The organism is Gilliamella sp. Gris1-4, from assembly GCF_001690335.1.
GTDB lineage: Bacteria > Pseudomonadota > Gammaproteobacteria > Enterobacterales > Orbaceae > Gilliamella > Gilliamella apicola_P.
In genome coordinates, this window is record NZ_LZHA01000012.1 from 1 (window position 1) to 51837 (window position 51837).

49 protein-coding genes, 2 pseudogenes and 1 other annotated feature are annotated in these 51837 nt (G+C 34.4%); of the genes and pseudogenes, 31 read left to right on the forward strand and 20 right to left on the reverse strand.

Going from position 1 to position 51837, the window contains the following annotated elements; genetic code table 11:
• The coding region (locus A9G31_RS01170) for an integrase core domain-containing protein (RefSeq protein ID WP_141671333.1) at window positions 1–308 on the forward strand (308 nt) is incomplete at its 5' end.
• 39 nt (window positions 309–347) lie between these two features.
• Here A9G31_RS01170 and A9G31_RS01175 read toward each other — a convergent pair.
• A pseudogene (locus tag A9G31_RS01175) lies at window positions 348–704 on the reverse strand (alpha/beta hydrolase); the annotation flags it as partial.
• Window positions 705–893: 189 nt separating this feature from the next.
• Between A9G31_RS01175 and A9G31_RS01180 the strand changes: the two are divergent.
• A complete protein-coding gene (locus tag A9G31_RS01180; RefSeq protein ID WP_081299291.1) occupies window positions 894–1781 on the forward strand; it encodes a LysR family transcriptional regulator in 888 nt (295 codons plus the stop codon).
• A gap of 105 nt (window positions 1782–1886) precedes the next feature.
• Here the strand turns inward: A9G31_RS01180 and A9G31_RS01185 are convergent, their stop codons facing one another.
• Window positions 1887–3299 (reverse strand): EmmdR/YeeO family multidrug/toxin efflux MATE transporter, encoded by a 1413-nt coding sequence (locus tag A9G31_RS01185; RefSeq protein ID WP_218056334.1) that lies wholly within the window; start codon window positions 3297–3299, stop codon window positions 1887–1889.
• Window positions 3300–3575: 276 nt separating this feature from the next.
• Between A9G31_RS01185 and A9G31_RS01190 the strand changes: the two genes are divergently transcribed.
• The 11 genes from A9G31_RS01190 (at window position 3576) to A9G31_RS01240 (ending at window position 18074) form a co-directional block, all read left to right on the forward strand.
• Entirely contained in the window at window positions 3576–4553 is a 978-nt protein-coding gene (locus A9G31_RS01190; protein ID WP_065560073.1) for an HlyD family secretion protein, read from the forward strand.
• Window positions 4554–4595: 42 nt separating this feature from the next.
• Window positions 4596–5756, forward strand: coding sequence for an ABC transporter permease (locus A9G31_RS01195; protein ID WP_065560074.1), 1161 nt, complete (start codon window positions 4596–4598; stop codon window positions 5754–5756).
• Window positions 5753–6943 (forward strand): ABC transporter permease, encoded by a 1191-nt coding sequence (locus tag A9G31_RS01200; protein WP_065560075.1) that lies wholly within the window; start codon window positions 5753–5755, stop codon window positions 6941–6943. Before A9G31_RS01195 ends, A9G31_RS01200 begins: the two co-directional genes overlap by 4 nt.
• 286 nt (window positions 6944–7229) lie before the next feature.
• Window positions 7230–7949: an epoxyqueuosine reductase QueH gene (locus tag A9G31_RS01205; protein WP_065560076.1), complete on the forward strand. Its 720-nt coding sequence runs from the start codon at window positions 7230–7232 to the stop codon at window positions 7947–7949.
• 188 nt (window positions 7950–8137) lie between these two features.
• Window positions 8138–12412 (forward strand): acyl-CoA dehydratase activase-related protein, encoded by a 4275-nt coding sequence (locus tag A9G31_RS01210; protein ID WP_065560111.1) that lies wholly within the window; start codon window positions 8138–8140, stop codon window positions 12410–12412.
• A 79-nt stretch (window positions 12413–12491) separates the two neighbouring features.
• A complete protein-coding gene (locus A9G31_RS01215) occupies window positions 12492–13100 on the forward strand; it encodes a CDP-alcohol phosphatidyltransferase family protein (protein WP_065560077.1) in 609 nt (202 codons plus the stop codon).
• 11 nt (window positions 13101–13111) lie between these two features.
• The gene (locus A9G31_RS01220) at window positions 13112–14863 is read left to right on the forward strand and encodes a bifunctional alpha/beta hydrolase/class I SAM-dependent methyltransferase (RefSeq protein WP_065560078.1); all 1752 of its coding nucleotides are present in this window, start codon (window positions 13112–13114) and stop codon (window positions 14861–14863) included.
• Entirely contained in the window at window positions 14863–16200 is a 1338-nt protein-coding gene (locus tag A9G31_RS01225; RefSeq protein ID WP_065560079.1) for a phosphatase PAP2/dual specificity phosphatase family protein, read from the forward strand. The genes A9G31_RS01220 and A9G31_RS01225 overlap by 1 nt, the downstream gene beginning before the upstream one ends.
• Window positions 16187–16672, forward strand: coding sequence for a hypothetical protein (locus tag A9G31_RS01230; RefSeq protein ID WP_065560080.1), 486 nt, complete (start codon window positions 16187–16189; stop codon window positions 16670–16672). Before A9G31_RS01225 ends, A9G31_RS01230 begins: the two co-directional genes overlap by 14 nt.
• A gap of 60 nt (window positions 16673–16732) precedes the next feature.
• On the forward strand, window positions 16733–17671 hold the full coding sequence (locus tag A9G31_RS01235) for a phosphatidate cytidylyltransferase (RefSeq protein ID WP_065560081.1): 939 nt from the start codon (window positions 16733–16735) through the stop codon (window positions 17669–17671).
• Between the two features lie 139 nt (window positions 17672–17810).
• Entirely contained in the window at window positions 17811–18074 is a 264-nt protein-coding gene (locus tag A9G31_RS01240; RefSeq protein ID WP_034913021.1) for an HPr family phosphocarrier protein, read from the forward strand.
• Between the two features lie 122 nt (window positions 18075–18196).
• Here the strand turns inward: A9G31_RS01240 and A9G31_RS01245 are convergent, their stop codons facing one another.
• On the reverse strand, window positions 18197–19558 hold the full coding sequence (locus A9G31_RS01245) for an APC family permease (RefSeq protein WP_034913025.1): 1362 nt from the start codon (window positions 19556–19558) through the stop codon (window positions 18197–18199).
• A 520-nt stretch (window positions 19559–20078) separates the two neighbouring features.
• Window positions 20079–21767, reverse strand: coding sequence for an amidohydrolase (locus A9G31_RS01250; RefSeq protein WP_034913028.1), 1689 nt, complete (start codon window positions 21765–21767; stop codon window positions 20079–20081).
• Between the two features lie 147 nt (window positions 21768–21914).
• On the opposite strand from A9G31_RS01250, the gene matP reads away from it, so the two are divergent.
• The 3 genes from matP to cysB all read left to right on the forward strand — a co-directional run bounded on the left by matP (window position 21915) and on the right by cysB (window position 26157).
• Window positions 21915–22379, forward strand: coding sequence for a macrodomain Ter protein MatP (gene matP, locus A9G31_RS01255; RefSeq protein WP_034913031.1), 465 nt, complete (start codon window positions 21915–21917; stop codon window positions 22377–22379).
• A 29-nt stretch (window positions 22380–22408) separates the two neighbouring features.
• Window positions 22409–25018 carry a type I DNA topoisomerase gene (gene topA / locus A9G31_RS01260; RefSeq protein ID WP_034913033.1) on the forward strand — a complete coding sequence of 870 codons (2610 nt, stop codon included), beginning with the start codon at window positions 22409–22411 and terminating at the stop codon, window positions 25016–25018.
• Between the two features lie 167 nt (window positions 25019–25185).
• On the forward strand, window positions 25186–26157 hold the full coding sequence (gene cysB, locus A9G31_RS01265) for an HTH-type transcriptional regulator CysB (RefSeq protein ID WP_065560082.1): 972 nt from the start codon (window positions 25186–25188) through the stop codon (window positions 26155–26157).
• Window positions 26158–26233: 76 nt separating this feature from the next.
• Here the strand turns inward: cysB and hisIE are convergent, their stop codons facing one another.
• The 10 genes from hisIE to A9G31_RS11535 form a co-directional block, all read right to left on the reverse strand.
• Window positions 26234–26860: a bifunctional phosphoribosyl-AMP cyclohydrolase/phosphoribosyl-ATP diphosphatase HisIE gene (gene hisIE, locus A9G31_RS01270; RefSeq protein WP_065560083.1), complete on the reverse strand. Its 627-nt coding sequence runs from the start codon at window positions 26858–26860 to the stop codon at window positions 26234–26236.
• Window positions 26854–27630: an imidazole glycerol phosphate synthase subunit HisF gene (gene hisF, locus A9G31_RS01275; RefSeq protein WP_065560084.1), complete on the reverse strand. Its 777-nt coding sequence runs from the start codon at window positions 27628–27630 to the stop codon at window positions 26854–26856. Before hisF ends, hisIE begins: the two co-directional genes overlap by 7 nt.
• Window positions 27612–28349, reverse strand: coding sequence for a 1-(5-phosphoribosyl)-5-[(5-phosphoribosylamino)methylideneamino]imidazole-4-carboxamide isomerase (gene hisA / locus A9G31_RS01280; protein WP_065560112.1), 738 nt, complete (start codon window positions 28347–28349; stop codon window positions 27612–27614). Before hisA ends, hisF begins: the two co-directional genes overlap by 19 nt.
• A 17-nt stretch (window positions 28350–28366) precedes the next feature.
• Window positions 28367–28954 (reverse strand): imidazole glycerol phosphate synthase subunit HisH, encoded by a 588-nt coding sequence (gene hisH / locus A9G31_RS01285; RefSeq protein ID WP_065560085.1) that lies wholly within the window; start codon window positions 28952–28954, stop codon window positions 28367–28369.
• The gene (hisB, locus tag A9G31_RS01290; RefSeq protein ID WP_065560086.1) at window positions 28955–30022 is read right to left on the reverse strand and encodes a bifunctional histidinol-phosphatase/imidazoleglycerol-phosphate dehydratase HisB; all 1068 of its coding nucleotides are present in this window, start codon (window positions 30020–30022) and stop codon (window positions 28955–28957) included.
• Window positions 30023–30030: 8 nt separating this feature from the next.
• Window positions 30031–31089 (reverse strand): histidinol-phosphate transaminase, encoded by a 1059-nt coding sequence (gene hisC / locus A9G31_RS01295; protein ID WP_065560087.1) that lies wholly within the window; start codon window positions 31087–31089, stop codon window positions 30031–30033.
• Window positions 31090–31098: 9 nt separating this feature from the next.
• Complete coding sequence (hisD, locus tag A9G31_RS01300; protein WP_065560088.1) at window positions 31099–32400, reverse strand: histidinol dehydrogenase; 1302 nt, start codon at window positions 32398–32400, stop codon at window positions 31099–31101.
• Between the two features lie 4 nt (window positions 32401–32404).
• Complete coding sequence (gene hisG / locus A9G31_RS01305; RefSeq protein WP_034913062.1) at window positions 32405–33304, reverse strand: ATP phosphoribosyltransferase; 900 nt, start codon at window positions 33302–33304, stop codon at window positions 32405–32407.
• A 38-nt stretch (window positions 33305–33342) separates the two neighbouring features.
• Window positions 33343–33463 (reverse strand) — a sequence feature (His leader region).
• 200 nt (window positions 33464–33663) lie between these two features.
• Window positions 33664–33861 carry an Lrp/AsnC ligand binding domain-containing protein gene (locus tag A9G31_RS01310; protein WP_176700330.1) on the reverse strand — a complete coding sequence of 66 codons (198 nt, stop codon included), beginning with the start codon at window positions 33859–33861 and terminating at the stop codon, window positions 33664–33666.
• Window positions 33862–34286: 425 nt separating this feature from the next.
• Window positions 34287–34499: a hypothetical protein gene (locus tag A9G31_RS11535; RefSeq protein ID WP_141671335.1), complete on the reverse strand. Its 213-nt coding sequence runs from the start codon at window positions 34497–34499 to the stop codon at window positions 34287–34289.
• A 73-nt stretch (window positions 34500–34572) separates the two neighbouring features.
• On the opposite strand from A9G31_RS11535, the gene A9G31_RS01315 reads away from it, so the two are divergent.
• Window positions 34573–35769, forward strand: a complete 1197-nt coding sequence (locus tag A9G31_RS01315; RefSeq protein WP_141671336.1) for a hypothetical protein — start codon at window positions 34573–34575, stop codon at window positions 35767–35769.
• A 253-nt stretch (window positions 35770–36022) separates the two neighbouring features.
• On the opposite strand, the gene A9G31_RS01320 is transcribed toward A9G31_RS01315, so the two are convergent.
• Window positions 36023–36424 carry a DoxX family protein gene (locus A9G31_RS01320; RefSeq protein WP_065560091.1) on the reverse strand — a complete coding sequence of 134 codons (402 nt, stop codon included), beginning with the start codon at window positions 36422–36424 and terminating at the stop codon, window positions 36023–36025.
• Window positions 36425–36567: 143 nt separating this feature from the next.
• Here A9G31_RS01320 and A9G31_RS01325 point away from each other — a divergent pair, with 143 nt between their 5' ends.
• Window positions 36568–37467 (forward strand): LysR family transcriptional regulator, encoded by a 900-nt coding sequence (locus tag A9G31_RS01325; protein WP_065560092.1) that lies wholly within the window; start codon window positions 36568–36570, stop codon window positions 37465–37467.
• A 439-nt stretch (window positions 37468–37906) separates the two neighbouring features.
• Here A9G31_RS01325 and A9G31_RS01330 read toward each other — a convergent pair whose 3' ends face one another.
• A complete protein-coding gene (locus tag A9G31_RS01330; RefSeq protein ID WP_065560093.1) occupies window positions 37907–38305 on the reverse strand; it encodes a cell division inhibitor SulA in 399 nt (132 codons plus the stop codon).
• A gap of 106 nt (window positions 38306–38411) precedes the next feature.
• Window positions 38412–38789 carry a fluoride efflux transporter CrcB gene (gene crcB, locus A9G31_RS01335; RefSeq protein ID WP_065560094.1) on the reverse strand — a complete coding sequence of 126 codons (378 nt, stop codon included), beginning with the start codon at window positions 38787–38789 and terminating at the stop codon, window positions 38412–38414.
• A gap of 164 nt (window positions 38790–38953) precedes the next feature.
• On the opposite strand from crcB, the gene A9G31_RS01340 reads away from it, so the two are divergent.
• The 11 genes from A9G31_RS01340 to A9G31_RS01395 all read left to right on the forward strand — a co-directional run bounded on the left by A9G31_RS01340 (window position 38954) and on the right by A9G31_RS01395 (window position 48941).
• Window positions 38954–39562 carry a riboflavin synthase gene (locus tag A9G31_RS01340; protein WP_065560095.1) on the forward strand — a complete coding sequence of 203 codons (609 nt, stop codon included), beginning with the start codon at window positions 38954–38956 and terminating at the stop codon, window positions 39560–39562.
• Window positions 39563–40122: 560 nt separating this feature from the next.
• A complete protein-coding gene (locus tag A9G31_RS01350) occupies window positions 40123–40950 on the forward strand; it encodes a MetQ/NlpA family ABC transporter substrate-binding protein (RefSeq protein ID WP_065560097.1) in 828 nt (275 codons plus the stop codon).
• Between the two features lie 808 nt (window positions 40951–41758).
• The gene (locus A9G31_RS01355; RefSeq protein WP_065560098.1) at window positions 41759–43735 is read left to right on the forward strand and encodes a BglG family transcription antiterminator; all 1977 of its coding nucleotides are present in this window, start codon (window positions 41759–41761) and stop codon (window positions 43733–43735) included.
• The gene (locus A9G31_RS01360; RefSeq protein ID WP_065560099.1) at window positions 43725–44180 is read left to right on the forward strand and encodes a PTS sugar transporter subunit IIA; all 456 of its coding nucleotides are present in this window, start codon (window positions 43725–43727) and stop codon (window positions 44178–44180) included. Before A9G31_RS01355 ends, A9G31_RS01360 begins: the two co-directional genes overlap by 11 nt.
• Before the next feature lie 29 nt (window positions 44181–44209).
• Complete coding sequence (locus tag A9G31_RS01365) at window positions 44210–45547, forward strand: PTS galactitol transporter subunit IIC (protein WP_065560100.1); 1338 nt, start codon at window positions 44210–44212, stop codon at window positions 45545–45547.
• Window positions 45548–45561: 14 nt separating this feature from the next.
• Window positions 45562–45846: a PTS sugar transporter subunit IIB gene (locus A9G31_RS01370; RefSeq protein ID WP_065560101.1), complete on the forward strand. Its 285-nt coding sequence runs from the start codon at window positions 45562–45564 to the stop codon at window positions 45844–45846.
• Window positions 45847–45952: 106 nt separating this feature from the next.
• Window positions 45953–46471 carry a YjbQ family protein gene (locus tag A9G31_RS01375; protein WP_065560102.1) on the forward strand — a complete coding sequence of 173 codons (519 nt, stop codon included), beginning with the start codon at window positions 45953–45955 and terminating at the stop codon, window positions 46469–46471.
• An 18-nt stretch (window positions 46472–46489) separates the two neighbouring features.
• The gene (locus tag A9G31_RS01380) at window positions 46490–47140 is read left to right on the forward strand and encodes a ribulose-phosphate 3-epimerase (RefSeq protein ID WP_065560103.1); all 651 of its coding nucleotides are present in this window, start codon (window positions 46490–46492) and stop codon (window positions 47138–47140) included.
• A gap of 9 nt (window positions 47141–47149) precedes the next feature.
• Window positions 47150–47686 carry a 6-phospho-3-hexuloisomerase gene (hxlB, locus tag A9G31_RS01385; protein WP_065560104.1) on the forward strand — a complete coding sequence of 179 codons (537 nt, stop codon included), beginning with the start codon at window positions 47150–47152 and terminating at the stop codon, window positions 47684–47686.
• Between the two features lie 356 nt (window positions 47687–48042).
• Entirely contained in the window at window positions 48043–48249 is a 207-nt protein-coding gene (locus A9G31_RS01390) for a hypothetical protein (protein WP_065560105.1), read from the forward strand.
• Window positions 48250–48509: 260 nt separating this feature from the next.
• A complete protein-coding gene (locus A9G31_RS01395; protein WP_065560106.1) occupies window positions 48510–48941 on the forward strand; it encodes a hypothetical protein in 432 nt (143 codons plus the stop codon).
• 17 nt (window positions 48942–48958) lie between these two features.
• Here A9G31_RS01395 and A9G31_RS01400 read toward each other — a convergent pair whose 3' ends face one another.
• Both A9G31_RS01400 and A9G31_RS01405 read right to left on the reverse strand, forming a co-directional pair.
• Window positions 48959–49141 (reverse strand): ABC transporter substrate-binding protein, encoded by a 183-nt coding sequence (locus tag A9G31_RS01400; protein WP_065560107.1) that lies wholly within the window; start codon window positions 49139–49141, stop codon window positions 48959–48961.
• Between the two features lie 134 nt (window positions 49142–49275).
• Window positions 49276–49461, reverse strand: coding sequence for an ABC transporter substrate-binding protein (locus A9G31_RS01405; protein ID WP_065560108.1), 186 nt, complete (start codon window positions 49459–49461; stop codon window positions 49276–49278).
• A 460-nt stretch (window positions 49462–49921) separates the two neighbouring features.
• On the opposite strand from A9G31_RS01405, the pseudogene A9G31_RS01410 reads away from it, so the two are divergent.
• A pseudogene (locus tag A9G31_RS01410) lies at window positions 49922–51104 on the forward strand (DEAD/DEAH box helicase); the annotation flags it as partial.
• A 152-nt stretch (window positions 51105–51256) separates the two neighbouring features.
• On the forward strand, window positions 51257–51595 hold the full coding sequence (locus A9G31_RS01415; protein WP_141671337.1) for a YggL family protein: 339 nt from the start codon (window positions 51257–51259) through the stop codon (window positions 51593–51595).
• A 47-nt stretch (window positions 51596–51642) separates the two neighbouring features.
• Here the strand turns inward: A9G31_RS01415 and A9G31_RS11320 are convergent.
• On the reverse strand, window positions 51643–51837 hold a 195-nt coding region (locus A9G31_RS11320), incomplete at its 5' end, for a transposase (protein ID WP_141671338.1).

The window sequence follows — 51837 nt, forward strand, 5'->3', positions numbered from 1 at the left end:
GATATCCATTAAAAATACGGGTCGATAATGGGCCAGAATTTACAGGAAAAACCTTTATAAACTGGGCTAAATCACATGATATAACCATTGATTATATCCAGCCCGGTAGCCCTTATCAAAATGGCTTTATTGAACGATTTAATCGTACCTATCGTACTGAAGTACTCGATTTATATCTTTTTAACAACTTAGCACAAGCTAGGAAAATAACCGAAGAATGGCTAACGATTTATAACACCGAAAGACCGCATGAGGCATTAAATAACATGACACCGATTGAGTATAAAACACTAAAACAAGCAGCTTAATTTTCTACGTGAGTTGTGTACTAAGTTTGGGGTATTTACAGCAACATTACGTGGGTAGCCACCACTTTCTCCGGTATAAGATGGATCAAAAGCCAACGTAATAAAACCTTGTTCGGCTAGTGTTTGAGCGTATAGCCCGCTCGCTTGTTCTTTTACTGCACCAAAAGGTCCGCTGATTGCGATTGCAGCTAATTCGCATTCATTTTGATTTTTGGGAATATAAAGATCGCCGATTAATATAATTCCATAACGGTTCTGAAAGGCGACTTTACGGTGATTAACTTTTGTACTTTTAGGAAAGGTCTTGTCCCATTTTTCGAACAGTGATAAAGGTGAAATTTGATTTATCTTATCAGTACTCATAGTTATAACTCCACTTATTGGTGTGAATAGTATAGTAGTTGGTGGAACAAATTTTGCTAAAAGCTCTTATTACTCATTTCTTTTACTGATATAGATTATATTTAGATAACTCAGCAGAAATTGTATTAGTAATTATTATAATTAATATTAATAGTATTGATTAGTGGGGAAAAAATGCTAAGATTAATACTAAATTGTTATAAATAAGAGTAAAAAAATACTTTGCTAACTAAGCGAGAAAACTACAATGATCTTTACCTGTTTATGATTGTTGTACAGGAAGGAAGCTTTACCGCTGCAGCAAAACGGCTTGGGCTTGCACAATCAGGGATAAGTCGTTCTATCCGTGAGCTTGAAAAGCGCCTTGGTTTACAGCTTTTGGTTCGCACAACGCGCAAATTATCTCTGACGCAGGCGGGTGGACAATTTTATCAAAAAGTACTGTCTGGATTTGATGCATTAAATGACGGACTAACCTCTCTAGCTTATTATCGTAATACTCCATCAGGTACTGTTCGCATCAATGCTAGCCAGCATGTTATAGATAAAGTGCTATTACCTAAGTTAGCGGTATTTCAACAACTTTATCCTGATATCCGATTGGAACTTATCAATGAAAGCAGGTTTGTTGATATTATTTCTGAGAGATTTGATGCCGGTGTGCGCCTAGGTCCAGAAATTAACGATGGCATGGTTGCTGTACGTATTTACCCAGATATGGAAATGGCAATTGTTGGCACTCCCGACCACTTTCGTCGCTATGGATTTCCACAAATACCAGCAGATTTAGTGGCACATCCTTGCATTGCATATCAACTTGGTGACGGAAGTTTGTACTCGTGGGAGCTTTATCAAGATGGCGAAAAAATTACCCACCGACCTGAGGGAAAATGGGTTTTTGCTGATAGTTATTTGGAAGCTAAAGCTGCTCGCTTTGGATTGGGGTTAGCCTATGTACCAGAAGAATTGGTAGCGGATGATATAGAAAAAGGCGTTCTCATTAGAGTGCTACAACGTTTTAGTCTTAAGCTCGAAGCATCGTATATCTATTACCCTAATAGAAATATATCTCCTGCGCTACGAGCTGTTATTGACGCATTGAAAATTTAAAGGGAGATTGAAATTGTCTACACTTGATTATTAGAATAATTTTTTAAAAACTTACAAGCGATTTTATTTTCAATATCTTTATATGTAATATTACTTATTTCATGTCTAAATTCGCTTTTTGTAACGCCATAACCATTTGCCACTGGTTAGTCGATGGTAGAAGAATGTGCTTCTTATGATCCAATCAAGGAACATTCCAAACCATACACCAAGTACGCCGAAGCCAAGGTAAACGCCAAAAATATAACCAACAACGATTCGACACATCCACATGCTGGCTATAGCAACCCACATGGTGTAATTGGCATCTTTGGCACCTTTAAAACCGTATGACAAGACAAATGAAGATGCCCAAAATGGGGTGAATAAGGCATTAAACCAAAGCAGATGTTTGGCTATATCGATAACTTCTTGGTCGTTGGTGTATAGTGAACTTAATAAGCCAGCAAAAGGTATTGATAAAAAAGCCAAAAAGCATAATATAAAATTGGTTAAATGAAAGATAAATTTAAGTTGTCTGGTAGGTTGAGATATTTGCCCCATACCTGTGCGCTTACCGACGATGATAGTAGAAGTAGCACCTAATGTACTGCCAGGTAAATTAAGCAGACCTGCAATTGAAAAGGCAATAAAATTGGCGGCTATACTTGATGTACCCATTCCAGCAACAAAAGTTTGGGTGAGTAATTTACCGATGTTGAACATTACCGATTCAACACTCGCGGGTAGACCGATACTTAAAATATCGATAAGGATTTTGCTATTAAATGAGTGAAAATAACTTCTAAAGGGTATAAAAAGAGCTCTGCTTGGTTTAATGGTAAGTAGTAATAATATAAAAAACATACCGCAATAGCGTGATGTCGTTAATCCAATTCCTGCGCCAATGAATCCCAAACCTTGCCAATCAAATATACCGTAAATTAATATGTAACTTATAGATATATTTAAGATATTCATAATAATGTTTAGGTACATTGGGATTTTGGTATTTCCGGCCCCTCGTAGAGCACCACAACCGATTAATATAAAAGCTAGAGCAGGATAACCTAGTACAGTTAATTGAAGAAAAGTTAATGATAACTCCTTTACGTCGGGATCGGCTTTACCTGCAATAATTTCAATAATCCAATAACCTGAAAATTCAATAAAAATGAATAATAAAATTGAGATAATAACAAGCAATGTGATGGATTGTCTGGCAGCAACAACGGCCTTTTTTCGGTTATGGCGTCCAAGGCTAAAAGCCACAACTACCGATGTTCCAAGTGCAACGGCCATAAAAAATGACATGATAATCATATTAAAGCTTTCAGCTAGACCAACGGCAGCCATTTCGGCTTTGCCTATCCAACTCACTAAAAATGTACTAAAAATTCCCATTAAAATAACGGATAAGTTTTCAATGAGTATGGGAATGGCTAAGGGGTAAATTTCTCGCCATAGTAACACATTGTTTGAATGTCTTTTTTTGAATATTTGTAATTCTTTTAAACGGTTAATTAATTGAACATTCAATTTAAGGCCTAGGTTTTACACATTGAATTATGCAACTTATTATAACGCTATTATTGAATAAAAATAAATTTATGTTTGAAAAACATACTGCGGTTAGTTGATAAATGATTTATACAAATATTTTTAATTAATGATTAAAAATTAAATAAAGATAAATATTTTTTAATCGTTAACACATATAACAGTATATATTTTATTGCGTATTTAAGTGTTTGGCTTTATATTATTTTCAATACTAATATTGCAATTTTGCTTTAACCTTTATAAGCCCAATTTATGCATAAAAAACGTTTTTCTTTGATTGTAGCGATCATTGCTGTTATTGCTATGGTTGTTATTATATATTTTGCTTATCAACCTAGTACTATTATTTTGCAAGGTGAAGTTGAATCTAATCGTGTTGATGTTGCTGCCAGAGTTCAAGGTCGAGTAAACCAATTTAATTATGATGTTGGTGACGATGTTAAACAGGGTGAAGTTCTTCTTACTCTTTCAAATCCTGCATTGTTAGCTCAGCTTGCAACAGCAGAAGCGCAATTAAAAGTAGCAATGGCGAGTCGTGATAATACTTATAGCACTAGACCAGAAACAATTGATGTGCAAAAAGCGCAGTTAGATAAAGCTAAATCAGATTTAGATTTAGCTCAAACTAGCTATGAAAGAATTAATCGCTTAGCTAAAAATGGCACTGTTTCAAAGCAAAGCTATGATGAATCCTTTAATCAATATCAAGCGGCCATTAAAGCTTATGAAGCCGCTAAAGCTAACTTATCACTAGCCGAAAACGGTAGCAGTGTAGAACAGAAAAAATTAGCCGATGTGCAAGTTGAACAATCAGAAGCAGCATTGGCGCAAGTAAAAGCTGATGTTAATGAATTAACTTTAGTTTCTCCAATTAACGGTCAAATTACGACTCGAGTTGCTGAAACAGGGCAATTATACAGTCCAGGTACTCCGCTTTATTCTATTATTGATTTAAATGATATTTGGTTTACTTTTAATATACGTGAAGATTTGCTGGGAAACCTTAAAGTTGGTGATACGTTTCAAGTAAGAGTACCGGCATTAAATAATCAGATTATAGATGTTAAAGTCACTGTATTAAATGCTTTAGGTCAATATGCGAATTGGCAGGCGACTAAAGCAACGGGTGATTTTGACTTAAAGACTTTTGAAATGCGTGCTAAACCAATTAATAAAGTGTCAGGTCTCCGCCCAGGAATGAGTGTTACTACAAAGTGGCAATCTCGCTAGCTTGAATAATATCGAGATTTTAGACAAAAAGGAACGATATTAATGTATCACCGGCTATTTCAAGTAATTGGATGGGAACTTCGTAAATTAATTAAACAACGTATTTTGTGTTTATTAGTTTTCATCTATCCTTTATTATTTATTTTTTTATTTGTTTATATGTACCATGCCGGTGTTATTACTCAGGTACCTATTGCTGTTGTTGATCAAGATACAACTAAATCATCTCGCTTATTAATTCAACAAGTTGCGGCTTCACCTCAGCTACAGGTAGCTGAACGTTATCAAGATCTTACCTCAGCTAAACATGCGTTGATTAAAGGTGATGTTTATGCTGTGCTTTTCATTCAGCATGAGTTTGAAAAAGATCTTATAGCTGGTCATCAGCCAGAAGTTGTCGCTTTTTATAATAATCAGTATATGTCAGCTGGAACGATTATTTTTCGGGCGATGAGTTCCGCATTGAAAACAGCAAATAGTCAAATAGTATTGCAAGGATTATTAGAAAAAGGAATTGCTTCACCAGTTGCACAAAGCCAAATGCAAACTATACCGACAAGTTTACATCCCTTATATAATCCAACTTTAAATTATTTATATACGTTAATTAGTGGTTTAATTCCTACTATATTACAAATCATTATTATGATGGCCATGGTTACTAGTATTACTCGTGATCGTTTTACTGGAACGGGGTATCAGCAAATATTAAAATTAGCTAATCATAATATTTTTATCTTTTTATTAGGACGCATTATTCCTTATTTTATCTATTTTTTATTTTGCTTGATTCTATTTGATACCGTTTTAATTGCTAATTTTAATTTACCTTTAAATGGACATTTAATATTGCTTATACTTGGTGATATAGGCTTTATTTTGACTTCATGTTTGTATGGCATTTTCTTTGGTTTAACGGGATCAACACTAGCACAAGCTTATGGCACTGCAAGCTTAGTAGCATCACCAGCGTTTGGATTTACTGGGCTTATTTTCCCTCGGATTGCAATGAATACCTTTGCTTATATTTGGAGTGCTTTATTACCTGTAACATGGTATATACAAATTCGTCTTGATCAAACATTAAGATCGCCAAATATAGTAACTTCCTTACAACCGTTTGTTTATTTAGTGATCCAATTAAGTGTTATGGTTATTCTTGTTTATCTTTTTTTACGAAAGATCCGTAGGCGGTTGATATGATTAAATCTTTACTATTAATTTCCTATGATGAATTAAAACGAATTTTCCAAACCAAAGCGATAGTTAGCGTTATGTTTGTGGGAATATTTATCTATTTCATCTTTTACCCACAACCTTATTTACATGAAGCAATCCGAGATGTTCCTATTGCTGTTATTGACCAAGATAATACCAATTACAGTCGAGATCTAGTAAGACAACTTGATGCTAATAAGTCCATCAATATAGACTTACATATTGCAGACTTAGAAACGGCTAAAAAACTTATCGAAGAACGTAAAATATATGGAGTTGTACTCATACCTTACCGTTTTCAAAAGAATATATTAGAAGGAAAAACTAGCCCAGTGTCATATTATGGTGATGCGAGCTATATTTTAATTTATAGTAATGTTGCTACCGCCATTAATACCGTTGCCAGTAATTTTGGCGCTAAAATTTCAATTTCACGCAAAATAGCGCAAGGTGTCGATCCTGCAGTGGCAAATAATAATGTTTCTCCTTTTAATAGCCAGTTAATTAGTTTATTTAATCCTCAATCAGGATATGCAACCTATATTATTCCAGCCGCTTTTATTTTGATCTTAAATCAGACATTATTTATCGGTAGTATTTTATGCCGTCTATTTAGTAAAAATTCTGATTTTGAAATAGCCTTTATTAATAAACAGAATCACACGGTTTCATCGGCATTATTCCTGCTTTCTGGTAAATTATTGACTTATTTAGTGCTTTATTTAATCTATTTTATTATTTATACCGTATTTGCTAACTATTGGTATGACTTACCGCGCCTAAGTCATCTATCTGTTTCCTTACTATTTATTCTTCCTTTTATTTTGTCCACTTCGTTATTAGGTAAAGTTGTTTCACATTTTGTCCATACGGTAAGTGATGTATTTTGCTTAATTATACCGTCAAGTATGATTATCTTTTTTGTTACAGGATTATCTTGGCCAAAAGAATTGATGCCTCCTTTGTTCCATTTTATTGGCTATATATTTCCAGCTGTACCAGCTATAGTTGGGTCAGTAAAAATAAATCAAATGGGAGCAAGTTTTTCCGAATTTAGTCAGGAATATTGGCATTTGTGGATATTAACCATTGTCTATTTTTGTATCGCATTTATTTTAGAAAAACGTTATGTTCAAAAGATAAAGTCGACAAATGCTAAGAGAGAAAATTAAATTAGCAATAGTTCATTTATTATAAATAATCAAGTAAAAAATTGATTGATACAACAACGTCAGCAATGGCACTAATTTGCAGCTGTATTAATATGTTTGAATTTCTTTTTTAGCTTTATGATAAACCTCATTTGTTATATATAAAAATATGTCAGTTTCATAAATTTAGATATAGAATTTTGTTTTTTCCCTTGAAGGTTAGTGTGTATAGCTATATCATAATTGGCCGACTAAGATCTTAGTTAGCTAGACCCCAAAAAATAGAAAACAAAATAAATGAGTCCTCATGTTAATTAATGCTAAAAATATTCTCGAAAAATTAAATCCGCATAATAAAGTAAATTACGATTCTGTTTTAAAAGAAGTGATTAATAATTGGCAATCAGAATCAGTTCGACCAAAGTTACTAATTCATAGTTGTTGTGCACCTTGTAGTACCTATGTTTTAGAGTATTTAGCACAATATGCAGATATTACGATTTATTTTGCTAATTCTAATATCCATCCTAGAGTTGAATATGAGCACCGTAGTGTGGTGCAACAGAAATTTATTGCTGACTTTAATCAAAAAACAGGTAATAACGTTCAATTCTTAGAAGCACCTTATCAGCCAGCAGAATTTATTAAACAAGTTGGTCATTTGCGTGATGCGCCCGAAGGCGGCGAGCGTTGTCATATTTGTTACAAAATGCGATTAGATCTGGCCGCAATTAAAGCACAAGAATTGGGCTTTGACTATTTTGCAAGTGCTTTAACACTAAGCCCTAAAAAGAATAGCCAAAAAATAAACGAACTGGGGTTTGAAATTCAAGAGATCTTTTCGGTCAATTATCTACCTTCTGATTTCAAAAAAAATAACGGTTATAAACGCTCTATTGAATTATGCAAGGAGTATGATGTGTATCGTCAATGTTATTGCGGTTGTATTTTTGCTGCCAAAGCACAAGGTGTTGATTTGAAAAATGTGATTGCGATAGCTAAGCAAGGATTAGAGAAGGACTTGTAACATTTATTTATAAAAATATACTGAAACGTATAGTTACCGGAAACTTTTTGACACTGTTATTATCTACTGAGAGATATTTTTTAAACAGAACTATTAAAAAATTTAAACATTTAGCTATAATTGTCATTTATAAAAATAAAATTAATTTTTTAATAGTTAGCTATATTCTTGCTAAATGTGAGTTTATTATGTCAAAACTATATAAGTTAGGATTGGATGTTGGTTCTACAACAGCTAAATGTGTGTTACTTGATGAGCATGATAACTTTGTGTATACCAATTATGTTCGCCATAATACCTATGTTATAGCAACTGTGTTGCGATTATTAGATGAGATAGTACAAAAACTTGGCAATAATATTATCTTGTCGGTGAAAGTGACTGGTTCGGCAGGAATGGGGATTTCGGAAAAAGCAGAGATTGCTTTTATTCAAGAAGTGGTAGCTGCTTCAGAAGTTGTGCAACGAAAATATTCCGAAGTAAGAACATTGATTGATATAGGGGGAGAAGATAGTAAGATGATCTTCTTCTTCCCAGATCGTCCACCAGATATTCGTATGAATGGCAGTTGTGCTGGTGGAACTGGAGCGTTTATCGATCAGATGGCAACGTTACTTAATACTCCAGTTCAACAATTCGATCTTCTCGCCCAAAATCACAACCAAATTTACCCAATCGCTTCTCGTTGTGGTGTTTTTGCTAAAACCGATGTCCAAAATCTGATTAGTCGTAACGTTTCAAAAGAAAATATCGCATATTCTGTTTTGCATGCCGTTTGTATTCAGTTAGTTAACACCTTAGCGCGTGGTTATGACGTTGTACCAAAAGTGATGTTAATTGGTGGACCATTTTCATTTATTCCAACACTTGGTAAAGCGGCTTTAGAGACTTTAAAGCTAACTGAAGATCAAATTGTAAAAACTGAACATCCCACCTTATTGTCGGCTTGGGGAGCTGCAATTCATCTTTTGGATCGTACTGAGCTTTCAATTACTGATTTTATTGCAAAATTAAATGCCTCAACAAAAATAACCACTAATCAGTCTTTTAGATTAAATCCATTATTTAATAAATTATTGCCTTTTGATGATTGGAAAAAACAAAGAAAATATATTGAAATTCCTAAAATTAAGCTAGCTGATTATCAAAAACAAAACGCTTTTTTAGGTATTGATAGTGGATCTACAACTACAAAAATTACTTTAATTGGTGAAGATGATGAGTTGCTTTTTACCTATTATGCACCAAATAATGGTCACTCTATTGGTGCTTTAAGCAAAGGTTTAACACAATTAAAGCAAGAAATTGCATCATCAAGTAAAAACATTGTTATTGCTCGAACAGGTGTTACAGGTTATGGCGAAGAGCTATTAAAAGCAGCTTTTGCTTTTGATGATGGACTTGTTGAAACGATGGCGCATTTTGCCGCTGCAAAACATATCGATCCTGAGGTAAGCTTTGTAATGGATATCGGTGGTCAAGATATGAAAGCTATTTTTATATCCAATGGTGTTGTTAATCATATTGAACTTAATGAAGCTTGTTCATCAGGATGTGGGTCGTTTATTGAAACATTTGCTAAGTCACTTAATTTTAATACGATCGACTTTGCTGATGCGGCTTGTAAATCAATAAGCCCTTGCGATTTAGGTACACGATGCACTGTTTTTATGAATTCTAAAGTTAAACAAGCTTTGCGCGAGAATGCTACCGTTGGTGATATTTCAGCTGGGTTGGCTTTTTCAGTCATAAAAAATGCGATTCACAAAGTATTAAAACTCCACGATATGCGAAAACTAGGTGATCATATTGTGGTACAAGGAGGAACTTTTAAAAATTCAGCAGTTTTTAGAGCGTTAGAACAATTAACTGGTGCACAAATTACGAGTTCTAATATACCTGAATTAATGGGGGCTTATGGCTCAGCATTAGTAGCAAAAAATTACTATCAACAAAACCCAATAGCATCAACATTTATTGGTTTAAACAATTTACACAAAGCCGAAGAAAACAAAGCTAAACTTTCGCGTTGTAAAGGGTGCGAAAATAAATGCGATATTGTAATTTATCGTTTTGCTAATGGGCAACGCTATTATTCAGGCAATAAATGTGAACGTTTTTTAAGTAATAATCCTCAAAAAGATAACAATTCATTTAATATGTTTGATTATAAAAATGCGTTGTTATTTGATCGTATTGCAATTTCAACTTCTAATGCAAAAATCAATATTGGCATTCCGCGAGTGTTAGGACAATACGAAAATTTTCCTTTTTGGCATACGTTATTAACTCACAGTGGCATTAAGGTTACTCTTTCGCCATTTTCGACCAATGCTATTTATGAAAAAGGGGCAGGAACAGTCATGTCTGATAGTGTTTGTTTTCCTGCTAAGTTGGTACATGGGCACATTATGGAACTTATTGAACAAAAGGTTGATCGTATTTTTATGCCCATGGTGGTTTTTGAGTCTGCGCAGTTTGATAATGCTGTGAATAGTTATAACTGTCCAATAGTCAGTAGTTATGCTGAAGTGGTAAATAGTGCGATTAATCCCGAAATTAAATATGGCTTGCCAATTGATCATCCGGTTATTAATTTCACCAATATTAAATTACTTAAAAAAGGCTGTATTAAGTATTTAACTTCGTTAGGTATTAATAAAGCTGTGGCAGAGAAAGCATTTTCTAGTGCAATAATTGCTCAATCTAAATTTAAAAAATCACTTTATAATAAAGCAATTGAGGTCTTAAATAATGCTAAACAAACAGGACGTTATGTATTTGTTTTAGCGGGGCGCCCTTATCATAGTGACAGTTTAATAAACCATAAAACTCCCGAAATCTTAAATGCACTTGGTTGCGATGTGATTACTGAAGATTCGGTATTGGGAGCGATCAATCAATTGTCACCAGAACTACAAATTTGTTCACAGTGGAGTTATCCAAATCGTTTATATGCTTCGGCAACCTTTGTGGCACAACAAGCAAATAATATTCAATTCGTTCAACTCAATTCATTCGGTTGCGGACCTGATGCGATTGTCACCGATGAATGTAAGGCGGTATTAGAATCAAAAGGCAAAACCTGTACGATTATTCGTGTTGATGAAATTTCAGCAACGGGATCCGTTCGCTTACGTTTGCGGTCAATAATTGAATCCATCCGTATGAATCACCAACAGCCATTAAAATCTGTTGAACGTAAAAAGATAGCTATTTTTAATAAACAAGATAAACAGTGTAGGACGATACTAGCTCCGTTTCTTTCTGACTTTTATTCGCCAATTTTACCGTCAGTATTTGCATTATTGGGCTATAAACTAGAAACATTGCCAAAACCAGATAAAACTTCGGTTGAGTCGGGATTAAAATATTGTAATAACGAGATTTGCTATCCAGCAACCATTATTGTTGGCGATATTATCAAAGCTCTTCAATCTGGTAAGTATAATCGTGACGAAGTTGCGATTGGAATTACTCAGACAGGGGGACAGTGTCGTGCAAGTAGTTATCTATCATTAATTAAAAAGGCCATGATTAGTAATGGTTTTGAAGATATACCAATCATATCACTTAGTCCTAAGAACATGAATCAGAGTGAACAGCCAGGTTTTAAAATTAATTGGCTTAAAGCACTGCCAACTTCTTTTTTTGCTATGTTGTTTACTGATTCATTAGCTAAAATGTATTACGCTGTAGCGCCTAGAGCAAAGATAAAACAACAAGTTGATCAACTCAAGGATCTTTACATAAGAAAATTAGAGCAGGCTATTAGTCAGTATAAAGGTCATAAAGCAATTTATACACTATTAGCCGAAGCAGTTGCTGATTTTAACCAAGTAGAAGTTCTAAACAAAAATTGCCCACAAATTGGTATTGTAGGTGAAATCTATGTTAAATATAATAATTTTGGTAACCAACACAGTATTGATTGGTTAATTGATCAAGGCATTGAGCCAGTGATACCTCCAATGCTCGAATTTTTTGTTCAAGGCTTTGTAAATTTTGATAGTAATATTGATAATCACCTTGAATCGAAAAGGTATCTTTCCTATTTATTACACTTTTTTGAGAAGATTGCACAACGTTATATTGATAAAACTAATCAAATTCTGGCTAATTTTAAATATTATCAACCATTTCATAATATCCGTGATATAGCAAAAAAAGCTGAACAAATTCTTAATTTAAGTAACCAATTTGGAGAAGGCTGGTTGATTCCAGCAGGCATCATGAGTTTTGCTGAGTATGGTATTAACAATGTCATTAGTTTGCAACCTTTTGGCTGTATTGCTAATCATGTAGTTTCAAAAGGTGTTGAAAAACGTATACGCGACTTAAATCCTAAACTTAATTTATTGTATTTGGATTTTGATGATGGGGCAGGAGAAGTAAACGTGCTAAATCGTTTACATTTTATGGTTAGCTCATTAAAGTATACGCAATTACAACGTATTGTTTAATAACTATAATGGCTTATGGTTATGTGATAATGTATAAAATTATTCATAGTAATGCATTTACAAGGAGGATCAGTTAGTTGTGTTGTCGATTTATCAATTAAAACCAAAATTTCAAGCATTACTTAGACCATATGCCAATGCTCTTTATAAAGCAAATTTTACAGCCAATCAAGTAACATTAATAGCTGGATTTGGATCGATTTTTATCGCTTTCATTGTTGGAGTATTAGCCAAATATCAATGGATTTTTTTTCTTATTCCAATATGGATGTTTATCCGTATGGCACTTAATGCCATTGATGGTATATTAGCAAGAGAATATTACCAAAAATCAAATTTAGGTGCTTATTTAAACGAAATTTGTGATGTTGTGTCTGATAGCGCATTGTTACTCATTTTTACACAAATTGAATGTGTCAATAACTATTTAGTCATTTTAGTGGTTTTATTGTCGTTATTAACAGAATACAGTGGCGTGCTAGGTGTTATGATTGGTGCTTCACGGCGGTATGATGGACCAATGGGTAAGAGCGATCGAGCATTTGTGCTTGGTGGAATTAGTCTAGCGATTGCCACTTATTTATTACCTTTAAGTTACATCAATGCGCTATTATGGATCATTAGTATTTTGCTTGTTTGTACTGTAATTAACAGAATACGAAATGGCATTCAAGAAGTCCAAAAATAACGAGGGGAAATATGCGTCAACAGCAACAAAAAACATTTATTAGTTATGATGGCTGTCAGTTATTCTATCGCTATTGGTCTGTTATTGATAGCAATGCTAATCAACCTAAAGCAATAGTCATTTTTCATCGTGGGCATGAACATTCAGGACGTGTTGCACATCTTGCTGATGAATTAAATCTACCAGATTATCAAATCTTTGCTTGGGATGCTAGAGGTAATGGTCAATCAGAAGGTGAGCGAGGTGATGCTCCTAATTTTGCAACATTAATTAAAGATGCTAACTGTTTCATTGAACACATCATGCAGGAGTATAACCTCCGTCAAGAAGATATTGCTATTATAGCCCAAAGTGTTGGTGCTGTGATTGCTTCGGCATGGATACATGACTATGTGCCAAATATTCGTGCCTTGGTATTAGGTTCACCAGCTTTTAGCGTAAAATTATATGTACCATTAGCGGTGCCAGGATTGAAATTACTATATAATTTGAAAGGGAATTTTTTTGTTAATAGTTATGTCAAACCTAATTTATTAACGCATGATTTAGAAAGAGCAACTTCGTTTACAAAAGACCCATTAATTACTCGACCTATTTCTGTACGACTTTTGCTTGATTTATATTCAGTATCAGATCGTGTTGTTAAAGATGCAAATGCAATTACCGTCCCAACACAATTGTTAGTTTCTGGATCGGATTATGTAGTAAGACGAAAACCGCAAAGACAGTTTTACGATAATTTGGGCACACAACAAAAAGAATTTCACATTCTCCCAGGGTTTTATCATGATACATTTGGCGAAAAAGAACGAAAATTCGCTATCGATCGTGCAAGACGATTTATTATTGGTTGTTTCGCCAATCAAATTTGTGTACCGCCATTAGTTAATGCTGATCTTGTAGGATATACTAGGCAAGAAGCAGATAATTTAACGATGCCTCCATCGGGTTTGATTAAACCTATATACTGGAAGTTTATTAAAGCCAATTTAAAATATGTCAGTAAAATATCTGACGGAATTAGGCTTGGTATCGATACGGGATTTGATTCGGGTAGTACGCTTGATTATGTTTACCGTAATGAACCATCGGGAACATCAAAATTGGGGCGTTTTTTTGATTATGTTTATTTACAATCTATTGGTTGGCGAGGAATTCGACAACGAAAAGTACATCTTGAAGAGTTATTAAAACTAGCTATCAATAAATTATATGATCAGAACTATTCTATCGATATTGTTGATGTAGCAGCAGGGCATGGGCGTTATATTTTAGAAACGATTAATCAAATTGCCAATAAACCCAATTCGATTTTACTACGAGATTATAGTGATATTAATGTGCTTGCAGGTCAAACATTAATAGAAGAGAAAGGATTAGTAAATATAGCACGTTTTGAAAAAGGTGATGCTTTTAATCGTGAGCAACTAGCCCAATTATCACCTAAACCAACTTTAGCTGTTGTATCTGGTTTGTATGAGCTGTTTAGTGATAATCAGTTGATACGTAACTCTTTATCTGGCCTTGCTGACTCAATACCTGAAGGGGGATATTTAATTTATACCAATCAGCCATGGCATCCTCAATTGGAATTTATAGCAAGAGCGTTAACATCACATCGTGATGGTCAACCATGGATTATGCGAAGACGAACTCAACGTGAAATGGATCAGTTGGTTGCAACTGCTGGGTTTAAAAAAATAACAATGCGTATTGATCAGTGGGGGATTTTTACTGTATCGCTAGCACAACGAATAAAATAATGGATAAAGTAAAACTAGGATTTAATAAGCTAACTATTTATAAGTTTATATGGTTAATTTGTTTAGCTATTTTCTTTTTTACTAGCTATAATTTTGCCAATTGGTTTACCTCTACACGTAGTGATGTAGGAAGTATAGTTTTTAAATGGGAACATTCAATTCCATTGTGGTCTTGGTCTATCGTACCTTATTGGTCGATAGACCTTATGTATGGACTAGCAATATTACTTGTTTGCTCTCATCGAGCTCTAAAAATACTTTGTCTTCGACTTTTATCCGCTCAGATTATTTGTATTATCTGTTTTTTGATTTTTCCGCTTAAGTTTTCTTTTGAGCGCCCAACATTAGATGGATTATCGGGATTATTATTTGATATTTTGATGGGATTTGATAAACCTTTTAATCAAGCGCCATCGCTTCACATTACATTATTGGTTATTTTATGGCAATTTTATGCTAGCTATTTTCGTGGTGTGAGGCGTTATATTTTACATATTTGGTGTTTATTAATTGCTTTATCTGTATTAACAACTTGGCAACATCACTTTTTTGACGTCCCTACAGGGGTCGGAGTAGGGTGTTTCTGTATTTGGTTATGGCCAAATGATAGTCTATCACCAATAAAAAATTACCAATTACCTAAACAGTATTTTTGGAGTAGCGTTTATTTTTTACTGTTCGCATTTTCCTTTTCTATTGCTATTTACTTTTATTCATGGGCATTGTGGTTATTATGGTTTTCTGTTGCATTTTTATTAGTTTCAGTAAACTATTTATTAGTTGGTACAGTCGGTTTTCAAAAACAGACTAATGGAAAATTTAATCTTGTAGTTACTATTTTATATCTGCCTTATTTTGTGATTATATGGGTTAATTCACGATTGTGGACATTTAAAAATAAGTCGGTAGATTTGATTTGTGATAATGTTTATTTAGGTAGAATACCTTCCAATAATACTTTACGCATAAATCATTTTTTCTCAATTGTTGATCTTTGCGCTGAATTACCAATTCCTCATTTTAATGGTCAGTACAATCTCATCCCTGTATTAGATATGACGCCATTGACGATTGAACAATGTCAGCAAGCAGCTGAAATTATTAATCAGTATTACAAAAAAGGTAAATTATTAGTCTGTTGTGCTTTGGGATATTCGCGCAGTGCTACCGCTATTATTGCTTGGTTATTGTTAACTAAAAGAGCATCGAACTTAGATGAAGCAATAAGTATGGTAAAAGAACGCCGTCATACAATTGTTATTACAGCCAAGCAACGAATAATTTTGTTAGACTGGTTTTTACAAATAAAAAAAGGAAGTCAGTATGTTAAATCATGATGAACCCAAAAAATTTACAACAGATTGTCAAACATCACTTGTGACATTTTGTAGTTTACTGACTATCAGTTTATCTACTGGTTTATTATTGTTAATTTTTACTATTACAGCATTATGCTTTGGATTGATCTCAAATTGGATGATTAACGATGCTTTACCATTAACCTTATTTTGTTTTGCTGCCTTTATTATGGGATTGATTGGGATTTATTACACATTACGAATTCAATTTGATAAACAACTGTTTAATTATTTGTCTACTCGCAACAAACAACTCTCCAATACACTTATTGAGTTAGATAATGCACTGTTAACCCTTCATTTAATTAAGTCCAATCAGTTAACAAAACGGACTATCATTGAACGCCAACAAGGTACGTTAAGGTTATTTAGAAAACAAATAACATTACTGATTATACAAATTATATTATTAATAGGAGCATGGTTTAGTGGCATTATTCAATCTTGGTAATTCAGTTAAAGTAAAATTGGTTCATATTTAACAGCGGACAAGTAATAAGGAGAAAGGAATATGCCTAATTATCAAAATGATACCTTATTATTATTTGCTGGTATTGGTATTTTACTTGTTATTGCCTCTACTGTAGGTTGGCTATTAAAACGGCATCTTAGTAGTCCAAATAGTGTAATTGATAATCTTATCACTCGCATTAATGCATGGTGGGTAATTGTGGCTGTTATAGGTATTGCATTCTTGATAGGAAAATTTGCGGTAGTTTTTCTGTTTTTCGTAGCATCTGCTATTGCATTACGAGAGTTTTTAATTTTAACGCCTGCTAGTCGTTATGATTCTTATGCATTGGTATTTGCCTATTTCATTGCTTTACCTTTGCAATATATTTTAGTTGCTATATCGTGGTATGGATTATTTAGTATTTTTATCCCTGTTTATGGTTTTTTATTATTAGCCATTTTGGCGGCAATAACCGGTTCAACTTATAATTTTTTGGAGAGAACAGCTGAAGTACAATGGGGATTAATGATTACAGTATATAATATTTCTTGCGTACCAGCATTATTAATATTACCAATTGATAATTATCAGGATCGCAATCTTCTTTTGATTGCTTTTTTAGTATTGGTTGTAGAGCTTTCAGATGTGTTGCAATATGTGTTTGGAAAATTATTCGGTAAACATAAAATTAGTCCAAATTTATCGCCATCTAAAACGGTTGAAGGATTTATTGGAGGAACCTTATCAGCAAGTTTAATTGGTGCGTGCCTATTTTGGATCACACCTTTTAGTTTTATCCAAGCAGGTTTTATTTCACTCATGCTTACATTATTGGGTTTTTTGGGTGGTTTGGTTATGTCTGCCATCAAACGAGATAGAGGTATAAAAGATTGGGGAAATTTAATTAGTGGTCATGGTGGTGTGCTCGATCGTTTAGATTCTGTTTGTTTTGCCGCACCGATCTTTTTTCATCTTGTACGTTATTTTTGGGTCTAACTTTAATATTAACTTTAAATAAGCAAACTAGTTTATCTAAATTATACAAATTCACATGCAAAAAAAGAGCAAAATCGTTTAATTTATGATATAAATACAGTTATAGTTTTAACTTTAAAATATAAATAAGGACTTTATTATGTTAAAAGAGCAAATGGTAGTAAAAAATTCAACGGGCTTGCATGCTCGCCCTGTAACAACTCTAGTTAAATTAGCTGGTCGTTATAAATCATCAATTGAGCTTGTTTATAATGATAAAGCAATTAAATTAAAAAGTATGATGGGTTTACTAGGTGCTGGTGTTAAAGGTGGTTCAACTGTTGAAATCATCTGTGATGGTGAAGATGAACAAGCAGCAATGGACGAAATCCGTGAACTATTTGCAACTGGTTTTGGTGAGTAATTACAACATTAGCTAGCTAATAATTATTTTTTTATTTGATTCCGTCGACTTAAGTCGACGGAGTTGTTTTTTGAAAGGCGTAACTAGATACTTTTAAGTAGACCTAATTTAAAAAGATTAAGTTAATTTTTGATTATTGAATTCAATTCGCTATGATCAATTGAAGGCAACGTTTTGGTAAAACCTTTAGTTAGATAAATTAAATAAATAACCCCAATTGCTAACCAAGCTAAACCAACAATCATCGCTGTTGCATCAAGACTTGTCCACAACCACAATGAAAGCAAAACGCCAATTGCAGGTAACAGTCCATACTTAAATAGCATCGATGCTGTTTTTGCATTATTACCACCAAGGTAGCTTTTAATCACACATAAATTGACAAAAGTAAAAGCTACTAATGCGCCAAAGCTTATCATTGAAACCACTAAACTAAGGTCTAATACTAATGATAGCAATGAAAAGCAAGCAACAAAGATAATTGATAAATAAGGCGTTCTAAAGCGTGGGTGAATTTTATAAAAAATCTGTTTAGGTAGCACCCCTTCACGTCCCATTGCATAGAAAATCCGTGACACGCTAGTTTGCGCAGTCATTGCTGATGCAAAAACTCCAGTTATATAAGCTGTTTGGAAGAAGTTATACATAAATTCCCCCCCCAATTTACTAATATCACCAACTCGACGAACTACGTCTAGACTTGCTGTATCTTTATTATCTACAAAATCTGTCCACTGAGGATAGGCTAAGTGTGCACAATATGAAACAACTAAGAAGATACAACCAGCAATTAATACGGTAAAGATAATGGCTTTAGGTAATGATTTTCGTGCATCATTAGACTCTTCGGCTAGGGTTGCTATTGCATCAAATCCTAAAAAAGCTAAACACAATATTGCTGCACCAGATAGTAATCCACTAAAATCATCAGTATTAACTAATAATGGTTTTAGCATTGTTTCCGATGTCAAATCAACATTAGTCACTGTCAAAATGATAAATAATATGATGAAAAAAACTTGCAATACATTCAAGGTAACGTTTACACAATTAATTAGTTTAATTCCAAGATAGTTTAATACACTGACCCCCAAAAGAGATGCCAATACAAAAACGTAGGCTGGAATAAAACAGAATCGGTCGTGAAGATAAATACCTAAAACCAAATAATTTAATATTGGCAAAAATAGGTAATCAAGGATTTGTGCCCAACCCACCAAAAATCCAGCTTTTCCACCAAAAGTACGTTGTACATAAGAATAAGCAGAACCAGCAATAGGTAGCTTATTTGCCATACGACAATAGCTTAATGCAGTGAAAAAAATCATGGCAAGGGTGATGATATAGGCTATAGGTAAGTGTCCATTACTGGCAACAGTGACTTCCCCATAAGTGGTAAAGATCCCTAAAGGAACCATATAAGCTAAACCAAATGCAATTAATGCAGGTGTGGTTAAAACTCGTTTCATTTTTATTGCGGACATGACTTACTTTGCTCCTCTGTCCCAAAAAACAATAAAAAACTACTAAGTATAGTTTTGCCTTTTTACCCGCTTAAAGCGGCAGGGAATTCTGCCATATTATAATAATTATGCAAGCTAATTTTTTGTAAAAATATTAAAGCGGGCAAATTATAAACTTTAAAGTATATTAGCTGCTAATTAAGACTTATTTAATTTAAACTGGTTAGTTAAAACTTTGAATTTCTATTTTTACATTTGAGTAGCAACAGAAATACTAATTTAACAAATCAGTTTATAAAATAAGTGTAGATTATTGTATTGATCTTTAGTGGAATTAGGAGGTATGGTCAGGAGCCATATGGTATGTGATTGATATGTTTATCGGAGCATTGATTATTGCTGCTATCTTACATTTCACAAAAACGACAGCGGTGGAAACAGAAAAATCAAAAGCAATTGAAGTTGATTAAAGCTTGGATAATTATTTATGCTACACCACTAATAATTGTGGTGTAGTAATTTGACATAAAAAATTTAAATTTTAAATTACATCATTTTGATAAACCGTTTTACCGCCAACAATAGTTGTTAACACGTTAACGTTTTGGATATCATTAGCTGGTATGGTAAATGGGTTGCGATCTAAAATAATTAAATCAGCAAATTTACCTTTTTCAATTGAACCAATATATTCATCTTGATTTAATACATATGCAGCATTGATAGTAGCACTACGCAATACTTCAGTAATGGTTAAATTACGATCGCTGTCTAATCGTGGATGATCAGCATCAATTTGTCGAGTCATAGCAATTTGGAAATCATACCATTCGTTTAAAGGATCAATTGGCCAATCGCTACCAAATGCACAGTTTACACCAGCATCAATGTATTGCCCGTGCGCTTCTAATCCATTATAACGTTCTGGACCAAATAGAGTTTGATACTGCTCAACCATTGCTGAACTACAACCAGCCCACTGGAAAGAAAATACTACGCAAGCATTTAATTGTTTATATCTAGCAAACTGGTGTGTTGCGCTTAGTTCGTTATGTGCAGTGCTTGGACGGATATCTGCATCAGGTAAGGCTTTTCGCATTTTTTCAATAGCGTCAAGTACTACTTCAATTGCCCCTTCACCAACAGTATGCATATGTGGATGAAAACCTGCTTTTGCGGATTCAAGTATTAATGCATCTAACATTTCAGTGGAATAATAAAGATCACCGTAACGATCTTTTTCGTTTTCTAACTGATATGGTTTAAGTAATCGTGCCGTCATCAAAGGTGCTTGCATTACGCCATCTACAAATAACTTAGTATGTGATATTTTAATGCCTGGTTTAGGTTGCCAGTTTTTATCATCATAACGAGCGGCAAACTGTTTTACTTTCTCAATGACATTTGGAATATCGGCGATTGATGATACATCATCAGGTGGCAATTCCCGAGCTCCGAACAGGCGGATAGAAAGCCCATCTTGTTGCTGTAGTCTTAAAAAGGCATCGGCTTGAGTTTCAGTAATTCGAGCATCCATAACAGCAGTAACGCCTTGTTTATTTAATTCTGCTTGCGATAATTTAGCAATATTAAGTGCTTGTTCATCAGTTAATTTAGAAATACTATCAAAAGCACGCATGGCTGGAGCATCTTCTAATATACCATTTAATTCACCTTCATCAGTACGACCAATTTTACCATCCGATGGTTCCGGAGTGTCTCTATCTAAACCAAATTTTTCTAATGCTATGCTGTTAGCAACCAAAGTATGACAATCATTTGAAAACAAAATAACAGGGCGTTTTGTATTGAGTTTATCAAGATCAAAACGAGTAATATCTGTACCAATTGGCAAGACTTCTTGGCGTAACCAACCACGGACTTGCAACCAATTAGCGTTATGATTGGGATGATCTTTATCTAAATAGTCTTGAATAATAGCTAAAGTCTCATTAATAGTTAAACTTTGGTAATTTAAATTACATGATGATAATTGCATGCCACCCCAAAAGGTGTGTAAATGTGAGTCAATAATGCCTGGCATCATTGTCTTGCCTTGCAAATCATAAATTATTGTATGATTATCAACATAGTGACTGTTATTTATTTCTTGCGTGGAGCCTGTTGCAATAATATAGCCATTTTCAATTGCGATAGCGTCACACACGCTGTCTTGCTTATCTGCGGTGTAAATATAGCCATTAATATAAATAACATCAGCTTTAGCCATTATGTAGAATTCCTTAAATAAAGATCGAAATGAAAGGCTCACGATAACAGATTTATAAAAAATTTGTCAAACGCAATAATTTTCTTTATTGTGTGAGCAGATTATGCTACAAATAGCTATTTAGTTACAGCGTCACAAGGTGAACGGATGAAATATCAACAGTTAGAAAACCTTGAATGCGGTTGGAAATGGAATTACCTAGTTAAAAGGCACTTAGAAGGCGAGTTAATTACACGCTATATTGAAAAAAGTGCTGCGCAACATGCGGTCAATGAGTTATTGTTGTTGGAACATAACCCAACTGGTGTTGTTGATTGGATAAAACAGCATTTAAATCCTGACTTAGATAATCGCCTGAAGCAAACTATTCGGGCAAGGCGAAAGCGTCATTTTAATGCAGAACAACAAAATACTCGAAAAAAATCCATTGATTTGGAATTTTTAGTTTGGCAACGATTGGCTAATTTAGCTAAACGCCGTGGATGCACGTTGTCACAAACCATTACTCAACTAATTGAAGATGCAGAGCAGAAAGAACAATATGCAACGAAAGTATCAACAATTAAAGATGATTTACTGTCACTCCTAGATGTAAATATTGATAGTAAATAATACAAACAACAGAATAGAAAGGTTTAATTATGGGAAAATCCCTTGTTATTGTGGAATCACCAGCCAAAGCAAAAACGATCAATAAATATCTTGGCAAAGATTTCGTGGTTAAATCAAGTGTAGGTCATATTCGCGATCTACCTGTAAGTGGTAGCAGCCAACGAGCTGAAAAATCAATAAAAGACAAAAAAGATAAAGTTGAGAAAAAAGTTAAACGTTCAGAAAAACAAGTATTGGTTGATCGCATGAGCGTCGATCCATATAACGGTTGGAAAGCGCATTACGAAATTCTACCAGGTAAAGAAAGAGTAGTATCTGAACTGAAAAAACTGGCTAAAGATGCTGACATGATCTATCTTGCAACCGATTTGGATAGAGAAGGAGAAGCCATTGCATGGCATCTTAAAGACGTGATAGGTGGTGAAGATAGCAAATATCGTCGTGTTGTTTTTAACGAAATTACCAAAACGGCGATCAAAAATGCTTTTAATGAACCATCGATGCTTGATATGGATCGGGTTAACGCCCAGCAAGCACGTCGATTTATGGATCGGGTAGTTGGCTTTATGCTATCGCCATTACTTTGGAAAAAGGTTGCTAGGGGCTTATCAGCTGGACGTGTACAATCTGTTGCTGTACGCCTTGTTGTTGAGCGTGAACGCGAAATTCATGCTTTCATTCCTGAAGAATACTGGGATCTGTTTGCTGATTTGAGCACGGCTAAAAATGAGCCATTAAGTTTACAAGTTACTCATTATAAAAACGATGCATTCGAACCTAAAGATAAAGTTGCCATTGATATTGCGCTAGCTGAACTTAATAAAAACCAATATCAAGTAACTAATATTGAACAAAAGCCAACTAAAAGTAATCCAACAGCACCTTTTATTACCTCAACTTTACAGCAAGCAGCAAGTACTCGTCTTGGTTTTGGTGTTAAAAAAACCATGATGTTGGCTCAAAGATTATATGAAGCAGGTTACATTACCTATATGCGTACTGACTCGACCAATTTAAGTCAGGATGCGCTAGCGATGGTACGTGATTATATTGGTAAAAATTTTGGCGATAAATATCTACCAAAATCGGCTAATGTATACAGTAGTAAAAAGAACTCGCAAGAAGCGCATGAAGCGATTCGCCCATCAGATGTTACTATCTTAGCTGATAATCTTAGTGATGTTGAAGCTGATGCCGCTAAATTATACCAACTAATTTGGCGCCAATTTGTAGCTTGCCAAATGACATCGGCTGAATATAACTCAACAACAATTACGGTTAATTCAGGTGATTTTACTTTAAAAGCCAAAGGTCGGACATTGCGTTTTGATGGTTGGACTAAAGTGCAGCCACAGCTAGCCAAAAATAATGAAGATAAAATATTACCATCACTATCGATAAACGATAAGCTTGATTTAATTAACTTAAATCCAAATCAACATTTTACCAAACCACCAGCAAGATATAACGAAGCATCTCTTGTTAAAGAGCTTGAAAAGCGAGAAATTGGGCGACCATCGACTTATGCAACCATTATTTCGACAATTCAAGATCGTGGTTATGTGCGTTTAGATAATCGTCGGTTTTATGCTGAAAAAATTGGTGAAATTGTTACCGATAGACTTAGTGAAAACTTTAATGATCTAATGAGTTATGATTTTACAGCACGTATGGAACATGCTCTGGATGAGATTGCTCATAAAAAACAAGAATGGCGTGAAGTGCTTGATCAGTTTTTTAGTGACTTTAGTCAGCATCTTGAGGTTGCTGAACAAGCACCAGATAAAGGTGGAATGCAGCTTAATCCATTGGTGCTAACACCTGAAATTAAATGTCCAAATTGTGGGCGTGAAATGGGTATTAAAACTGCCGGTACCGGTGTATTTTTAGCTTGTTCAGGCTATGCGTTGCCACCTAAGGAGCGTTGTAAACAGACCATTAACTTAATTCCTGAGCACGAAACATTAAATATTCTAGAAGAAGCTGAAACAGCAGAAACTGATGCTTTAAGAGCCCGTAAACGCTGTCCAAAATGTCACACGGCTATGGATAGTTATCTACTTGATAATGAACGAAAACTGCATATCTGTGGCAATAACCCGATTTGTGATGGTTTTATTGTCGAAAAAGGTAACTTTAAGGTTAAAAGTTATGAAGGACCAATTATTGAATGCGAAAAATGTGGTTCAGAAATGCATTTAAAATCGGGGCGATTTGGCCTATATATGGGCTGTACTAATCCTGATTGTAAAAATACGCGTAAGATCTTAAAAAATGGTGATGTTGCACCACCAAAAGAAGACCCAGTTGATCTGCCAGAACTAAAATGCACCAAGTCAGATGCACATTTTGTATTACGTGACGGTGCTGCGGGTATCTTTTTGGCGGCGCATAATTTTCCAAAATCAAGAGAAACACGCGCACCTTTGATAGAAGAGTTACAACGTTTTAAAGAACGCTTGCCCGAAAAATTCATTTATTTGACCGAAGCACCAAATAAAGATCCTAATGGTAATCCATCAATTGTTCGTTTTAGCCGTAAAAATAAACAACAATATGTTACTTCTGAAGTTAATGGAAAATCGACAGGTTGGGTGATGCAATATGTAGATGGCAAATGGATCAATAGCAAAAAATAGGTAGACACGTTTGAATTTTGTTAAAAACTTTCAGGAAAGCATGTGGTTAAGTATAAAATAATTATTCTTTTGTGCTAGGCTGTGAAATTACTTACCTTAGCAATTCTTCCTTTTGGAGTTTTATAGAAAGGAAGAAGAGCATACAGTTAGAGGAGCGTTTGAGTGTTATGAAATTGCAACAATTACGCTATATTGTTGAGGTCGCAAATAACGACCTCAATGTATCGCTAACATCCGAAAAACTGTATACCTCTCAACCCGGTATAAGCAAACAAATAAAATTATTAGAAGACGAGCTCGGCGTTCAGATATTTACTCGAGTGGGTAAACACCTTTCTCAAATCACACCGGTTGGTGAAAAAATCATTGCTTTTGCCCGAGAGATCCTCAATAAGTCCAATGATATTAAGATTATCGCCAAAGAGTTTAGTCAACCAAATCAAGGCTCATTAACAATTACCACTACCTATACTCAAGCTCGTTATACATTGCCAGTTGTGATTCAACAGTTTATGCAGCAATATCCAAGTATTACATTGCATATGGAGCAAGGATCATCCCCTCAATGTATTTTACAAACTCAAGAAGGTCTGGCTGAATTTGCTATTGTGACCGATATCTCACAGCTTAGCGATGATATGATAGCCTTACCTTGTTATCACTGGAACCAAGCTGTGATTGTGATGAAAGATCATCCGCTTGCCAAAAGTAAATTAATTTCTATTGAAGAGCTTTCAAAATATCCGTTAGTTAGTTATGATTTTTCTAATGATGGTTCAGATTTAAATCAAGCTTTCTTGCGTGCTAACCAATCACCTAATATTGTTTTTAGCACAACGGATGCCGAGTTAATTAAAACTTATGTTAAATTAGGTGTCGGCGTTGGTATTGTGGCAAAAATGGCGGTGATCAATACTTCAGATGACGATTTAGTTGTACTTAATGCTGGACATATTTTTCCTTACAGCACGACCTATATCGTTTTTCCTCGCTCATTATATTTACGCAGTTATATGTATGATTTTATCAGTCAGTTTTCGCCTCATTTGAATCGACAAGCTGTAGACAAACTTATGTTATGTGAAAACAATTCCGAAGTATTAACGATGTTTAACGGGGTTAAATTACCGGTTTACTAATTTATTCTATCTTTTTTTATGAGAATAAAAAATTGAAACAAAGTGCGACATAACTCGCACTTTGGATGGGTTATAACTATTTATGTCTTGCTTTTAAAATACCAATGACATCTTGTAAAGACAGATTCTGGTCTTGGAGTAAAACTAATAAATGATAAATTAAATCGGCAGATTCATTTTTTAGTTCCTCGCTGTCATGAACTGTTGCTGCAAGGGCTGTTTCAACGCCTTCTTCTCCCACTTTTTGAGCTATGCGTTTAGTGCCGTCATGATACAGTTTTGCGGTATATGATGATTTAGGATCGGCATTTTTACGCCCTGCAATTATCTGTTCTAATTCAAATAAAAATCCCCATTGAGTTTTAGTCGAAGCAAAACAACTTGTTGAGCCGGTATGGCAAGTTGGGCCAACTGGATCAACTAAAATCAATAACGTATCATTATCACAATCCGTTGAAATACTCACAACATTAAGAAAATTGCCAGAAGTTTCACCCTTTGTCCAAAGGCGCTGTTTGGTTCGTGAATAAAAAGTGACTTTGCCGCTATTTTGTGTTTGTGCTAACGCTTCTTGATTCATATAGCCAAGCATTAACACATCGCCCGAAACATAATGCTGAATAATGACCGGCATTAAATTATCCACTTTTTGCCAATCCAGTTGTTGTAAATCTAATTGGGTATTGCAATTTTGCGTTAACATAATCGAATATTTACTCCATGCTGTGCCAAATATTGTTTAAGTTCACCAATATTAATAATTTGTTTATGAAAAACTGAGGCAGCTAATGCTCCATCAACTTGTGCTTCATTAAATGCCTGTAAAAAATGCTCAATAGTACCAGCACCGCCTGAAGCAATTAGTGGCACGTTGCATACTTCTCGAACGGCGTTTAGTTGAATAATATCATATCCATTACGAACACCGTCTTGGTTCATCATATTAAGAACAATTTCACCTGCACCACGTTTTTGTACCTCCTGTACCCAGTCGAGAGTGTTCCATTTTGTGGCAACGGTACGTTTTTCGTCACCAGTAAATTGATAAACATGATAATTGTTTGACTGTTTGTCATACCAGCTATCAATGCCAACTACAATGCACTGTACTCCGTAACGATCTGCAAGCCGTGTAATTAAACTAGGATCAGCAAGGGCAGGGGAATTAATCGAAATTTTATCAGCTCCAAAGGTTAATATTTGACCTGCATCTTCAACCGTTTTAATACCACCAGCAACACAAAAAGGGATATCAATCACTTCGGCAATTTTTGCGATCCAACTTTTATCGACAACACGGCCATCTGACGAAGCGGTGATATCATAAAAAACGAGCTCATCTGCGCCTTCTTCTGCATATCTTTTTGCTAAGGGGACTATGTCTCCAATAATTTCATGATTACGAAATTGTACACCTTTAACCACTTGTCCATCGCGAACATCTAAACAGGGAATTATTCTTTTGGCCAACATGAAATTGCCTCCTGAACTGTAAATTTTTCTTCAAGTAAAGCACGGCCAACAATGACACCTTTAACACCACTGTCTTTCAGTGCTTTGACATCACTCAATTGACCAATTCCGCCAGACGCTTGAAAAGCAATCTGTGGGTATTTACGACTAATTTCCTGATACAACTTAACGTTTGAGCCACTGAGTGTGCCATCTTTGGAAATATCTGTACACAATACATGCCTTAAGCCATAAGGAAGGTAATCATCAATCACTTGTTCTAGTGTCTGACAGGAATCTTCTTGCCATCCATGAATAGCGACATATTTATTTCCTTGGTTGTCAATGCGGACATCAAGAGCCAATACTAGCCTTTCTGCACCATATTTTGAAAACCACTGTTTGACCAATTCGGGTTGCTTAATAGCTGTCGAACCAATTACTATGCGAGCAGCGCCGGCAGATAGCAATGATTGTATATCTTTTTCAGTACGAATTCCTCCACCAACTTGAATTGGTATTTGCACACCATTAATCAGATTTTGTATTAGTAAAATTTGGCGTTTTTGGGGATCTTTCGCACCTGTTAAATCAACAAGATGTAACAGTTTAGCACCTTGTTTTTCATAATCCTGTAAGCGTAAAAGTGGATCGTTGCCATAATCACGTTTTTGCTTATAATCACCTTGATGTAATCGCACAACGGAACCATCGATTAAATCAAGTGCAGGAATGATTATTGGAAAAGCTGTCATAGTTACATCTCCAAAAAGTTTTTTAGCAATTTTGCACCGGCTAAGCCAGAACGCTCGGGATGAAATTGCACGCCGTAAAAGTTTTCTTTTTGTACGGCTGCGGTAAAGCTTTCGCCGTAATTGGTTTCTGCTATTGTTGCTGAGCATAATGGCATCGCGTATCCATGTACAAAGTAAAAATAAGCATCATCAGGAATATCTCGAAATAGATGATGACCGGCTTTAGGTGAAACCTGATTCCACCCCATATGTGGTAAAGGTAAACCACAATTAGGAATTTCTCTAACTTTTTCGTGAATAATTCCCAATGTGTTAACATGTCCTTCGGTACTATAATCGGCTAAAAGTTGCATACCAAGGCAGATCCCTAATACAGGTTGAGTACAGACTTTGATAAGTTCAACTAAATGACGCTCTTTTAATTTTTCCATTGCTGAACTTGCGGATCCTACTCCAGGTAAAAACAACTTATCTGAGCTGAGCACGATATCAGAGTCAAGGCTAATTATTGGATCATAACCTAATCGTTGCACGGCATATTTGACCGAAGATAGATTAGCACAGCCAGTATCGAGGATGACAATCTTCATTTATAGCACTCCTTTTGAGCTTGGTAATCGGTCACTTTCAATTTTGATGGCTTGTTTTAATGTTCTAGCAAAAGCTTTAAATAAACTTTCTACTTTATGATGATCATTATCGCCATCTGTTTCAATATGCAATGTAATAGCCATAGCATAACTTATTGAGTAAAAGAAATGTTCTACCATTTGCGTGCTCATATCGCCAACTTTAGGGTGAGTAAACTCTGATTTAAATTTTAGATAAGGGCGTCCTGAAATATCTATTGCACATTTGGCCAAACACTCGTCCATAGGGATAACAGAGGCATAACGGGTAATACCACGTTTATCACCGAGTGCTATTTTTAGTGCCTTTCCTAAAGCTAGTCCAGTATCTTCTATGGTATGATGATCATCAATATGTAAATCACCATCAACTTGGATATTGAGTTTAATTCCACCATGAGTCGCAATTTGATCGAGCATATGATCAAAAAAACCAATTCCAGTATTAATTTGACTGCCACCTTGGCGATCAAGCCACACTTCAACAAGTATTTTAGTTTCTTTGGTATTGCGTTCAACTTTTGCATAACGATCTTTAGTGGTTAATCGTTGGGCGATTTCGTCCCAATTTAAATTTTCAGGATGATATCGTAATCCTTGGATTTGCATGTTTTCAGCCAATTGAATATCTGTGACCCTGTCACCAATAACATAACTGTTTTGTTTATCTAATTTACCACTAGTAAGATATGGCAAAACTAATTGGATTTTCGGCTTACGACACTCACAATTATCTTCTGGAAAGTGTGGGCAAATTAAGACATCCTCAAAATTAACACCTTGCGATTTAAAAATCTGCATCATCAAATTGTGTGGACCATCAAAATCAGCCTGTGGATAGCTACTAGTCCCGAGCCCATCTTGATTGGTGACCATCACTAAATGGTATCCCGCAGTTTGTAGCTTGAGTAGGGCTGGGATCACATTAGGTTCAAAAGCCAATTTTTTAAACTGATCAACCTGAAAATCAACTGGAGGTTCAGTAATTAGTGTGCCATCTCGATCAATAAATAAGTACTTTTGTAACATTTTTGCTCCTATTTAATTGTTTTGAGCGCAGAAATGACTGCCTCGCATTCGGCTTGGGTTCCAACGGTAATACGAATAATATTTTGTTGCCCAATAGATCTACTTTGATCTCGTAAAATAATCCCTTGGTGCCATAAAATATTAAATACATCTTTATCATGTTGAAATTTAACACACAAATAGTTGGAATAACTTGGATAAACTTTTTCGACAATTGGCAATTGTCGAAGTAAATTGGCAAATTTTTCCTTTTGATTATTTAAATTTACCACATGTAGCTTCATGGTATTCACACCATCTATACTCAATGCTTGAGCTGCAATATCAGCAACAGGGGTTGCTAGAGGGTATGGTGCAATAACCTTCTGTAAGGCTTCGATCACAGGTTCATTAGCAATGGTGAAACCGCAACGTAATCCAGCCAAAGCAAAGGCTTTGGATAATGTTCGTAAAATCACCAAGTGAGGATAGTCATTAAGCCAACTAACAACACTAGATTCAGGCGAAAACTCAATATAAGCCTCGTCAATAATGACCAAAGCACGATCTTTGGCAATATTAAGTAAAGCTTTGATATCATCAGAATCGATTAAATTACCGGTCGGATTATTTGGTGAACAGACATAAATTAGTTTTACAGTATCAATATTTTGTTTTATACCCTCAAGATCAAGCTGCCAATCAGAAGTGGTTGGCACAGTTTTGGTTTTAATACCTAATGTCTCAGCACTTACTTGGTACATACCATAAGTTGGTGGACAGTACAAAATGCTGTCTTTTTCAGGCTCACAAAATGCACGCATTAAAAGCTCAATGGCCTCATCAGCTCCTCGGCTAACAAGCACTTGTTCAGTTTTAACCCCTGCATATTGTGCATAACGCTGAATTACTTTTTCAGGCTGTGGTTCTGGATAACGGTTTAAGGTTTGATCGGTCAAGTCAAAATGTGGAGCAACGGGATACTCGTTTGCATTTAGCCACACATCGCCTTGACCACCAATTCGCCGAGCAGATTGATAAGGTGTTAATTGCTGAACATTTTTTCGAACTAATTTATTGATATCCATTTTAGCCACCTATTTTTGATTTGTTGAATTTAATACCGATAGACGAAGACTAACTGCTTGTTTATGAGCGGTTAGTTGTTCAGCCTCTGCCATAAGCTCAACGGCATTACCTATTGCTTTTAATCCTTCTGGTGTTAATTTTTGCACCGTCATACGTTTTTGAAAATCAGCAAGCCCAAGACTAGAATATGTGGCTGTATAACCATAAGTTGGTAATACATGATTGGTTCCTGATGCATAATCACCTGCTGACTCCGGTGACCAATCACCCAAGAAGATCGAGCCAGCACTAGTAATTTGCTCAACTAATTCATCGGCATTACGGGTTTGAATAATTAAATGCTCAGGACCATAACAATTACTAATTGCCACACACTCATCCAAATCTTTCGTGACAATCAAACGGCTTTCTTGCAGTGCCTTTTCAGCAATACCTTGGCGAGAAAGCTCGGCTAACTGTTTATCCACTTCTTGCGAAACAGCCTGAGCAATAGCTTCATCAGGTGTTAATAACACCACTTGCGAATCAGGACCATGCTCCGCTTGTGATAAAAGATCGGCGGCAATAAAAGCAGGATTTGCCGAACTATCCGCAATCACGAGCACTTCAGACGGACCTGCTGGCATATCAATTGCAGCGCCATCAAGTCGCTGGCTAACTTGTCGTTTAGCCTCGGTAACATAGGCATTGCCTGGACCAAAGATCTTATCAACTTTAGGAACCGACTCGGTACCTAGTGCCATTGCACCAATGGCTTGTGCACCGCCTAATTGATAAACCTCGCTAACACCACATAATTGTGCCGCATATAAAATTTCGTCAGCAATGGGCGGTGGTGAACATAAAATAACTTGACGACAACCGGCAATTTTAGCAGGTGTTGCAAGCATTAACACCGTAGACAATAAAGGGGCAGAACCGCCTGGAATATAAAGCCCAACCGAATCAATAGGACGAGTAACTAACTGACATTTTACGCCTGCCATTGTTTCAACCGTAATAGGTTGATAGGCTTGCGCTTGGTGGAATTTTTCAATGTTGGCAACCGCTAATTGCATGGCTTGTTTTAATTCAGGATTAACACGATTTGCGGCGGTTTTTATTTCTTCTTGTGTAAGCTTTATTTGCTCAATTTGGACTTTATCAAATTTGCGACTTAAAACCTTTAAAGCCTCATCGCCGTGCTGTTTTACTTGTGCCAAAATATCGGCTACAGCCTTGCTAATTGAATCCGAAGCATTAATTGCTGGGCGAGTAAGTAGTTTCCTGCGTTGATCGTCAGCACATTGTTGCCAATAAGAGAGTTTCATATTATTACTCCATCATTTTTTCAATTGGTAATACAAGAATTGAACTTGCGCCTAATGTTTTTAATTTTTCCATGGTTTCCCAAAAAAGAGATTCACTACTCACCATATGTAGCGCAACACGATTTTGCTCGCCTGTTAACGGTAAAATGGTTGGATTTTCGGCACCCGGCAATAGCGCAACAATATCATCTAACACCTCAGTAGGGGCGTGGAGCATAATATATTTGGATTCACGAGCTTGAATAACGCCTTGAATGCGTGTCATGATTTTATCAATTAACGCCTGTTTTATTGGTGACATTTCGCCTTGACGTTGAATTAAGCAGGCTTTTGATTTATAGATAACTTCGATCTCTTTTAGTCCATTGGCCTCAAGCGTTGCACCACTCGAAACCAAATCACAAATTACATCGGCAAGCCCAGCTCGAGGGGCAACTTCGACCGAACCATTCAGCAAACAGGTTTTAAAGTTAACATTATATTGAGCAAGATAACGGCGGAGCAGGTGAGGGTAAGTGGTGGCAATGCGCAAATCATTTAAACATTCTGGTCCTGTATACTCAAAATCACGAGGTGCTGCGATCGACAACCGACAGCCACCAAAATCTAAACTGCGCAATTTTTTAAATTGTGGATCTTCGCCTTCGGCCTGCCTATCTAATACTTCCTCTTCTAAAACATTTTCGCCGACAATCCCAATATCGACAACGCCATCAATAACCAGGCCGGGGATATCGTCGTCACGAACACGCAAGATATCAATGGGCATATTTTCAGCAAAAGCGATCAAACGCTGTTCTTGAAGATTAATTTTAATACCACATTGGGCAAGTAACTTTTTTGATTCGTCACTTAATCGACCTGACTTTTGCATAGCAATGCGTAAACGCGAATTATCCAACATATCTTTCTCCAAAGTTATCTAAAAATTTATAAACTACAAACAAAAAACCCTCGGAAGTTTGATCTTCCGAGGGTTTCTGCTTGCTTTTGCGACATCACCGGAAGACCAAAGTCTTCCAGCACCAATTGCCCGAAGACTATTCAGGAATGATGGTGATGATGATGTGTACTAATAGCATTAGTAATAAAAACGCAAAAACAATTCATAAAAATAAAAAACCTTTAACTGAGTTGATAATTAAAGCTACTGAACAAAATATAACAGAATTTATTTGCTCGCAACTTTTTTTTGTTTTTTATGTAAAAAATCTTTATACAAAAAATAGTCAACAAGTTTAGGTGTAAATTTTTAAAATAGCGTTATTTAATCACTTTTGACTGATGACTAACTTTATAACGGCAATAGAGCTCAGGTTTGTCTAAAAAATGTGGTAAGTTTTGGTCTGTAAATTCACTTTTTATAAAATAACACCCATCGCCTGTGATTTTATAAAATTCGATGATTTCTTTAAACGACATGACCATGTTTTCGAACGAGGTGAATTGATTTGAATTCATATAAATCATAATAAAATGAAGTTGGCATGATTTTAGGCGTAGAACTATTTCCATTTTAATCATCAAAACGCAAAACACTCTAGCTCAGTGTAGAAATAAAAAATCAAATAAAATCAATGGTCTATCGGAGAAATTTTATGTGTTCAAAAAACACTTATTTCACCAACAAAAAACTAACCTTATCAATATTTTACACTTCTTTACAAAAAACAAGTAAAAAACCTAGTCAAAAATTAATCAAGTAACTATAATTTCAGGCGAATTTAGCAAATTTGCTGAATTATTAATCTAAAAATATAAAAAATTTAAACAAAACAATAAACTACTTGACAAGGAAATAAAAATGCATTACCATGGCTGGCATCTGGCATCTGGCATCTGGCATGCCAAACCTATACCCTAAATCTTATTGATTCGCACAGTGGTCAAAAACAAGCGCCACAGTTATTTTCATCACCGAAGTCATTTCGCGTAGCAAAATCGACGCCGTCATTAGCAGCATCCTCGGTAAAATTATCGCCGACATTCAAGTGGTTATCCAAACCACCATTATTATTTAAATCTATATTGGTTTTTGCGCCATTGCTGTTATTACCATATACGAAGGGGGTACAGGCGTTAACGGTAAATACAGCCAATACTATTCACGGAAGTGCGCCGTATTTAACATTTGACGGTGGTCGAACCAAGGCAACCGATACAGACACCTTTTTGGCAATCGAGTTGCCAGATGGAAGGCGTATTACGCCATCGACCAACACATCAAGTTCGACAAACCCAATAATGGTTTCTACTGGAATAACATTTAATGATATTCATACGGTATTGCCATCGGGAACAACATCTATTAGTTTAAATAGTCTAATAACCCAAGGGAAGTGGGGAGATGATGATGGCGATGGACAGGGAGCCGGTGGAGTAACAGCATCAGGAAATATATCGTTAATAATACGGGATAAAGATGGCCGTACCGTTAATCGTGGTGATACATTAAGTAAATGTAGTGCACCTTATAGAGTAACCTTAAGTAGTTCAGGGGGGAGTTTAACTACACAGTACGGTGTGCCAAATAGAAGTACGTTCAGTGGAGGCAGTGCGACGTATTACATCAAGCCGGATTCTTCTGGTAATTGTTACTTTGTTGAAAGGATTATGCCGAATCTTCGGCTAAGCCGTGGTAGTGGTAGAGGCGAAAGAGGTGGATGGAGTAGCACAGAGGGCTTTTCAAGTGCATTCCCAACTACAGGTGCAGATGGATTGTATTTTGACTTGAAGATTCCTACTGTGCTTGACGCGAGCCAGTTGAGTTGGACAGTTAACACAAGTGGTACCCTAAATGCAACGGTGAGTTGGAGGTTGCCGAACCAACGTGATAATTGGATTACGGATAAATCCAGATATGTAACGCGGGTCACGTTGAGTGGTCCTAGAGCTGATAGTACTCAAAGAAACTCAAGTAATCCAAGCCCACTAACACGTCCATCTTTACCACAGACCTTTGAGTTGGTGGGAAGGGATAGAAGTGGTAATGAGGTGAGATATGTCTTTACGTTGAGTAAGTGGTTCGTCGGTCGGGCAATGAACTCATCATGGGAAAACCAGCGCTCATGGTGTAATAGTTTGGGTTATCGTTTGCCACGAGTAAGGGAATTAAGCAATTCGAAACTCGGTGATTGGCAAGGTGGGACGCCGCCGAGAGGCAACATATATTACACTCGTGACATAGGTTTCTTTTTATCGGAGTGGGGGAGTGTGGCCGGTTATGTTAATGCAAACTTCGGCGGCGGCTTTTACATGACGGCGGAGAAAAATAGTCAACGATATCCTTATGCTATCCGTGAGTCTGACGGCGAAGTCTGGAATTTGGCCGACCCCGTCAATGAGAATGTTGTTTGCACCACACCTTAATTTTTTGCGTTTAATCCTTAGGGCGAAAAATACACTTATGGTGCAAAGAGAGGATAATATAGCAAAGAATGCTACCCACGCAGTTAAGCCCCAACCATTCAGGTTGGGGCTGTGTTGTTTAGGTTAGCAACTAAAGCTGCGCTATCAATTTTAACCCACGCAATCTTAAGCAAAAATCAGTCAGAAAAAGTATTTATTTTATTGAGGTTTTTATTCAACTGTTTTGTCAAAAAAACAACTAATATCTCCCCCTCTAATACGCCAAATATTTAGCTAATACACTAAAGCGACCACTTCCTAGCAATGCTAAACTGAGTGCTGTTAGCGCCATAAAGGCAGGATATTCCCAACCGCCACCTGCGTTACTAAATGACCAACCATTCACTGAGTGAATAAATGTAATAACAATCATTTGAATCACTACCAATAAACTAACAATGCGGGTTAAAATACCTAAAAGCAATAACAAACCGCCGCCAATTTCAAACATAATGGCTAAATAACCAATGAACCAAGGAAAGCCAAGTGATTGAAAATATTGCGCAGTACCTGAGGGAGTAAAGACGAGTAGTTTAGTAAAACCGTGCGCCAAGAACATGACACCCAAGGCAATTCGTAACATGAGTGAAGCTAGATCTGTTTGATATTGTTTCATTTTATTTTTCCTGTAAGTTAATTATTGTGATTGGTTAGCACCATTTGTTTATGATAATGGTTATTATTTTGTAGATAAATAAGCTATTATGTGACTTATTGTCAAAATAAGTGGGACAATTGTTTGGTGTTAGTGAAAGGCAGATGGATAGATCTAATAAATTACTAGAAATGATGGTTTTTGTGGCGGTAGTTGATTGTAATAGTTTTGTTGATGCGTCAGTTAAGTTAAATATGTCTAAGCAGGCAGTGTCACGTTATATTCAAGCATTAGAAAATCGCTTGCAAGTTCGGTTGTTACAACGTACAACTCGCAAAATGGTCATTACCCATGAGGGGCAAATTTTTTATTTGCAAGCTAAAGCCATTATTAATGCTACCACAGAAGCAGAAAATAGCCTCACTTTAGATCATGCAAGTCCACAAGGTATTCTTCGGGTTAATGTGCCTGTTAGTTTTGGTATTTTGCATTTGGCGCCTTTATGGCAAAAATTTATCAATAAATACCCTAAAATTGAGCTAGATATTACGTTGTCAGATCGTGTGGTTGATCTGCTTGAGGAGGGCTACGATCTTGCTGTTCGAATTGGTCGGCTAGAAAGTTCGTCGCTGATTAGTCGTAAGTTGGCAACTACGCAAATCATAGCCGCCGCGTCGCCTGATTATATTGCTAAATATGGCATGCCGAATGATCCTGATGATTTGTTGAATCATAAAATTGTGATGTATAGTCAGTGGGCTAAAAAAGAGCAATGGCATTTTTATAAAGACAATGCCCATTACTCGGTGAATTTAAAAGCGAATATCTATTGTAATAATGGCGATACTTGCCGCCAAATTATGTTACAAGGAGGTGGTATTTCGTTGCAACCTGATTTTATTATTGGTAAAGATATTAAAATAGGCCGTTTAGTTCGTGTTTTGTTGAATTATAAAGTCGAGGATTTGAATATTTATGCCGTTTATCCAAGCCGTAAATTATTACCGCTCCGAACTCGATGTTTAATCGATTTTTTAGTTAGCGAACTAAAAAATTATCAATGATCAGTTAGTTAAAACATAACAGTTATTATTTGAAATGTTTTATATAATCAAATAGGTTATTGAAATTTACCTAATTAAATTTTATATCAATTTTAATAAAATAAATAAAGAATTAGGAAATGTGTCTGTTTTCATGCCTGTTTGGTAAAATTGATATTATCCGGTAGTATTCTACAGTATCTGCGCAGGTGATACGATGGTATTATAGAACAATCATCCATGACGGCGATTGGAAAGGTTGATCGAAAAAAACTACGACAATTGCTATTATTAATAACTATCAAAAAAAAGCTGAACATTGTTAAATGCTCAGCCCTGATTTTTTTATACATCACATGATTAACTTAATTTTTTATAGCGGAATATTGGTTTATTAAACATTTTAGATTTGCTTTCTAAAATTAAAAAATATGCTTTTATTTAAATAATATGTTTGTTTTTAATGATATTGGATAGATTGTTCACTTTGCTCATCGTGTACTAAAAGTAAACAAGTATCACTTAATGATACGGCTTTTTGTAAGCGTGCTTTGTCTTGATCATTAAGATTATTGATACAAGCAACCACATAGCTGCAGGTTTTGTATTGTAATGCTTTTTCAATGGTTGATACTAGGTTTTCATTATTTAAATTTGCTAGATGAATCACTTTGTGTTTATCTAAACCAGCAGTATTAACCCATGAACGTTTTAACATCGGTCGGTCAGAAAGCCATAATTGCCATTTTTTAGCTTTATTAAGTGATTTTAATAAAGGGCGTTGTTGTTGTAATACTTGTTGAAAAGGGGACTCAAAATTAATAGCCGTAAGTTGTTGTGTAGAATGTTCAATAAGCATAATAACCTCAGCACTGTTTTTCTATACAGTGTATATTAATACAGTATTTTGGGGTTGTAAACTCTATTTATGATTATTTTTTATGTAATTTATCAATTGAGTTATTTTAAGATCGCAAATATTGATACGATAAAATACCCAAATATGTCATTAAAACTGAGCCAATCACATGAATCAATATAGTTGCTAAACTCCAAGATATTCGACCTTCTTGTAAAAAGTTAACCACCTCGGCAGAAAAGGTTGAAAAAGTTGATAAGCCACCACAAAAACCTGTTATTACCAATAACCGCCATTCAGCAGAAAGGTTAGAGTGATTAAAAAAGGCAATAGCAAAGCCAATAATGTAGCCAGCAACTAAATTAGATAGCAATGTACCTAGCGGAACAGTAAAAGCAATAACATTGAGTTTAAGTGATAAGAACCAACGCATTAATCCCCCCGCTACTGAACCGACAGAAATGGCTAAAATCAGTTTTAACATAATGATATATCCTTGACTATACTTTGAAATATGAATTTGTTATCGCTATAGATAATAAGTGATCGAGAAGTATATAAAAGATCATACCAGTAGAAAATAGAAATAGGAAATCCTAATCAGATTGAGATAGAATATTCAACATTAAGAAAATTTGAGGTATATCTATGTTTACAGGCATTGTTCAAGGCGTTGGTCAGATTATTGATATTGTTGATCAAAATAAATTAAGAACATATAAAGTTAAATTACCGCATCAATTAACTAATAAAATTGAAATAGGGGCGTCGATTGCCAATGATGGATGTTGCTTAACAGTAACGGGGTTCGATAAAGATATCGTGTCGTTTGATATTATGGAAGAAACCCTTGCATTAACGACATTGGGTGATAAAAAAATCGATGATTTTGTGAATATTGAGCGTAGTGCTAAATATGGTGACGAAATTGGTGGTCATGTGATGTCTGGGCATATATCTTGCACTGCAACTATTATTGATATTCAAAAAACTGCCACAAATTGTGAAATGACGTTACAATTGCCGAAAGAATTTATGAAATATGTATTATATAAAGGCTTTATAGGTATTGATGGCGCGAGCCTAACAATTGGGCAGGTAAAAGAAGATCGTTTTGCTATTCATTTAATCCCTGAAACGTTAGCTATTACCACGTTAGACGCTAAAAAAGTCGGAGATAAAGTTAATATCGAAATTGATTCCCAAACTCAAGCCATTGTTGATACAGTTGAACGGGTGTTGGCAACAAAAAATTGATAATATTTAGGAAAACAATGGGTTGTTTACACTTCATTACTGGTTAAAGGCATAAGCAGCTTCAATCTGGCAATCTGGCTTTCTAGACTTTATTATCGTCTAAACTGTAAAACGTAATTAAACCATTAGGATTGGTTTCAATTATGCCAGAATAAGTTCCCTCGAGTTTTTGTTTTTAATTGGTTTTGAATGAGGAGTAAACTCAAATTGGCCATTAGTAATATAACTATTGACTATTATTTTAGAATCTAGCTGGTTATTATCACAACCAAGTAAAGTTAAAATTACAGTAAATATGGTAATTTTTATCTTATCTATTTGTTTGTTTTTGTATTTGTATCAATATGTTAGATTAGCGTTGTATTTAACCACAAATGGAGCTGATATTAAATACAAACTTTATATACCTTAATAGAATATTGATATAAATTTTATGTATTTTCATTATTTATAATACTTACTTATAATCATGATAAATTGATTTCAAATAACAAAATTGATTAGAAGAATTATTTTACTAACACCTTGAGTAGTAATTAATTGATATATAAGGAGTAATAATGAAAAGAACACTATATTTATCCATAATACTTGTAGGATTTTTTATATTTGGATGTGAACAGAAAACAAATAAAGACTTTACAAACAGTATTGAAAAGAAGGAAATCATTGTTGGACTCCCCCCAAGTATGCACAATATTTTAATGGAACGCGTGGTAAAACCTGAATTAGAAAAAAAAGGGTATATCGTAAAACTGGTAAATTTTAGCTCATTAAGAGATTCTAATACCGCTCTTGTCGAAGGAAGCATTGATTTAAATGCTGCTCAGCACCAAGCTTATCTTAACGTTTATAATAAAGAGACCAATAATAACTTGGTTTCATTAGTTCATATCCCTTCTATTTCAGCGGCTTTATTTTCACAAACACATCACTCAATTAATGATGTTTCATTAGGACAAACAGTGGTTATCCCTAATGATCCTTCAAATACAGCAAGGGCTTTATTATTACTTCAAAAATTAAATTGGATAAAGCTAAAATCAGACGCTCAGTTGGGCAGTGTGAATCTAACAGATATCATCGAGAATAAATATAATTTGACGTTTAAAACGTTATTATCAGAAATCATTCCACGTACACTTGATGAAGTTGATTATGCGATCATGCCGGGCGGTGTTGCGTGGTTAAGTAAAGTACCTATTGATAATCTTTTAGTACAAGAGGTATTATCGCCCGATTTAGAATTAATGGTAGTTATCAAAAAAGAAAATCTTAATACGCAATGGGCTAAAGATGTTAAACAATTGTACCAATCAAATGCGCTAAGAAAATTCATAAGCGAAGATCCACAAGCTAAAGGTAGATTTATTTGGCCTCAAGAATAAATTGATACTCCTTAAATATTCTAAGTGGAAGCTCGGGTATGTGGGGTTAAAAATCATCTTTTATAACAAGCAAAAAATAGATATATAGCATAAAAACATTGACTTATTTTTAAATTGATTGTGCTACAATTTTTTGCTTTTAATTTTTATAACAAAATGATGGTATGGCAATACATTTGTAAGATTGATTACGTCTAACGGTGTATTTTGATACCAACAATAAGGGTTTCATCACCCGAGAAATGTAACGGCGTGATACCCAAATATCCTCTTTCTGTAAATCAAAACGAATATCTTTTGTTTTAAATGAGCCGCTTTGGCTTGCTTGTGTTATCCAACGGACCAATGCGGATGGTGTCAAATCATATTCTGTAACGATTTCAATAAGTTATTTACCATGTTGATAAAGACTGACCATTTGGTGTTTAAAATCATCATTGAATATTTGTCTTTTGCGTTTAATCTTATTCATATTTGTTCCTTTTTTAGTTGTGATAAGTTTACCTTACCCCCTTAAAAATAAGTTGTATGAATCAGTGTAGCCGATCCATTTGAATTTCCTAAAACAATATTAGTTTCAAGCTTTCCTATCCTATCTAAACGACTTGGAAAATAACTATAGAAATAAATATAAATTTTTTATCAATTATCGCTATTGTCTCAATATGTTCTTATTTCAGTTTTTATAATTACATTTTTTTCCAGATTAATCTGGAAAAAAATGTAATCGTCTTATTAGGTTAACTAATTATACTTTAAAACAAAGAATAATGAATAAATTGTCACAAAATACAAAAGGGGTTTGGTAATGGAAAGACAAATACAATTGCTGAAACTACTTTTCAATGAATCAGAATTTAAACCAGCAGCTTATTTTAGTTCAAAATTATCCATTTCGACTAAAACCGTTTATTGTGACATTGAAAAGTTAAATGATCAGCTGTTAGCTGCCCCAAATAGTGATATTTATATCGAAAAAGCCCCACGTAAAGGGTTAATACTGATGGGAAATAAAAGCAGTATTGATTCGGTAATTTGTTATTTAGAACAAAACAATAGTCATGGTTATTTTAATAAAAACTCACGCCGATTAACGCCAGAATATCGTCGTTTAGATATTATAAAGCGTTGTTTGTTAAATCAAGAAACTGTTTCATTAGAGCAACTTTCTGATGATTATATTGTTAGTAAAACGTCACTTCATAAAGATATCGAATTTATTAACCATTCATTAGAATCAGAAAACGTTTTATTAAATGTAACGCATAAAGCCATTGTTGTAGAAGGTAAAGAAAACCAAATTCAACGCGCTATTAAGCATTTTTTATTGTTATATATTAATAAACAAGATGGTTATTATCTAAATCAATTAATGAGAACATTGATGGACAATGATTCTTTTGAGCAAATTAGCCAATTATTATTTGAACATTACGAATCAATAGTTCAGCAATCTTCAGAATATTATTTATCATCTTTATTGATATCAATAGCAATACAGTTAAAACGGTTAACTTTAGGTAATGCTATTGATGAAGAAGATGATTTTTTATTTAACCATATCCGCTACATGCAATCGTATTTAATTGCATCTGAACTTGCTAAAAAACTTGAAGTTACTTTTAAAATTGCATTTTCAACTAACGATATTAAATATCTAAGTAAACTGTTTTTTGCTCATCGAATTATTGACGAGTCGGTGAAAGTTGATGACAGCTGCTATGAACAAATCATCCGTAAAATAATAAAAAAAATAGGCGAAATTGAAGGTGTTGATTTATTAAAAGATAATAAATTGTTTCACTCATTGTTATCTCACTTTCCGCCTATGCTTACGCGTTTGCAAAAGAAAATACGTATTATCAATCCAATACTAAAAGAAATAAAACTTGAGTATTCAAAATTATTTAGCGTATTGTGGTATGCACTTTCTGATTTAGAACGCAAATTTGATATTCGTTTAAATGACGATGAAATCTCATTTTTATTGATTCATTTTCAAATAGCTTTAGATAAGGCAGCTGATGCGAATAATATTGTAATTATTTGCCAATATGGTTGTTCTTCATCGAATTTGATTCTCAATAAAGTCCGAAAGATCTTGCCTTCTAAAGATAATATCGAGGTTTATTCGGTTTCGAAATTGACATCGGCAAATCTCAATAATGTCGATTTAATTATTACTACACTTGATATTAATAATCTAAATAAACCAGTTGTTAAAATATCATCTTTATTAAATACCAATGACTATCAAAATATTATTCAGGCTTATGCAAATTATGTATTAAATAAACCGTCCGGTTTTTCTGAAAGAACAAATTATTACCCATCTACTGCAAAATATGTACATCCGGATCTTATTCAATTAAATATCGAAATTGATAATAAAAATGAATGTATTAATCAATTAATACTTCATCTTGAAAATAAAGGTTATGTAACTGATCAATATCGTGATTCTGTTTTACATCGCGAAGAAATAGGTGACACATCTATCGAAAATGGCATTGCTTTACCCCACGGCTCACCCATGTTTGTGAACAAATCAAGTATATCAATTATGACATTACGCAAGCCAATCAAATGGGGAGTTATTGATGTTAGCGTAATTATTATGGTTAGTCTTTCAGAAGAAAATATTAACAGTATTAATGAGGTATTCACCGAAATTTACAAAATTGTTTCTAACAAACACGTTATAGCAACGTTAAAAAATATCACTAGCTTTAAACAACTAAAATCATTTTTAAATAATCAAAGAGGAATCAAAAATGTACTTTGATAAACATTTATGCCTTTTTAATATTGAGGCATCAAATCAAGAACAAGTCCTAACACAAATGGCACAAATGTTATTTATTAATGGAATTGTTAAACAAGATTTTTTAGAAGGTATTTTGCAGAGAGAAAAACAGTATCCAACTGGTTTATTGGTTAATTCAATTGGGTTTGCTTTGCCACACACAGATTCATCGAAAGTTAATCAATCTCAAATTTGTTTTGCATCATTAAAACAGCCTGTCACTTTTAAAGGTATGACTGATGAAAATGAAAAAATTCCTGTCAAATTTATCTTTATGCTTGCCATGAAACAGCCTCATGAACAAGTCGAAAATTTGCAAAATTTGATAGGGTTATTCCAAAACGAACAAGAAATAAAACAATTAGAACAATGTCATTCAACTAACGAATTTATCGCTATTTTAAATAAAGCGGGCGTTAAATAAAAAGATAACTTTTATTAAGGAGTTCTGAAATGGATAGTGTAATTAATATTTTTCAATGGCTAATAAGTTTAGGAGGGGTAGTATTTTTACCTATCATAATATTTATTATTGCTCTTTTTTTTAGAGTACCATTTTCAAAAGCTATCATGGCGGGTATTACCGTTGGTATTGGTATAGTTGGTTTAGGTTTAGTGATTTCTTTATTGTCCGACACTTTAGGTGTTGCCATCCAAAAAATGGGGGAACAATACGGAACATCATTAAGTATTATGGATATTGGATGTGGTGTGGGTGGTCCATTGGCATTTTCAACTACATTAGGATTACTCCTTATTCCTATTTCTTTAGTAATTAATTTTATCTTTATTTCACTAGGTTGGACTCGTACATTAAATGTTGATATTTGGAATTTTTGGTTTGCAATATTTTTAGGATTAGTAGCATATTCCGTTACAAGATTATACTGGGTCGGTATTATTGGATGTATTACCGCTGTTATGTTGCAATGGTTCTTAGCTGATTTATTACAAAAACCAATTAGTTCTTTTTTTGGCTATCCGGGTATTTCAATCACTCATTTAATGGCATTATCGGGGGCAATTGTTGCCATTCCATTAAATTGGATTTTTGACCACATTCCAGGCTTTAACAAATTAAATGCCGATTCAGAAACGTTAACTAAAAGATTTGGTATTTTTGGTGATACGGTGGTTATTGGTTTAATTATTGGTTTAGTTGTAGGTATTTTAGCTGGTTATGATGTGCCACAAATAGGTAAATTAGCTATTTCAACTGCAGCGATTATGAAAATAATGCCCAAAATGGTTGCTATGTTTATGGAAGGTTTGCTTCCAGTTGCTGAAGCTGCACGTGAATTTACTAGTAAAAAATTAAATGGCAAACAGGTTAATATTGGTATGGATGCAGCATTAACAGTTGGACATCCAGCTGTTATGGCAACGGCATTAATTATGGTTCCGGTTTCACTATTATTAGCCTTAATTCTACCTGGTAATAAGGTATTACCTTTCGGTGATTTAGCCTTCTATGCTTTTGGTATCTGCTTGATGGTGCCATTTTTCAAAGGAAATATTGTTCGTTCAATTATTGGCGGCACAATTTATTTAGTAATTTGTCTATATATGGCAACTTGGCTCTCACCAGTTATTACCGATGTATTCCATTTGGCTAATTATGACGTGGGTACTGCTCGTATTGTTACAGTTATTTTATGTGGTTTATGGCCGGTAACTTTGTTTGTTTTATTACTAAATTATCTTGGATATGTAGGATTAATTGGCTTAGCACTAGTTATTTTATGTTTACTTATTTATATCAATAAAATTAGAAGAATTGAAATGTATTAAAAGGATAAATCAATATGAAAAATTTACTCATTATGTGTGGTGCAGGGCATGCAACATCAACTATTGCGGTTAGCAAAGTATCGAAATGGCTCAACGATGAAAAATTGACGGAAAATGTAAAAATCTATCAATCAAAAATAGCTGATGAATTAAATAAAATTGATTCATATGATGTCGTTATCAGCACAACTATTGTGCCTGAATCAATCAAAGATAAAGTCATAAATGGCTTACCTTTATTAACCGGGGTTGGATTAAACGAGTTTTTTGTTGAGCTAAAAAAACGCTTAACCATCTAGTATTACATTATTAAATAAAGTGTATAAAACAGCGTCCCACTTACTTTGTTGTTTAATCTAATATATAACAAGTAAATGGGGCATATTCCTAAGGAACAAGATTAATATGAACATTTTGCATCACGCCATGAAAATACAAACTGTTGCTGGCAGGCACTCTTATCATGATATTACCGATGAGTTGAACCGCTTTATTGAGCAATCAAATATCCAAAACGGACAACTAACCATCACTACAACACATACCACTTGCTCGCTTTTTTTTGATGAATGCATGCATGATACTAACTTTTTTGGTGATGAGTTTTTACACGTTGATATTAATAATATTTTAGAAAAAATAGTCCCTAAAATGACTAGCGAAAATCAATACAACAGCCCGGGACCTAAGCATGTTGAGTTTGGTTTAAATTTAAGTGATCCTAATTATCCTGCCGAAAAATGGGTAATGCTCAATACTGATGCACATATTAAATCTTCTTTGTTTGGTAGTTTTTCGATTGTGTTAATTATTAAAAATGGCAAGCCTCTCATGGGGGAACTAGGACGTGTTTATTTTGTTGATTGGGATGCATTACGAGAAAGAACCCGTAATGTTAATTTTATGTTGATGGGTTGCGAATAAGAGGTAGGGGGGATAACCATGATTTTGTCTCCATCGTTATTTAATTCAGATCTTTACTTTATCAAAGAAACATTAGATAAGCTTGATTTGCTTGGTATTACGCATTTACATATTGATGTAATGGATAATCACTATGTGCCAAATTTAGGTTTCAATGCAGGGTTTGTGTCAAATTTGAAATCACATACGAATTTTATTTTAGATTGCCACCTAATGGTTGAAAAGCCTGAATCAACGATATTAGACTTTATTGAAGCTAAACCAGATATTATCACTTTTCATTATGAAGCAACGGTTCATCACTCTTTTATAATCAATAAAATAAAAAATAGTAATATAAAAGTAGGTTTAGCTATCAATCCAAGCACCTCGGTAGAACAAATAAAAATGCTATTACCGTTTATTGATCTTATCCTTGTAATGACAGTTAACCCAGGCCAAAAAAACGAATTTTTTTTACCATTCACGTTACAAAAAATTGAACAACTGAATTTAGAAAGAAAAGAGAGAAATTATCATTATGATATTCAAGTAGATGGGAATATTACAGACCAAACCATATCGCCATGTGTAAAAGCTGGCGCTAATAATATTGTTTCAGGTGGATTTATTTTTAACAATAATGATATTCAAAACAATATTGAAAAATTAAAAGTGGCAATAAATTAGGGATATGAAATGAGTATAAAAGAAATATTAAACAATATATTAACTGAAGTTTCGGAACAAATAGATGCAATAAACGAAATACAATTAAATGAATTCAAAAATGCTATTATTAAAGCTAAACATCTATTTTTAGCTGGGACAGGGCGTTCAGGATTAATGATAAGCGCTTTCGCTAATCGATTAATGCATTTAGGTTTGAATGTCAGCTTAATTAGCGAAATCAGCAAACCTAGAGCAAATAAAGGCGATTTGCTTATTCTAGGCTCTAACTCGGGTGAAACTAAAAGTTTAATTGCCTATGCACAACAAGCAAAAAAATTGGGGGTTAAAGTTATATTATTAACAACAAATAGCACCTCAACTTTGGCAAAGTTAGCCGATAATATTGTTGTTATTCCTATCAAAGTAGTTAAATTAAACCAACCAATGGGTAGTATATTTGAGCAACTATCTTTATTGACATATGATAGCCTTATTTATAGTTTGATGGAAAGCTTACAACAGACTCCAGATGTAATGAAGATGCGACATGCAAATATTGAGTGATTTTTGCATTTTGTACATAAAACTTATCGTATTTGAGAAAGTTTTATCAAAATGCATAAGTTTTAATAGCAGCTTATCGCTGCTGTTACGATACATTAGTTATTAGTGTCGAAATGTTTAACAAGTCAATCTGAATAAAATAAATTTTATAATCGAATATATAAATTATTAATTTCGTTAAAATAAAAAACTTCAATAAAATCAATAGTCTATCGAAGAGTTTTTTATATCCCTAAAACGACTCGCTTATTGAAAAATTTTTAAAAACTACACTTGCTTTTTTCTTAATTGAGCGCTTAGATATAACAGTGATAAGCATTGGGTTTGTCACTAATTTAATTTAGGAGGTACTTATAATGGTACAAAAATTTGCTCCATACGGTAGTGATGTTTCATCTGGCACTTATAAGTGCGCTGACTGTAGCTATATTTATTCAAACCAAAGTAAGAAATCGTTACCTCCTTGCCCTGATTATAATAAAAAGCCACATAGCAAAAATGGCTGGTATATTATGTCTGGACAGGGTGATTCAGTTAAGGATCCTCATCCAAATAAAAAGTAATATTAGTCCGTTAATACTATTAAAAGGTAACCAATATGGTTACCTTTTTAGATTACATCGATTTATAACGATCTTTTTTATTGCAAGTTATATGTGTGACAACGTCACAATTAAATTTAAATATCAATTTTTCCATATAGTTATACTTATTTTATGAACTGTTTATTTTGATGGTAAGTTGTTTGATTTGTTTTTCATTTAGATGTTTTTTATAATAAAATCAATATGACTATTTAAGTCTAAATTTAAGGATTATTGAAGTGAAAAAACTAATGAAATTGGTAGTGCTATTTTCTGCTTTTTTTATGATTTCGAGCGCATATAGTACCGATTTACCACCGTCAGCAAACATAACCAAAGCCTTTGCCGATAGTGCCAAAAGGTCGATATTAGGTGAAGGTGGTGAATTTCCGGTTCAAATGGATGCGGGTTATGAAATAACTAACATTTTTAGTAACCCTAATAGTATCGTTTTTGAATATAACATGCCGACCGATAGCCAAAGCGTGTCAATAGAAGATATTACAGAAGATATAAGGCTTGGGCTTAATGCTCAATTTTGTAATAATCAAGACGTGATTGAAGTGTTACGTGCTTATGATATTCGGTTTTTATTTCGTTTTCAATTCAATGATGATCGTAACGTGCCAGCAACGTTATCAATAGATGAAATTTGTGAAGAACAAAATTAAATAGGTTAAATTTATCGCTATTGTTGACACTTTATTTTGAGATTATTATACATAACACCCCAATAGTTAGGATTTGCGTTAAAAACAGCATACTGATCTTTTTTATGATCACCTAAAATATAAGGGCCTGTACCAATATAAGATTTAACGCCATTTTTTGTTTCACCATCGATCATTGAATTCGGTGAAATAAAGCGCATGGGTCTGGTTACTGCAATTTAATTAAAAACGGGGAGTAAGGCTCTGACAGATTAACTTGAAGAGTATAATCATCTACCGCTTTGAATTCAGTAATTAAACGTACCATTTCAAGCCATGTATGGCGCACTTTATTTTACAGGATGACATCCCAGTTTAATTTTGCACTGTGAGCATCAAATTTAGCACCATAACTAAAGGTAACATCTTTTCTCAGTTTAAACATATTGGCTTTTTCTTGGTTTGTAATAGTCCAACTTTTAGCAAGCCAAGGAGAAAATGTGCTATCTTGATTATAATGAACAAGCGACCCATAGAGCATATTTTGAGCCTACATTTCACTCCCATAAAGGTGTGGATTCAAATCGCAAATATCTCGGAAGTTTGCAAAAGTGATATTATCTTTTGCAAAACAGTTAAAGCTAAAAATCGATAAAAGTTAGACAATTAATAGCTTTTTAATGTGGCTAACGTTTAAAGGCATGTTTAATCCAGTAAATTATTATTAAAAAGTAAAATATTAACATAATCATTATATGATAATAAATATCATTTATATTTTTGATGGATAAACACAATTAGAATCAATACTATTTTTTATAACATAGTTATATATTAAAGGTGGTCCGATAATTTTAAATAAAGATTTGTGTAATATTTTAAAATTTAAATTAGCATACATAATAGTCGGTAAGTAAATTTGCTAAATAATCAGACAAATATTATTGAATTGCTTTATAATGCATATGAATAATTTTTTTCGTTTATTTAGGATACATTTCATGTCATTTGACTCTCTTGGTTTAGATGCCAAGATTTTAAAAGCAATTCAAGAACAAAACTATACCGATCCAACTCCCATTCAACAACAAGCCATACCTGTAATTTTATCTGGTAAAGACGTTATGGCGAGTGCACAAACAGGAACAGGTAAAACGGCAGGCTTTGGTTTACCAATATTACAAAAGCTTATTGAACAGCAAACAAAAAAAGCTAATAATCCAAAACCTAAAAAAGGCAAACGTCCTTTATATGCCTTGATTTTAGCCCCAACGCGCGAACTGGCTGCGCAAATAGGCGAAAATATTCGCGATTATAGTCGTTATTTGCCCACTCGTTCATTGGTAGTTTTTGGTGGGGTGAGTATTAATCCGCAAATGATGAAGTTACGCGGTGGTGTTGATGTTTTGATTGCAACACCAGGGCGGTTGCTTGATTTAGTACAACAAAATGCGGTGGATCTTGCTACTGTTAAAATGTTGGTGTTGGATGAAGCCGATCGTATGTTAGACATGGGCTTTATTCATGATATTCGCCGTGTGATCGCTAAGTTACCTAAAAAACGCCAAAATTTAATGTTTTCAGCGACTTTTTCAAGCGAAATAAAAGCCTTAGCCGAAACAATTTTACATTCACCAAAATTGATTGAGGTTGCTAAAACCAATAGTGCTTCAGAGCAGATCACGCAATATGTGCATCGGGTTGATAAACGTCGTAAGCGTGAGTTACTTTCTTATTTAATTGGTAAAAATCAGTGGCAACAAGTGCTAATATTTACTCGCACTAAATACGGTGCTAATCATTTGGCAGATCAATTAACCAAAGATGGCATTAAGGCTGCTGCAATTCATGGTAATAAAAGCCAAGGAGCTAGAACAAAAGCATTAGCTGATTTTAAAAGCGGACAAATTAGGGCATTGGTTGCCACAGATATTGCCGCTCGAGGTCTTGATATAGAGTTATTACCTTACGTTGTTAATTATGAGCTTCCACAAGTTGCTGAGGATTATGTTCATCGTATTGGTCGAACAGGGAGAGCGCAGAATCAAGGGCAAGCTCTTTCGCTTGTGTGCATTGATGAATTGCCACAATTAAAAGCAATTGAAAAATTAACTAAAAAAACGATTCCAGAATTAACAACTAAAGGGTTTGAAGTTGATCCTAAAATTAAAGCTGAACCTGTAAAAAAATCGTCACCAAGGCTTGCGCCAGCAAAAAGAAGAGGTTCATCTTCAAATCGATCGTCGCAATCCAATCAAAATGGTGTGAAAAACTCCAATAAACATAATCACACTAAAAATAAGCAAACTTAATTTAATAAAAATAAGAAGGAAATTATTATGGTAAATCGCAGCAGACGTTTACGAAAAAAATTACACATTGAAGAATTTAAAGAATTAGGTTTTACCGTTAGTTGGTCGTTTGACGAAGGTATAACTGAAGAAACTTTAGATAATATTGTTGACCAATTTATTCTTGAAGCTATTCAACCCAATGGTTTAGCTTATGAGGGGAGTGGTTATTTGAATTGGAAAGGTATTATTTGTACTCAAAAACTCGGCAACTGTACTGATGAGCATCGTGACGTTGTCATAAAATGGCTTGAAAGTCACGGCTTAAAAAATGTCAAAACCAGTCCACTTATCGATATTTGGTGGGATGAGTTAGAGTTTTAATTTGTTAAGTAATTAGGGGCTGTTGATCTTTGCTGTACATAAATTACTCAACAATACATTGGCAGCCACATTAACATAAATGCCAGTGATACCATACTGGCATAATTCCTTTCTAACTTATCGTATCTAGTTGATATTGAACGATATTGCTTGATTCTAGCAAAGGCATTCTCGACTAAATGACGATAGCGATAAAGGCACCTATCCATACTGCTTTTATCTATATCCTTACCATAATTACG

Excerpts from the sequence above, each read along its gene's own strand:
- A9G31_RS01200 (WP_065560075.1), top strand. The coding sequence starts at position 5,753 with ATGATTAAATCTTTACTATTAATTTCCTATGATGAATTAAAACGAATT.
- A9G31_RS01365 (WP_065560100.1), top strand. The coding sequence starts at position 44,210 with ATGGATAGTGTAATTAATATTTTTCAATGGCTAATAAGTTTAGGAGGG.
- A9G31_RS01235 (WP_065560081.1), top strand. The coding sequence starts at position 16,733 with ATGCCTAATTATCAAAATGATACCTTATTATTATTTGCTGGTATTGGT.
- A9G31_RS01245 (WP_034913025.1), bottom strand. The coding sequence starts at position 19,558 with ATGTCCGCAATAAAAATGAAACGAGTTTTAACCACACCTGCATTAATT.
- cysB (WP_065560082.1), top strand. The coding sequence starts at position 25,186 with ATGAAATTGCAACAATTACGCTATATTGTTGAGGTCGCAAATAACGAC.
- A9G31_RS01240 (WP_034913021.1), top strand. The coding sequence starts at position 17,811 with ATGTTAAAAGAGCAAATGGTAGTAAAAAATTCAACGGGCTTGCATGCT.
- A9G31_RS01390 (WP_065560105.1), top strand. The coding sequence starts at position 48,043 with ATGGTACAAAAATTTGCTCCATACGGTAGTGATGTTTCATCTGGCACT.
- A9G31_RS01360 (WP_065560099.1), top strand. The coding sequence starts at position 43,725 with ATGTACTTTGATAAACATTTATGCCTTTTTAATATTGAGGCATCAAAT.
- hisC (WP_065560087.1), bottom strand. The coding sequence starts at position 31,089 with ATGGATATCAATAAATTAGTTCGAAAAAATGTTCAGCAATTAACACCT.
- A9G31_RS01230 (WP_065560080.1), top strand. The coding sequence starts at position 16,187 with ATGTTAAATCATGATGAACCCAAAAAATTTACAACAGATTGTCAAACA.
- topA (WP_034913033.1), top strand. The coding sequence starts at position 22,409 with ATGGGAAAATCCCTTGTTATTGTGGAATCACCAGCCAAAGCAAAAACG.
- hisF (WP_065560084.1), bottom strand. The coding sequence starts at position 27,630 with ATGTTGGCCAAAAGAATAATTCCCTGTTTAGATGTTCGCGATGGACAA.
- A9G31_RS01225 (WP_065560079.1), top strand. The coding sequence starts at position 14,863 with ATGGATAAAGTAAAACTAGGATTTAATAAGCTAACTATTTATAAGTTT.
- A9G31_RS01220 (WP_065560078.1), top strand. The coding sequence starts at position 13,112 with ATGCGTCAACAGCAACAAAAAACATTTATTAGTTATGATGGCTGTCAG.
- A9G31_RS01330 (WP_065560093.1), bottom strand. The coding sequence starts at position 38,305 with ATGCTTATTGAACATTCTACACAACAACTTACGGCTATTAATTTTGAG.
- A9G31_RS01320 (WP_065560091.1), bottom strand. The coding sequence starts at position 36,424 with ATGAAACAATATCAAACAGATCTAGCTTCACTCATGTTACGAATTGCC.
- hisB (WP_065560086.1), bottom strand. The coding sequence starts at position 30,022 with ATGTTACAAAAGTACTTATTTATTGATCGAGATGGCACACTAATTACT.
- A9G31_RS01405 (WP_065560108.1), bottom strand. The coding sequence starts at position 49,461 with ATGCTCTATGGGTCGCTTGTTCATTATAATCAAGATAGCACATTTTCT.
- A9G31_RS01340 (WP_065560095.1), top strand. The coding sequence starts at position 38,954 with ATGTTTACAGGCATTGTTCAAGGCGTTGGTCAGATTATTGATATTGTT.
- A9G31_RS01250 (WP_034913028.1), bottom strand. The coding sequence starts at position 21,767 with ATGGCTAAAGCTGATGTTATTTATATTAATGGCTATATTTACACCGCA.
- A9G31_RS01195 (WP_065560074.1), top strand. The coding sequence starts at position 4,596 with ATGTATCACCGGCTATTTCAAGTAATTGGATGGGAACTTCGTAAATTA.
- A9G31_RS01400 (WP_065560107.1), bottom strand. The coding sequence starts at position 49,141 with ATGCGCTTTATTTCACCGAATTCAATGATCGATGGTGAAACAAAAAAT.
- A9G31_RS01375 (WP_065560102.1), top strand. The coding sequence starts at position 45,953 with ATGAACATTTTGCATCACGCCATGAAAATACAAACTGTTGCTGGCAGG.
- A9G31_RS01350 (WP_065560097.1), top strand. The coding sequence starts at position 40,123 with ATGAAAAGAACACTATATTTATCCATAATACTTGTAGGATTTTTTATA.
- crcB (WP_065560094.1), bottom strand. The coding sequence starts at position 38,789 with ATGTTAAAACTGATTTTAGCCATTTCTGTCGGTTCAGTAGCGGGGGGA.
- matP (WP_034913031.1), top strand. The coding sequence starts at position 21,915 with ATGAAATATCAACAGTTAGAAAACCTTGAATGCGGTTGGAAATGGAAT.
- A9G31_RS01310 (WP_176700330.1), bottom strand. The coding sequence starts at position 33,861 with ATGAATTCAAATCAATTCACCTCGTTCGAAAACATGGTCATGTCGTTT.
- hxlB (WP_065560104.1), top strand. The coding sequence starts at position 47,150 with ATGAGTATAAAAGAAATATTAAACAATATATTAACTGAAGTTTCGGAA.
- A9G31_RS01380 (WP_065560103.1), top strand. The coding sequence starts at position 46,490 with ATGATTTTGTCTCCATCGTTATTTAATTCAGATCTTTACTTTATCAAA.
- hisD (WP_065560088.1), bottom strand. The coding sequence starts at position 32,400 with ATGAAACTCTCTTATTGGCAACAATGTGCTGACGATCAACGCAGGAAA.
- A9G31_RS01190 (WP_065560073.1), top strand. The coding sequence starts at position 3,576 with ATGCATAAAAAACGTTTTTCTTTGATTGTAGCGATCATTGCTGTTATT.
- A9G31_RS01355 (WP_065560098.1), top strand. The coding sequence starts at position 41,759 with ATGGAAAGACAAATACAATTGCTGAAACTACTTTTCAATGAATCAGAA.
- A9G31_RS01210 (WP_065560111.1), top strand. The coding sequence starts at position 8,138 with ATGTCAAAACTATATAAGTTAGGATTGGATGTTGGTTCTACAACAGCT.
- hisG (WP_034913062.1), bottom strand. The coding sequence starts at position 33,304 with ATGTTGGATAATTCGCGTTTACGCATTGCTATGCAAAAGTCAGGTCGA.
- A9G31_RS01370 (WP_065560101.1), top strand. The coding sequence starts at position 45,562 with ATGAAAAATTTACTCATTATGTGTGGTGCAGGGCATGCAACATCAACT.
- hisIE (WP_065560083.1), bottom strand. The coding sequence starts at position 26,860 with ATGTTAACGCAAAATTGCAATACCCAATTAGATTTACAACAACTGGAT.
- A9G31_RS01205 (WP_065560076.1), top strand. The coding sequence starts at position 7,230 with ATGTTAATTAATGCTAAAAATATTCTCGAAAAATTAAATCCGCATAAT.
- hisH (WP_065560085.1), bottom strand. The coding sequence starts at position 28,954 with ATGAAGATTGTCATCCTCGATACTGGCTGTGCTAATCTATCTTCGGTC.
- A9G31_RS01325 (WP_065560092.1), top strand. The coding sequence starts at position 36,568 with ATGGATAGATCTAATAAATTACTAGAAATGATGGTTTTTGTGGCGGTA.